The sequence below is a fragment of the Granulicella rosea genome, from assembly GCF_900188085.1.
GTDB lineage: Bacteria > Acidobacteriota > Terriglobia > Terriglobales > Acidobacteriaceae > Edaphobacter > Edaphobacter rosea.
In genome coordinates this window covers 1-57,671 of the sequence record NZ_FZOU01000013.1, presented here as the reverse complement: position 1 = coordinate 57,671, position 57,671 = coordinate 1, and the positions used below count along the sequence as shown (strand labels likewise).

At 64.3% G+C, this 57,671-nt stretch carries 35 protein-coding genes (1 of these 35 running past the window's edge); 10 read left to right on the top strand and 25 right to left on the bottom strand.

Annotated features, from left to right (window positions below):
- From CHB87_RS20720 to CHB87_RS20685, 8 genes are all read right to left on the bottom strand, one after another.
- Positions 1-65, bottom strand: the beginning of a protein-coding gene (locus CHB87_RS20720) for a PspA/IM30 family protein (protein ID WP_089410362.1). It extends 670 nt beyond the left edge of the window; 65 of the gene's 735 nt are visible here — the first part of the coding sequence; it begins with the start codon at positions 63-65; the stop codon falls past the left edge of the window.
- A 49-nt stretch (positions 66-114) separates the two neighbouring features.
- Complete coding sequence (locus CHB87_RS20715; protein ID WP_089410361.1) at positions 115-1,497, bottom strand: hypothetical protein; 1,383 nt, start codon at positions 1,495-1,497, stop codon at positions 115-117.
- Positions 1,498-1,532: 35 nt separating this feature from the next.
- Positions 1,533-2,147 (bottom strand): double zinc ribbon and FHA domain-containing protein, encoded by a 615-nt coding sequence (locus tag CHB87_RS20710; protein WP_089410381.1) that lies wholly within the window; start codon positions 2,145-2,147, stop codon positions 1,533-1,535.
- A gap of 6 nt (positions 2,148-2,153) precedes the next feature.
- Entirely contained in the window at positions 2,154-3,428 is a 1,275-nt protein-coding gene (locus tag CHB87_RS20705; protein ID WP_089410360.1) for a vWA domain-containing protein, read from the bottom strand.
- A gap of 43 nt (positions 3,429-3,471) precedes the next feature.
- Positions 3,472-4,401, bottom strand: a complete 930-nt coding sequence (locus CHB87_RS20700) for a PP2C family protein-serine/threonine phosphatase (protein WP_142988465.1) — start codon at positions 4,399-4,401, stop codon at positions 3,472-3,474.
- 126 nt (positions 4,402-4,527) lie between these two features.
- Entirely contained in the window at positions 4,528-6,762 is a 2,235-nt protein-coding gene (locus CHB87_RS20695) for a serine/threonine-protein kinase (protein WP_089410358.1), read from the bottom strand.
- Positions 6,759-7,946, bottom strand: coding sequence for a hypothetical protein (locus CHB87_RS20690; protein WP_089410357.1), 1,188 nt, complete (start codon positions 7,944-7,946; stop codon positions 6,759-6,761). The genes CHB87_RS20695 and CHB87_RS20690 overlap by 4 nt, the downstream gene beginning before the upstream one ends.
- Before the next feature lie 33 nt (positions 7,947-7,979).
- Positions 7,980-8,369 (bottom strand): hypothetical protein, encoded by a 390-nt coding sequence (locus CHB87_RS20685; protein ID WP_089410356.1) that lies wholly within the window; start codon positions 8,367-8,369, stop codon positions 7,980-7,982.
- A gap of 74 nt (positions 8,370-8,443) precedes the next feature.
- On the opposite strand from CHB87_RS20685, the gene CHB87_RS20680 reads away from it, so the two are divergent.
- Positions 8,444-11,278, top strand: a complete 2,835-nt coding sequence (locus CHB87_RS20680; protein ID WP_089410355.1) for a beta-propeller fold lactonase family protein — start codon at positions 8,444-8,446, stop codon at positions 11,276-11,278.
- Between the two features lie 46 nt (positions 11,279-11,324).
- Here the strand turns inward: CHB87_RS20680 and CHB87_RS20675 are convergent, their stop codons facing one another.
- The 8 genes from CHB87_RS20675 to CHB87_RS20640 all read right to left on the bottom strand — a co-directional run bounded on the left by CHB87_RS20675 (position 11,325) and on the right by CHB87_RS20640 (position 26,512).
- Positions 11,325-12,869, bottom strand: a complete 1,545-nt coding sequence (locus CHB87_RS20675; RefSeq protein WP_142988463.1) for a VWA domain-containing protein — start codon at positions 12,867-12,869, stop codon at positions 11,325-11,327.
- A 49-nt stretch (positions 12,870-12,918) separates the two neighbouring features.
- Complete coding sequence (locus CHB87_RS20670; protein WP_089410353.1) at positions 12,919-15,447, bottom strand: phosphocholine-specific phospholipase C; 2,529 nt, start codon at positions 15,445-15,447, stop codon at positions 12,919-12,921.
- Positions 15,448-15,475: 28 nt separating this feature from the next.
- The gene (locus tag CHB87_RS20665) at positions 15,476-18,895 is read right to left on the bottom strand and encodes a TonB-dependent receptor (RefSeq protein ID WP_089410352.1); all 3,420 of its coding nucleotides are present in this window, start codon (positions 18,893-18,895) and stop codon (positions 15,476-15,478) included.
- A 75-nt stretch (positions 18,896-18,970) separates the two neighbouring features.
- Entirely contained in the window at positions 18,971-21,151 is a 2,181-nt protein-coding gene (locus tag CHB87_RS20660; RefSeq protein WP_089410351.1) for an NHL repeat-containing protein, read from the bottom strand.
- Between the two features lie 38 nt (positions 21,152-21,189).
- Entirely contained in the window at positions 21,190-23,829 is a 2,640-nt protein-coding gene (locus CHB87_RS20655) for a choice-of-anchor X domain-containing protein (RefSeq protein ID WP_089410350.1), read from the bottom strand.
- A gap of 552 nt (positions 23,830-24,381) precedes the next feature.
- On the bottom strand, positions 24,382-25,713 hold the full coding sequence (locus CHB87_RS20650; RefSeq protein ID WP_142988462.1) for a hypothetical protein: 1,332 nt from the start codon (positions 25,711-25,713) through the stop codon (positions 24,382-24,384).
- A gap of 105 nt (positions 25,714-25,818) precedes the next feature.
- Positions 25,819-26,220, bottom strand: coding sequence for a type II toxin-antitoxin system RelE/ParE family toxin (locus tag CHB87_RS20645; protein ID WP_217897085.1), 402 nt, complete (start codon positions 26,218-26,220; stop codon positions 25,819-25,821).
- Positions 26,213-26,512, bottom strand: a complete 300-nt coding sequence (locus CHB87_RS20640) for a type II toxin-antitoxin system ParD family antitoxin (protein WP_089410347.1) — start codon at positions 26,510-26,512, stop codon at positions 26,213-26,215. The genes CHB87_RS20645 and CHB87_RS20640 overlap by 8 nt, the downstream gene beginning before the upstream one ends.
- A 136-nt stretch (positions 26,513-26,648) precedes the next feature.
- On the opposite strand from CHB87_RS20640, the gene CHB87_RS20635 reads away from it, so the two are divergent.
- Positions 26,649-27,989: a glucuronyl esterase domain-containing protein gene (locus CHB87_RS20635; protein ID WP_245818146.1), complete on the top strand. Its 1,341-nt coding sequence runs from the start codon at positions 26,649-26,651 to the stop codon at positions 27,987-27,989.
- Positions 27,990-31,382, top strand: coding sequence for a glycosyl hydrolase (locus tag CHB87_RS20630; protein ID WP_089410346.1), 3,393 nt, complete (start codon positions 27,990-27,992; stop codon positions 31,380-31,382).
- A 742-nt stretch (positions 31,383-32,124) separates the two neighbouring features.
- On the opposite strand, the gene CHB87_RS20625 is transcribed toward CHB87_RS20630, so the two are convergent.
- The 4 genes from CHB87_RS20625 to CHB87_RS20610 form a co-directional block, all read right to left on the bottom strand.
- Positions 32,125-33,123, bottom strand: a complete 999-nt coding sequence (locus CHB87_RS20625) for a replication initiation protein (protein ID WP_089410345.1) — start codon at positions 33,121-33,123, stop codon at positions 32,125-32,127.
- Between the two features lie 186 nt (positions 33,124-33,309).
- Positions 33,310-33,576, bottom strand: coding sequence for a hypothetical protein (locus CHB87_RS20620; protein WP_089410344.1), 267 nt, complete (start codon positions 33,574-33,576; stop codon positions 33,310-33,312).
- A 144-nt stretch (positions 33,577-33,720) separates the two neighbouring features.
- Positions 33,721-34,305, bottom strand: a complete 585-nt coding sequence (locus CHB87_RS20615) for a ParA family protein (protein WP_089410379.1) — start codon at positions 34,303-34,305, stop codon at positions 33,721-33,723.
- A gap of 319 nt (positions 34,306-34,624) precedes the next feature.
- Positions 34,625-34,900 (bottom strand): hypothetical protein, encoded by a 276-nt coding sequence (locus CHB87_RS20610; protein ID WP_089410343.1) that lies wholly within the window; start codon positions 34,898-34,900, stop codon positions 34,625-34,627.
- A gap of 239 nt (positions 34,901-35,139) precedes the next feature.
- Here CHB87_RS20610 and CHB87_RS20605 point away from each other — a divergent pair, with 239 nt between their 5' ends.
- Together CHB87_RS20605 and CHB87_RS20600 are read left to right on the top strand one after the other, a co-directional pair.
- Positions 35,140-43,383: an FG-GAP-like repeat-containing protein gene (locus CHB87_RS20605; RefSeq protein WP_089410342.1), complete on the top strand. Its 8,244-nt coding sequence runs from the start codon at positions 35,140-35,142 to the stop codon at positions 43,381-43,383.
- Between the two features lie 44 nt (positions 43,384-43,427).
- Positions 43,428-44,738 (top strand): NHL repeat-containing protein, encoded by a 1,311-nt coding sequence (locus CHB87_RS20600; RefSeq protein ID WP_142988461.1) that lies wholly within the window; start codon positions 43,428-43,430, stop codon positions 44,736-44,738.
- On the opposite strand, the gene CHB87_RS20595 is transcribed toward CHB87_RS20600, so the two are convergent.
- On the bottom strand, positions 44,735-45,778 hold the full coding sequence (locus CHB87_RS20595) for an alginate lyase family protein (protein ID WP_176441898.1): 1,044 nt from the start codon (positions 45,776-45,778) through the stop codon (positions 44,735-44,737). The two genes, CHB87_RS20600 and CHB87_RS20595, sit on opposite strands and share 4 nt — an antisense overlap.
- A 125-nt stretch (positions 45,779-45,903) precedes the next feature.
- On the opposite strand from CHB87_RS20595, the gene CHB87_RS20590 reads away from it, so the two are divergent.
- Positions 45,904-47,436 carry a sulfatase-like hydrolase/transferase gene (locus tag CHB87_RS20590; protein ID WP_089410339.1) on the top strand — a complete coding sequence of 511 codons (1,533 nt, stop codon included), beginning with the start codon at positions 45,904-45,906 and terminating at the stop codon, positions 47,434-47,436.
- Between the two features lie 107 nt (positions 47,437-47,543).
- The gene (gene agaR / locus CHB87_RS20585; RefSeq protein ID WP_245818145.1) at positions 47,544-48,383 is read left to right on the top strand and encodes a transcriptional repressor AgaR; all 840 of its coding nucleotides are present in this window, start codon (positions 47,544-47,546) and stop codon (positions 48,381-48,383) included.
- On the opposite strand, the gene CHB87_RS20580 is transcribed toward agaR, so the two are convergent.
- From CHB87_RS20580 to CHB87_RS20570, 3 genes are read right to left on the bottom strand one after another with little or no spacing between them, the layout of a single operon-like run.
- Complete coding sequence (locus CHB87_RS20580) at positions 48,380-49,444, bottom strand: amidohydrolase family protein (RefSeq protein WP_089410338.1); 1,065 nt, start codon at positions 49,442-49,444, stop codon at positions 48,380-48,382. The two genes, agaR and CHB87_RS20580, sit on opposite strands and share 4 nt — an antisense overlap.
- 47 nt (positions 49,445-49,491) lie before the next feature.
- Entirely contained in the window at positions 49,492-50,664 is a 1,173-nt protein-coding gene (locus CHB87_RS20575) for a glycoside hydrolase family 88/105 protein (protein WP_089410337.1), read from the bottom strand.
- A gap of 32 nt (positions 50,665-50,696) precedes the next feature.
- On the bottom strand, positions 50,697-51,995 hold the full coding sequence (locus CHB87_RS20570) for a D-tagatose-bisphosphate aldolase, class II, non-catalytic subunit (protein ID WP_089410336.1): 1,299 nt from the start codon (positions 51,993-51,995) through the stop codon (positions 50,697-50,699).
- Between the two features lie 134 nt (positions 51,996-52,129).
- On the opposite strand from CHB87_RS20570, the gene CHB87_RS20565 reads away from it, so the two are divergent.
- Positions 52,130-53,638: an alginate lyase family protein gene (locus CHB87_RS20565; protein WP_089410335.1), complete on the top strand. Its 1,509-nt coding sequence runs from the start codon at positions 52,130-52,132 to the stop codon at positions 53,636-53,638.
- Positions 53,639-53,711: 73 nt separating this feature from the next.
- Here the strand turns inward: CHB87_RS20565 and CHB87_RS20560 are convergent, their stop codons facing one another.
- A complete protein-coding gene (locus CHB87_RS20560; RefSeq protein WP_089410334.1) occupies positions 53,712-55,406 on the bottom strand; it encodes an MFS transporter in 1,695 nt (564 codons plus the stop codon).
- A 157-nt stretch (positions 55,407-55,563) separates the two neighbouring features.
- Between CHB87_RS20560 and CHB87_RS22050 the strand changes: the two genes are divergently transcribed.
- Together CHB87_RS22050 and CHB87_RS20550 are read left to right on the top strand one after the other, a co-directional pair.
- Positions 55,564-56,610, top strand: a complete 1,047-nt coding sequence (locus CHB87_RS22050) for an SIS domain-containing protein (protein WP_176441897.1) — start codon at positions 55,564-55,566, stop codon at positions 56,608-56,610.
- Positions 56,611-56,621: 11 nt separating this feature from the next.
- On the top strand, positions 56,622-57,554 hold the full coding sequence (locus CHB87_RS20550; RefSeq protein ID WP_089410377.1) for a carbohydrate kinase family protein: 933 nt from the start codon (positions 56,622-56,624) through the stop codon (positions 57,552-57,554).
- Positions 57,555-57,671: the final 117 nt, after the last annotated feature.

The following is a 57,671-nucleotide window of genomic DNA, read 5'->3' as shown; positions in this document are numbered from 1 at the left end:
CGCTCCATGTTGCCCACAAAAAGGCCGAAGAAACCGCGAAACAGATTGCCGATGCGACTCATCATGCGAACTCCCTTTGGCCTGCAGGCCGAATCATATCAAACGCCGCTTTTCTTACTCGTACTCGCGAATCCGCCCCGCCAGACCGAACGCCGCCAGGATGGCGATCAGCACGGCCGCGACCGCGCCCTTCAGCTCCAGTTTGTCGACCGCCGCAAGCCCTTCCTTCACCGCCTCGTCGAACGCCTTCTGGTTGATCTCCAGCGTCTTGGCCGAGGCGCGGTCGAACTGCTCGAAGGCCCAGTCGGACTGGCCTGGGGAAGACCCGATGCAAAGTGCGACTGCCTTGTCATGCTGTCCGGATCGCGCCAGCACACGAATCCCGGCGTCGACCCCCATGTATTGCTCGAATGTCACGAACGTCTCGATGGCGGCCGCGCGCTCGCCGGGAAAGGTGATGTTGTTCAGCTCGTCGGCGAGATAGCCGGTAAAGCCCGGCGTCGATCTGCCGTGCGATGCATTCGCCGTAACCAGCGCCAGCGGAATCGAGGCCGGCAAACTGACCAGCGCGTTGGTCTTGCGATAGAACTCGGCCTCATAGTCCGCCGCGTGGGCCGGGTCCAGCAGATACCGGCTCTCATCCGCATTGGCCGAGTAGGCCACGGCGCGCGCACGCGAAAGCGCCCGGATGGAGTGGAACGCGTCCTCCTTCGCCACGCGCAGACGATCCGCCTCGCGATTCATGCTGGCGAAGGCATAGAAGGTCAGCCACAGCGTCAGCGCCGTCGCCGCCAGCAGCATCGGGTTCAGCAGCCGGTGCATGCGTTGCAGCAGGAAGAACTGAAGGACCGCGAGCGTTCCAAGCATCAGCAGACCGGCCAGCAGCACGAACCAGAGCGAGAGGGTCGAGTGTTCGGAGGCCTCGCGATACACCTGCTCCAGCACCGTGTTGTTCGCCTTGTCCAGGTCGTCCGCCGCCGGCAGCAGCGCGGTGTCCATCATCTCCCCGGCGTGACGATAGTAGCGCACCCCCATGTCGGGCTGATTGGGGTCGTTGGCGTCGTGAAAGTCGATCGCCTGCTGGATCAGCCGCTGATACGTTCCACCCGTCACCTGCAGGGTCTCGATGGGCGTCTGCTCGGTCGCGCCGTACGTGATGTTCTTCGCCGCTTCAACCAGCGCCTTGGACGCTTCGATGCGGCGCTGCTCATAGAGCGCGGCGGCAGGGGTCGCGGAGCCGGGAGCCGCCAGCAGCTGATTGGCCGCATTGGCGTCCATGTCCGCCATCGCGGATTTGATCTTCTGCGCCGCGATGATGCTGGGCGCGGTGTCCTTGCCCACGGCCTGCATCGCGTCGCGATGGACGCCAGCGCCGGTCACCACCGCGATCAGCAGCAACACGTCCAGCAGCAGAATCGCCGCGCGCCCGCCCTTCAGCAGTTGAAGGCTGTTCCAACGCCGCGTCTGTGGCGCCTTTACGACCGCTACGTTCGTCACCGAAGCCTCCCCGCCGTGCTGAACCGATTAACCGATTAGTAGATCGCCTTGACCGAGATGCGCGACCAGTGTCCCAGCGCGATCTCGTCGCCATCCTTCAGCGGATGATCGACCAGCGGCTCGATCTCCCGGCCGTTCAGCCGCGTGCCGTTCGCCGCGCCGATATCGCGCAGCAGCAGCGTGCCGTTGCCGAAGAGCTGCAGCAGCGCATGCCGGTGCGAGACCGCGTCGTCGTGCTTGACCGGGATCTCCGGAAAGATCGCGCGCGCGTCGCTCTGGCGACCGATCAGGCTCACGGGCTCCTTCAGTTGAACCGTCAACGGCGCGATGCCCGCTGGCGCCTCGGGACTGCCTGCGCCGCGCAGCGCCGGATCGACCGACAGCGTCACCATCCACGCCGAAACCTGCGGCGCGGCCACGGCAGCCCCCGCGCCCGGCGCCGGAGCGCTCGCGAAGTCGCATCCGCAGACCTCGCAGAATGCGACTCCGCCAGCCTCGCACGGCGCGCCGCATGCCGGGCATACAGCCGGAGCAGCGGAGGCGACAGAAGGCGTAGCATCCGCCGCCGGAGTGACGATCCTGGCCCCGCACTCGGAGCAGTAATCCGGCTCCGTCGACGCGTGGCCCTTCGGACAAACGTAGGTGTCCATGTTCAATTAACCCTTCGCAATGCGGGCCGTTTTGGTCGACCGCGTCTCAAGCGCCATGGAGTCTTCCTTCGCCACACTGTGCTTCAACCGCACCGTGCCGGTGTCGGCGTCGTCCACATCGACCACCTGGCGCAACAGCTTCGCGGTAGCGTCGTTGCCCGACTCATGCGCGATCTTCACCGCCTTGCCCAGTAGCGCGGTCGCGCGTTCTGTCTGGCCCTGCGCCCGCGCCTCCAGACCATCCTGAATCGACTTCGCCAGCTCGGCCTGCCCGGTGTAGTGCGCGACGACATGGTTGATCTTGGTCGACTTGCCCTCGTCGTCCGTCCATACCGCGAGAATGCGCGCCTCGGCGGCCTTGTTCTCCACGCCCTGCGCCGTGTAGACCAGGCTCGCGCGCCCCGCGAGCACCTCGTCCCCCACCGCGCCCGGCGCGACCTCGATGCAGAAGTGGAAGTCCCGCGACTCCGCCTTGCCCCATGCGCCGGTCGGATACTCGCGCAACTGTGGCTTGATCTCCCGCGCGCGCGCTGTCAGGTCGACGATCTGCGGGCTGACCTCCTTGCAGAACTTCACGCTCGCGCCCTGCGGCGTCCAGAGCCGCAGAAAGACGTCGCTGACGCTCTTGCTCATCGCCTTCTTCAGAATGCCGCGAAAGTCGTTTTCAATCTCCGCAGGCGACGGAATGATATCGGTCGTACCCAGCAGCGCGTCGGCGATCTGGCGCAGTTGGTCGACCCGCCAGTCGGTTCCCACGCCGCGGCAGTCGCACTGAAATACGCCTTCGCAGTGCTTCAGCGTCTCGGCCAGAACCTGCCCGTCCTGAATGTCGTTCTGCCCATCGGTCAGCAGCAGCGCCTGGCGAACGCCGCCGGGCATCGTCTGAAACTGGCCGAACGCAAGCTGCAGCCAGCTTGAGATGCGCGTTCCGCCGCCTGCGCGAAGATCGTGGATCGCCCGGTAAGCATGTTGCTTGCCCAGCGCATCCGCGCGTGTAACCGGGCAGATCAGGTCGCCATCGTCCGAACCCGCGATGATGAAGAAGCTACAGTCCGGCGGAAGCAGATCGACCAGCTTCGCCATCGCGGCCCTGGCGGCGACGATCTTGCCGCCCTCCATCGAACCCGACTTGTCGCAGAGGATACCGAACAGTCGCTGGCCGCCGCTGCCGCCGGAGTCCGTGCTCTCCCCTGCGGTGACCGTCATGATGGCGTGTACTTCGCCCGTGCCTGCAGGCAGAAACTCATTCTGAAAGGTCTCTGCCCTGAACTCACCAGCCATCGAAACTCTCCGATCCGGCCCATGAAGCTGAAGCCATACCAGTCTAACTCTTGTTTGGGTTGGGTTGCGAAAGATGCAGCAGGGCCACCGTGATATTGTCCTGACCGCCTCGTTCGTTGGCGAACTGGACCAGCCGGCGCGCGGTGGCGAGCGCATCCTCGCCCGTCGCCGCGCCCTCATGCACCAGCTTCGCAAGCGCATTCTCGGCGCTCGCGTAGTTCCAGAGGCCGTCCGTGCAAAGCAACAGCGTCCCCGCCCCGGTAAAGCTGCGGCGCACGATATCGGCCTTCAGATTCGGCTCCGCATCCGCGCCGATCCAGCGCGTAATCGCGTGCGCCTGCGGGGCGGCAGCCGCCGCGGCCGCGCTCATCTCGCCGGACGCCACCACCTCGTTTAACCACGAGTGGTCGACCGTGAGCGGCGTCGCGCCGGAGGCATCGATCCAGTACGCGCGGCTGTCGCCGATCCAACCGATCGCAACCTCCAGGCCCGTCTCCGACGTACGAACCAGCGCGGCCACAACCGTCGTCGACGGCGGATTCTCGCGCTCGTCACGCGGCGTCCGCGTGGCAAGATTCGCCGCGCCCGCCGCGATCGCCTGCCGCATCGCCAGCTCGGGATCGGCGACGCCGCCCTTGACCGCATCCCCCAGCGAACGCACCAAACCCTCCGACACCGCGGCCGACGCAATCTCCGACTTGCGCGTCGCCGATACGCCGTCGCACACCGCCATCACGCGCCACGCGCCAGACTGCAGCATGCCGAAGCGATCCTCGTTCCGGTCATGCCGTATGCCCCGGTCGGAGACCGCCGCGAAGACCGGCGAAAGCGCCTCCTCCACGTGGTCCGACGCCGGGCGCACGACGCGACGCCCGCAACGCAGGCAGAAGCCGTCCTCGTCCGCCTCGTCCGCAGACGCGCCACAGGTGCAACCGGCAGCCGGCGCCGCAGCAGGCGGAGACTTCAGATTCACGCCGCAGTTCTCGCAGAACAGGTCTTCGTTCGGCGCTTCAGTGTTACAGGCGGGACATTGCATTCGTGGTTATTCCTCTTTCGTTTGTCCCGCGGGCCCAGGGCTAACGCCCATGCTTCCACTTGGTTAGAGCAACGTCCTCGGTCGCACCAGATTCGCCTGGTCCACCAGTTGAATGCGCTCGTCGCCGGTCATGAATCGCGCCAGCCCACGCAGCGAGCTTTCGAGCCCAAGCCGCAGCTGCCGCTCGTTCACCGGCCGGCCCATGATCCTGAGATCCTTCGCGCTTTGGCCCGCAGCCATCGCCTTCGAGCTGACATGATCGACCGCCGCCGTCAGAATCTGGTTGCCGAGCGTCAGCTTGTTGATCTCCTCGAGCGCAAGGCTCTCGGCCAGCGCCGAAGCCGACGCCAGATCCTCCAGCCGCAGCGCGCTTCCCTCCGCCCGCACCAGCATGCGAGCGGCCTCCACGCGCGAGCGCAGGAAGAGGCCCGAAGATGGCGGAATCCGGTTCAGCGCCGCCACCGCGCCGGTCCGATCGCCGCTCCGGAACCGGCAGCGCGCCAGCCCGAAGACGGCCGAGACGTGGCCCGGATCGGTCTGCGAGACGAGATCGTACATCTCGGACGCAACCGTGAGATCGCCCGCAAGCTCCGCCGACAGGCCCAGAGCCAGCTTCGGCGCCAGCTCGCCCGGCAGATCGAAGTACACCTGGTCGAAGAGCTTGCGCGCCTCGGCGGGCCGCTTCTGCGCAAGCCGCATCCGTGCCTCGAACCACTGCACGCGCCAATCCCACGCATCCTCTTCGCCCAGCGCCTTCAGCAGCGCCTCCGCCTCGGCGTAAGCGGCGCTATCGGACTGCGCCGCGGCCAGCCACAGCCGCGCCTCGCGCGACTTCGAAAAACGTCCGCGCACCAGCTCCAGCGCCGCGACCCGGCGCTCCGGATCGGCCAGCGCGTTGGCGCTTCCCACCGCCTGCGCCGCTGGATCTTCGATGTCGATCGCCGGCAGCGGCAGGTATGCGTAGTCCGGTTCGGCGGAGCGCATCTCATGGCCGGAGTCGAGCGCCAGCAGATCGGGGCCGAAGTCCGCGCTCGACCCGGGATGCGGCGTGCCGGTGTCGACCGCGACCACCTCGCGCAGCACTCCCAGCAACTGCTCGGCGGCCTCCTCCGCGTTGACGAAACGGTCGTCCGGATTCTCGGCCGTCATCTTCAACAGGAAGCGGTAGAGCGACTCCTGTTTGGCGAACTTCGGCTCCTCCTGCGGAGTCGGCAGCGTATAGCGGTGATCGCTCGAAAAGCCGCGAATATCGGTCAGCAGCACCGCCAGCGTGCGGCCAACCGTATACAGGTCCGACGCGGCGGTCGGCCCGGCGCCAGCCTCTGGCGCGGAGTACCCGACGGTGCCGTAGATGTCGCCCTTGGTATCGTCCATCCGGCGCACGCCGCCCAGGTCGAGCAGCTTCACGTCGTCGCGCTCCATCATGACGTTGTCCGGCTTGAAGTCGCAGTAGACCAGCCCGAGCCGATGCAGGTACGCAAAGCACGGCAGGATGCGGTGGATGTACGCGATGGCCTCGGCCGGCGGCAGCGGACCGCGCTCCTGGCGAATCTGCTTCAACGTCTTGCCGCCGACGTACTCCATGACGATGAAGCCTTCGGTCCCGAACTGCACGAAGTTATAGATGCCGACGATGTTCGGATGCTTGACCGCCGCGAGAAACTGCCGCTCGGCTACCGCCAGCGCGGCGGCCGACTCGTCCTGCGTGTTGAGCAGGCCCTTGAGCACGACGTAGCGCGACAGCAGCGTATCGAAGGCGAGATAGATCCAGCCCAGACCGCCGAAGGCGATCGGCCCCTTCACTGCATACTGTCCGGCGACGACGTCGCCCGCGCGCAGGCTGGGGATGAAGCTGTATTTCATGCCGCACTTGCCGCAGAAGCCGGCTTCGCGCTTCAACGCCGTATCGCACCGGCCGCAGAAGCGCTTGCGCTCCGGCACCTTGGGGTCGAGCATGATCGCGCGTTCCGGCTCGATCGACGGCAGATCGGGCAGCGTGATCAGCCCCGCGCCAAGCTGCTTGCGCGTCGCGCGCGAACTCGACCTCGTCGAGCGGCGCGTGCCGGACGAAGCCCGCGACATCGGCGTCGAGCCCGTGCCGGTCGTGATGACCGACGAGGTCCGATGGCTTCCCGTCTGGCTTCCGGTCTGGTGTTCGCGCGACGAAACTCCCGGCCCGGCCGAGGTGGCGGCCGAGGTCGCAGCCGCGCCCTTCACCGCCGCATGCCCGCAGAGATTGCAGTAGCCGTCCTCGATCACGCCCGCGCATCCGGGCCGCTTGCAGGCTTCTCCACTCATTCGGAACCCCTCTTCTGCATCTTCTTTGCGTTCAACATCGTCGCATAGAGAGCGACCGCTGCCGCGGCGTGCTCCAGATTGGTGGGCCGGGTGGTGAGCAACTGCTCGCCCTGCCGCGCCAGATCGGACATCTCCGCATGCTCGGCGACGCGCCACGCACGGGCCTTGGCCTTCAGGGCGTCCAGCCGGCCGCGCAGTTCGCGGCGGGTTTCGAGCGCGGTCTGGATCGCGGCGCGCGCGCGGCTCTCCTCGGACGCAAGCTCTTCGGCACCCTTGTTCCAGTTGCGCAGTCCCGTCTCAACGTTCGCCGAGGCGCCCTCCGTGCAACGCAGGTCGAGCTGATGGAGCCACTCGCGCAGCCGCTTGAACCTCTCTTCCCCCGCTGGGGGCGACGACGCGTGGAAGCCCGCAACCTTCGCCTTCGCCTCGGCTTCGGCGGCGAGAATCTCGCGATGAAGCGCCACAAGCTGGTCCAGCCGTGCGTGCGCCTGCTCGAGATCCTGCCGGGTCTTCGCCGCTGCCGCAGCCATCCGGGAGAACCGCGCAAGCTCGGGCTCCACGCGTTTGCGCAGATTGTCGAGCGCGCCCAGCGGGTCGGTTCCGAGGGAGTCGCGAATCTCCTGCAGGTTCCTCTGGATGCCGCTCTGTGCGTTCGCCGGAAACCGCTGTATCTGGTCTTCGGCGCGGTCGACGCCTTCGGCAAGATCGCGCCAGGCGTGCTCGACGGCCAGCACCGCGTCGCGCGCCGTGGCGAACTCCGTCACCATCGCCGCGAGCACCTCGTCGGGCGTCCGCTGCTCGACGCCCTGCGCGCCGCTGAGCAACGAACGCTGCGCGGAGGGCGCGGCGGAGACTGCAAGCTGGATCGACCTGCCGAAGAGTACATGCCGGATCTCCGCGAGCCTCTGCTCGGCGCCAAAGAGCGCGGGCATGCTGCGCCGCAGCTCGTCGGCGCGCTCGATCGTCGTCTGGAGAACGCTGAAGCGCTCGAAGATGGTCTGCATGGGCGCGAGCGCGGGATCGACCCGCCTGGCCGTCGCCCCGGCGGCTCGCACATGGGTTGCGCCGGAGCCGCTGAGCATCTTGTAGGTGGAATCGTTCTGCAGCCACAGCAGGTTGTCCGCTATGGCAGTCAGCCGGCTGCGCCAGGCGGCTAAGGCTTCATCGATCTCCAGCATGGTCATGCTTTGCCCGTGCTACCGAAGCACCTGCACCTACTAAGTAAATGCTATCACTGGAGACGGCGCCCGGCGCAAGGAGTCTAAAGCCAGGCAGTCGGGCGGAATGCCGAAGGAGTTGATGCCGCCGCAGCGCAGATACCAGGTCAGCGCAAAGAGCATGCTCAGGACGACCGCGGCCCACAGAAAAAGACGGATCGGCAATGTCCTCCACAGCGAGACGTCGCGGTCGGGATTCCACCGGGCGGGATAGGAGAACAGCAGTCCGCTGGCGCAGCAGACGCACGCCGCGATCGCCAGCCGGAAGAGGCCAGCCGTCAAGCGCTGCGGCCACGTCGTGTCGGGTTCGAAGAAGGCGCTCGCCAGCACGGCGTGGAGCGACACCAGGCAGAGAGCGAACGACAACGCCTTGGAAAGCTCGATGAGCACGTTGCGCCTCCTGATCCAGCCCCAGTTTAAGCCATGCATCGCACGTTAACAGACGACCCTTATGCTTGGAGTTTATGGGCTCCGTCACTTCCGTCACCGCCATCGTTCTCTTTGCATGCTTCACCTCCGCATGGACACAGACCATTGATCTTCCCACGGGAAAACAGCTCGTCAAGACTGCGCCGGGCGATCCCCGGCGCCTGAACAGCCTTCCGATGACCATGGCGGCATCGCCCGACGGCAGGTACGTCGTCACCGTCAATGCGGGGTATGGAACGGTCGAATCAGGCTATCTGCAGTCGCTGGCGGTCACCGAGACGAGCACGGGCAAGGTCACCGACTTCCCCGACGAACGCATGACCCTCACGGCCAAGCAGACCATGTACAGCGGCCTGGCCTTCAGCCGCGACGGCCGCCGCCTCTATGCGACCGTCGGCTCGACCACCGATCCCAACGGAACCAAGGCCAAGGATCTCGGCAATGGAATCCTCGTCTACAGCTTCCACGACGGTGTCATCACTCCCGAACGCGTCATCAAAATTCCGTTGCAGCAGCTCGCGGCGGGACGCAGGTCCGATCTTCTGAAGGATGAACCGGGCAACCAAGCCATCTCATTTCCAGCGGCGATCGCTGTCTTCGCCGAGGGCGCGGCCGAGCGACTGCTGGTTGCGGACAACCTCTCGGACGATGCGCTCGTGCTCGATCCGGAGAGCGGCAAGGTGCTGCAGCGCTTCGACCTTTCGGAGAGCAATGCAGTTCCCTCCACCTACCCTGTCGACGTGCGCGTCTCGCAGGATGGCCGTCGCGCGTATGTCGCTTTGTGGAATGCGAGCGAGGTCGTGGAGCTCGATCTTCACCAAGGCGTTGTTGCACGCAAGCTCGATCTCCTGAAGCCGAGCAGCCCCATCGCGCCCGGCACGCATCCCAGCGCGATGCAGCTATCGCCCGATGGGGCGACCCTGTATGTCGCCCTCACGAATCGCGACGCGGTCGCCGCGATCCATGTGGCGGGCGGCGCCTTTGCGGTCAAGGGTTACTTCGACACGCGGCTTCCGGGTCAGACCTACTTCGGCGCCGAGCCGGAGACGCTTGCCGTCAACGCCGATGGCACACGCCTCTATATCGGCAACGCGATGTCCGACTCCGTCGCTGTCGTCGATACGCGCAGGCTCACGGCGAAGGCGGCCAAGCGCGGCCTCGTCGAGCCGATCGGCTTCTTCCCCACGGAGTGGATGCCGATGAGCATGATGGACGTGAACGGCAAGCTCTACGTCGCGACCGCGAAGGGCAAAGGCACGGGTCCGAACAATTTCGCACAACGCGAGATCGTCCTGAACGGCAAGCGCTTCGCCACGAGCAAACGCACCTTCACCTACATCCCGACGCTGCTGTATGGCTCGCTCGCCGTGCTCAATCCATCCACGATGGAAAACGATCTGCCCACCTGGACGAGCGTCGTGCTCGAGTCGAACCGGATGAAGTCCGCGGAGCAGAAGCTGAGCTTTGCCAACGGCCAGAATCCCATCAAGCATGTGATCTACATCATCAAGGAAAACCGCACCTACGATCAGCTCTTCGGCGATCTGCAGAAGGATGGAAAGCCATTCGCAAACGGCGATCCATCGCTCACCATGTACGGCGCCGACATTACTCCGAATCAGCACGCGATGGCTATGCAGTATGGCGTGATGGATAACTTCTACGACTCGGGCGAGGTCTCGGGAGAAGGCCACACCTGGTCGACCAGCGCAATCGGCACCGACTATCTCGACAAGACCTGGCAGGCGAACTACGGCCGCGGCCAGCGCACCTACGACTACGAAGGCATGGTCGCCGATGGCTTCCCCATCGAGCAACACATCCCCGATGTCAACGAGCCCGCGAGCGGCTATCTGTGGGGCGATGTCGCGCGGCACGGCAAGACGCTCTATCACTTCGGCGAGTTCATCGAGTCCACCTTCTGCAGCGATAAGAAGCCCGCGGCGCAACACGCGGACTCCGGCGCCGGCATCTTCGACAACAAGCTGAATCCCTGCGAGCGCGTCGCGATTCAGCCGGGCGAAGCGATACCCGAGGCATGGGGCGGCGGCGCCAGCAAGTGGCGTTATCCGATCCCGCTGCTCGCCGGCAACACAGCGACGAAGCCCGAACTCGTCGGTAACTTCGCGCCCGAATATCCTAACTTCAATCTGAGAATTCCCGACCAGTTGCGCGCGAATATTTTTCTGCGGCATCTGGATGGCTGGATCGGCGAGCGCAAGGCCGGCAAGGACAATATGCCGAACTTCATCCTGCTGCGTCTCGGCAACGATCACACCAATGGCACCACGCCGGGCGGCCCGACGCCGAAGTCTCTTGTCGCCGACAACGATCTTGCCATCGGCCGCGTCGTCGATGCAGTCTCGCACTCGGCATATTGGGACGACACGGCCTTCTTCATCCTCGAAGACGATGCACAGAACGGCGCGGATCATGTCGACGCGCATCGCAGCATCGCACTGGTGGTGAGCAAATATGCTCCGCGCGCGAAGGATGGCGGTACGTTCCTCGATGGCCGCTTCTACACCACGGTCTCGATGGTCCGCACGATGGAGATGGCGCTGGACCTGCCCCCGATGAACAACAACGACGCCTTCACGAACGCGATGGAGCCGGTCTTCTCCGGTCCAGGGGACCAACCGCCCTTCACCGCCACGTACGCCAATCGCGACAACAACCTGATCTATGCGATCAACGAGAAGACCGCGCCGGGCGCCAAGGCCTCGATGAAGATGGACTTCCGCCGCGCCGATCGCGCCGATGCGCAGAAGCTGAACATCATCCTCTGGCAGGATGCGATGGGCGACAAGCCGGCGCCAGCGCAGTTGAAGGTCAAGCTGAAAAAGAAGAAAGATGATGACGACGACTAGGTCGCACCGCCGCGCCACATATATTTGTAACTGTACATGAGCGTATTTATTTCGCCGCGGAGATATCCAGGTTCGCCGCGCCGACCTTACCTGAGTCCGTCATGCGCACAACCACGCGCAGTCTCGCCGCAGCTTCGTTCCGCGGCAGGCGGAAGAGCAGGTTGATGTCTCCCGGCTGGCTATCCGGCTCGTCAGGGTTGGACGAATTCTTTACCGCCAGATCCTTCGCCGTTCTGCTCAGCAGCTTGTCCTTGCGGTCGAAGATCGCATAGAGAATCTGGAGCTTTGCCGTTTGTTCGGCGCCAACGCCTGCCCATGCAATGCCCTCGCGGCCAATGTGAAGGCGGATGACGGCGGGGTCTTTCTCGGACCTCGACAGGGCGATCGGCACGCCGTCGTAGATCAGTGTCGTCTCCGAGGCGCCGAGCAGATCGAACTTCGAACGATCCGCGATTGAGGGTGACTTCGTATTGGAAGCCACAGACGCACGCGGAGCATAGTATCCCTCGCGTGCGACCGCGCGCAGGCTGGGATCCTTCATCACCACGCGAATTCTTCGGAAGGGCTTGGCTGCGTCGCTCGCATCGGTTGGCGTGTAGGAGAGCGTGTAGAAGCTCGCGCCGTCGCGAACGCTGGCGCCGATTTCAACGTTCACATCGTTGCGACCAAAGAAGGCCTTGCCGCCTGTTGCTGCAGCGACATCGTTGAACTGAAAGTTGCCGCCAAAGGGATCCGCGACATCGACCCCGTCCACATCGGGCGTGGGCGCCGACGGCACGCCCGCGGGATCGACCGAGTACAAAGTAATACGCGCGTCGCGCAACATGTTGATGCACAGTTCAATGGCGTCCGCGAGTTGCGCCTCATCCTCCGGCTGCATGGTATCGGTTCGCACATCGGGAAAGCCGCGACCAATCCAGATCATGTTCTTATGACCAGGATGACCTACGGTCGCCTCCGCCACCTGCATCAGCGCGCCGAAGGCCGCGGAGAATCGCTCGGCCGTCCAACTGGATGTATCGAGATGATAGGGGTACTGCGAGAGATGCCGATTGAGCGCGCTGAGGATCGACGCCTTGTCCTGCGTGTAGTCCTTCAACACCGTCATGTGATGAAGGTCGACGGCGACCAGCATGGTTGGCTGGCTCAGCTTGCCGGGCTGTGCGTCGAGGTACTTCTTCAAGGAGTAGCGGGCGAATGCCATGTCCTCGAAGCGGGTATTGATCTCGTCGAGCACGATAAGATCGACCGGAGCGCCAGGCGCCTTGCGATCGAGATCCGCAGTCGACTCGATACGAACGTCGCCGGCAAGCGGATGCACGCCCGGCCGCTCGAAGCTGGTGATCCGCTGCGGCTGCCTGTCTTCAAGGATCGTGAAGCTATCCTGCGTAAGGTTGGTCACCGCATGGCCCTGCTTGTCGGTGACGACGACATCGAGGATGACCGTCTTCGCCTTGACATGCAGAGCATAGACTCCACCCCGATCCCTCGGATCTTCGGACGGCGCCTGCGATGGAGATGCGTTCTGTGCAGCGAGCGGCAAAGATCCAAGCCCTAACCCGGCAAGCATGAAGACCATACGAAGTGACAAGAGAACTCCCGGGATGAAGACAAGGTTGCGCTACGCTCGCTGCATGAAGTTAGATCGCCTGGCCCATCAACGGATCGGTGTAGCTGCTCCGTCCCGTCTCCACGCGACCCGCGTAGCGTGTGGTCGCATGAACTCCCTTGGCCCGCACCGTGATGTCGTACCATCCGTGCGACTTCGCCGCCGGAACCGACACGAGCGCCTGCTGTCCGGCGGCAATCTCCTTCGTCTGCGCGCCTGTCTTGTAGGAGTTATCCTCCACGGTCACGATGATGGATCGCGTCGATATATTCTTCACATGCGCCTGCACATTGCCGGTCAGACCCTGCGCTCCGCCTTCATACACACAGCTGACCGCGACCGGCGAAGGCGCCAGGGCACTGCCCTGGAATGCACGATAGAAGCCATTGGGTCCATGCACCTCGATCTCGTAGCCACTATCCGCGAACAACTGCAGCGGGAAGCGTTCCGTCAGAGTATCGCCTGCCTTTACAGCATAGGTAGCGACGAGCATGTTCTGGTTCTTGTCGCCGCGGGCAGCGACCCCGCTGCTCATCGCCGTGTTCCGCAGATAGACGTTGAACGGCGCGCCGGCGCTGCGGGAGCCATGCACATGGTTGCCCGCGCGCATGGCGAGGCTAAAGGTCTTTTGCTCCGTGTTGAGCGTGCCCTCGCAGTACATCTCATAGGGCAGCGCGGAGGCGGGACGGATGCCGGGCTCCTGCGTGGCGGCGCCCGCGGCGCGATGAGCATGACGGTTATACTCCTCCACCTGCTTCGCCGTGAGCTTCTTATAGTTCGATGGCACTTCCTTGTTTTTTGCGCGCTGAATGCCTGCGACGAACTGATCGCGATCGAGAAACGGCAACGGCGCCACGGTGTTGTCCGCGGGCCGAAACACCGAAGTGAGATCGCCGCAGATCGTGCGACGAAACTCGCTGAGGTTGGTCTCCTTCACGGTCTTGCCCTGCTTCGCCTCGATAAACATCTCGAGGAATTGCAGGGTGGAGGTCTGGTCGAAGAGCTGCGAGTTGACCCATCCGCCACGGCTCCAGGGGGATGCAACGATCATCGGGACACGGAAGCCAAGACCGATGGGTCCGCTGCGCGCATCGGCAGGCTTCACGTTCTGCGCCAGCTCATCGGGATAATAACTGTACTCGATACCGGTATCGACGCCCTCCGAGGCGCGACCCGTGGCGCGGTTGTGCGGATCGGCCGCGACGTAGGAGACACCATGATCGAAGTAGCCATCGTTCTCATCGTAGGTAAGGATGAAGATGGTTTTCTTCCACACCTCCGGGCTCCTGGTCAGGATGTCCATCACCTCGGACAGATACCAGGCGCCATACCAGGGGTGCGAGGGATGATCGCTGAACTTGCCCGGAGGCACGAGCCAGGATACGGCGGGCAGCGTGTTCTCGTTGACGTCTTTGCGGAACTGGTGAAGGACATCGCCCTTGGGTACAGCCATCTTCTCCGTGCGTCCACCGTCTTCATAGGAGATCGATTCGAGCGAATGATAATCGGGATCGCCTGAGTTGACGACGAAGGCGCGACGATGCAGCTCCTGCTGAAGCGGAGGAAGATCGGCGAGCGAGCCGCCGTGCTGCAACTGCTCTTCGAGCGCTTTCAGGTCGTCCTGCTTGCTTTTGATTGCGGCAAGCTGGTCGTCCTTCATGGTTGGGTCGACGGGCTTCTGCTGCAGCTCCGCAAGCTCTTCCTTCGCGGCCTTGATGCGGGCTTGCAGCTTCTTCGTGCTGCCGGTCGAAAGATGTACATTGAAGGCGCTGAAGCTTTCGATCACATTGCCGACATTGCCCAGCCACTCATGCGCCTCGGTAGGCATGGAGACGGCATTGACCTCGTTCTGATAGATGCTCCACGAGACGCCCGCCTCGGTGAGCCGCTCTGGATAGGTCTTCCACTTCAGACGCGAGCCGCTGAACTCGGGGTTGCGCATGTAGACCTTCGACTTTGTGTTCTGCTCATCGCGCACGGTGCCGGTCCACATCAACGAACGATTGGGCGTCGTGCTCGTCATCGCGCCACAGTAGTTCTGATCGCATACGGTGAAGGCGTCGGCCAGCGCGTAGTAGAACGGAATGTCCTCGCGCGTGTAGTGCCCCATCGTGATCGGCACATCGCGATAGTCGGGATTGCTGGACTGCTTCGAGTCGATCCATGCATTATGGTGGCCGTGATTCCATGCGTCCACCTGACTGTTGCGCGAGTGCGGAATCGAGCCCATCCACGTGATGCGGGTGTCCTTGATATCGAGCCGCCACGGCGCGTAGGTGGCGCCCGAAAGATCCGTCTGCAGGAAGATCGAGTTGCCATTGGCCTGGCGAATCGCGCGCGGATCGTTGAAGCCGCGAACGCCTTGCAGCGTTCCAAGCGCATGGTCGAACGAGCGATTCTCCTGCATCAGAATGACGACATGCTCTGCGTCCTTCCATGTGCTGCCGGGCGTTGGTTCAATCGCGAATGCGCGTTGCACGGCCTCTGGCACGCCTGCGGCAAAGCCGGCCGCACCGGCCAGCATCGATGCCTTCTTCAAAAAATCTCGTCTTGTCTGCATAAAGTCTCCCGTGGCGCCGATGTCTGTTCTAGAAGCGAAGGATGCCCTGCACCTGGCCGATGCGTCCCGGTCCATAGGTGCTGGTGATTCGTCCGAAAGAGGTCGAGCAGCAGGAGGTCGTGCTCGGCGGAGTGAAGTTGGTCTTGTTCAACACGTTGTAGAACTGGCCGCGGAACTCAAGGCGCAGATGCTGCCAGGGCAGTTGAAAGCTCTTGTTGACCGATGCATCCAGCTCGTCGAACGAGTCGCTGCGCAGAAAGCCGTTGCCGACGTTGCCGCGTGGATCGGCGCTGGTGTTGGACCAGTTGGCCGTGTCGCTGGTTGGATTTGTCACCGGGTTGGGATTCGTGGTCGCGAACGCAACCGTGCAACCATACTCCGCGGCATAGACGGTGTCGCAGAAGGCGGCCTCAGGATGGCCGGGAATATGCAACCGCTGCTTCGCCTGCCTGGCGGTGAAGCCGTTGGCCAGGAAGGTGCGGTACTGCACGCCGCCGGAGTTCGACAGCTCCTGAAAGCCGCTGGGCGTGAAAGTCGGCGTCAGTGGAACCCCTGAGTGGAACTGGTTGTAAGCCGTAACCTGCCAGCCGCTGATGAGGTTGTTCAACGTGGCGCCGGCGTTGCGGAAGAGCATGCCGTTCTGTCCCAGGGGCAGCTTCCAACTGACGGAGGTGATGTTGACGATCGGAAGATCATACTGCGAAGGGCCATAGTCGTTGCCCTGCTTCGCATAGTAGTCCTGCGGGCTGCCGGAGAAGCCGCGCGAAGACGTCAAGGGATCGCCCACGTTCGCGAAGTCGCGTGACCAGGTGAATGCGTTGAGAATCCAAAGACCGTGATAGTTCTTTTGCTCGAACCGCGCCTGCAGTCCGTTGTACTCCTCCATGCCGCCGTTGAAGGTCTCGGACACATCGCCGATGTTGCTATAGGGCCGCGCGAAGTAGCCTGAGACCGGGTCGATACCCAAGGCCGGGTTGCGTTGATTGTAAGTGCCTACTTCCTGCAGCTTCACGCCATGGTTGCCGACATAGGCGATATCGATGAGGCGATCCTTGCCGATCGCGGTCTGAATGCCGATGTACCAGCTCTGCACATAAGGGTCCACATAGTTGCGTGGAATCCACTTCACGGTCGAAGTAAAAAGATTGAAGTTCGCCGGCGAGGCCATGCCCTGCGGATAGCCCTGATCCAGCGTGAAGAAGGTCGGCGAGGTCTTGACGTTCGCGGTCTTGAAATACTTGGGCACCTGGTTGTACACGGCGGCGTTCACCTGCGGTCCGTTGATCGCCAGGTTGTCGGCTTCGCCGGAGCGCGAGTAGTGGACATAGCCGATGCCATAGCCGCCATGAACCACAAGCTTCGTGGACGGCGAGTAAGCAAAGCCGAAGCGTGGCATGAAGTCGTTGAGGTCCGGATTGATAAGCTGCTTCCGATAAGCCGAACCGGATGCGGCGGCGCGGATCAACTGGCCCGTGTAAGGTGTCGTGGCGGGATCGAAGTTGGACAGGCGGCTATCCTTCTCATAGAAGTGAGACGCATACTCGTAGCGAACGCCAAGGTTCAGCGTCAACTTCGACAAGACCTTCCAGTCGTCCTGCACGAAGGCGGAGTGGCCGCCCTGGCGAATGTGCGCGACATAGAAGTTAGTAAGATCGATCTCATTCGGGACGCCGAAGAGAAAGTCGCTGATCGTATAACCCGTGAAGGAGCTTTCGAAGGACATCTGCCCATCGATCGGGTTCACATCCTGCACAATCTGCCGCAGGTACGAGAACTCATAACCCGTCTTGATGTTGTGCCGGCCGACTAACTTCGAGTAAGTCGCCTTCGGATTGAGAAAGAAGGGATATTGCCACTGCGGATTAGTCGCCTGGCGGCCAATCCCGGAGTATCCGCTGAGTGCAAGCGAGGTAAGCCCCCCACCCACACGCGGATCGGTCGGGAGCCCCTGCACGCCAAAGGTGCGTGGGTCGTCGAGCGAGAGCGGATCCTTGCCGCCCTTGGTGTACGAGACGCCGAGGCGCGCCTCCAGCAGTTGCGTGTTTCCAATCTGTCGCGTCAGGCCGAGCGCCAACTGCTGATTGATGGTGCGGAAGTATCCATTGCCGCCGCCGAGAGGCTCGGGCAGAACGGCGCCGTCGAGGTCGTGCTCCTTCGACTGGCTAAGACGTACGAAGCTCGACATGCGCGGCGTCCAGTGCGCGTCGATGCGAACGTCCTCCTTGTCATAGCTGTTGAGGAAGCGCTGCAGCACGGACCAGTTGCTTGAGATGGAAGCCGCGCCGGCGCCGTTGTTATTCGGCAGCGGGAACGCGTCTAGAATAGCCAGCGCAATGGGCGAAAGTACGTTGCGCGGCAGGGGACGATCCGCCGCGTAGGTCTCTCCGGTGAACGGGTTCAGCACGGTCGTAGTGTTGGCAGTCGCATTCGGTGAGGCGATCAACTGATGGTCGCTGAGCTTGAAGATATTGGATTGATTGACGACCTGCCGCACCTGGCGCAGACCCTCGTAGTCGGCGAAGAAAAAGATCTTATCGCGCAGGATAGGTCCGCCGATATTGCCGCCAAACTGGTTACGATTCAAAGTCGTGCGGGTCGAGGCGCCAGAGTCGCTGCTGGCCTTGAAGAAGCCATTCGCATCCATGATGGTGTTGCGGAGCGATTCATACAGCATGCCGTGCAGCTTGTTGGTGCCCTGTTTCACAACAACGTTGATGGTGCCGCCCGCCGAACGACCATACTCGGCAGCCGGCAAAGTGGTCACGATCGAGAACTGTGAAAGGTCGTACTGTGATGGGTTGATAACCTGGTTCGAAAAGCCCTGGTTCGAGGTGCCGTGCGCGTTGTTGTCGATACCGTCCAGCAGGAAGTTGTTATAGGTCGAACGCTGACCGTTGATGTTATACGAGCCTTCGCGCACGACGCTGCTGGTGCCGAGATCCTGTCCCGCCGCATCCTGGGTCACACCGACCGAGAGCTGGATCAGATCGCTGTAATTCATGTTCAACAGCGGGAACGATCCAAGCGTGTCGTCGGTGACGATCTGCTGTCTCTGGCTGGTCTCGGTCTCGAGCGTCAACTCACCCGATTCGACCGTGACCGACTGCTTGCTGCCGATGCCCAGCTTCAGGTTGATCTCCTGGTTGGTGCCGACCTTCAGATGTACGTTCTCGGTGATCGCTTCGTTGAAGCCGTCCATGCTGGCGACCACGCGATAGACGCCGACGCTGAGTGCGGGAACGACATACTCGCCCGACTTATCCGTCACGCGACTTACCGCGACATTTGTATCTACATTGGTTACAGTGACCCTGGCGCCGACCAGCATCGCGCCGGTCTGGTCCATGACGCGTCCAACGATGGAAGCCGTCTCGAACTGAGCATAGCCCCTGCCTGTGAAGAGAACTAGTAGTATCAATGCCAGCGAGAGCAGTCTGGTGAATCGCATAACGATGTGCCTCCAATATTCAAGCAGAGCGAAAGGTAGATAGGTGGTGCGGATGCTTTCAATCAGGCTGTGAGCTTATGGCATGACGCCCGGCTTGCCCAGGGCCTTCAAGGGCACGGTCGGCGCGGCCAGGCCGAGGATCTGCACCATGCGTCCGCCGCCGGAGTTGCCATAGCTTGCGACCCACACCGTACCGCTGGAGTCGACGGCAAGGTCCAGCTTTGTACTCATGCCGGTCGTGCAGGTCTGCACCGTACTGGTAGCCGTGCCGGTGCCTGTCGTCGTGCCGGCGTTATAGCAGGAGTAATACGCGTTGGTCGTGTTCGTCGACGGGATGTATTGATACAGGTACGTGCCGGTTGCATTGTCGAGATACCAGATAGAGCCCGCGCCGTCGATGTCGAGATACCGTGAGGCCGTCGCAGGATTCGCAGCCACGCTCGCGGCACTGAGCACCGCCGAAGAGCCGCTACCGGCAACAGTAGTCTTGAAGATGCCGCTGCCCGTGCCGTTGCTTGCGGAGTAGGCGTTGCCGCTTGCATCGGGGACAATGCCGTAACTCGCGGAACCGCCCGGCAACGTTGTTGGCACAAGACCTTTGGCATATGCAGGCGCCGCCGCGGTTCCGGTGTTTGGGAAGTACAGCGCCTGTGAATTTGATGCGTTATAACCATTCACCCAGATATTGTTGTTGCTGTCCGGGCGAAGCTGCGTCAGTGTTGCTGTCGTTGAAGAGGGCGGCACGGCGAAGGTCGCTTCGGAGTAAGTCGAGCCGTTGAGCGCAAGCTCATGCAGGTTCTGTCCTGTCGTCGTGTTGGCGTCGTACCAGACATTGCCGAGCGAGTCGACCGCTACGCCGAAAAGGTTCGTTGCAGTGGAGGCATAGTTCTGAACGACCGCGCCGGTATTTGCATTCAACTCCTGCACGAAGGAAGAGGCCGCGGTCACGCCGCCGTTCGTGACCCAGATGTGACCGCTGGCGTCGGCGGCGATGTCGCGCGGAATCGTCAGATTGGTCGTATCCGTGGGGGAGGTCCATAGGCTTTGCCCGGCGCTCGTCAGTGCGATCACGTTGCCCTGCGTGCTCGATGAACCGCTCGGGTTCGAGAAGAAGACATCGTCGTTTGCATCGATGGTCACGAACTGCGGATAGGCCGAACCCTGGCCGGTGGAGGTCGCGCCATAACCCGGCAGGTAGTAGATCGCCACGCTCCAGTCGATGGCGCCCCCCGAGCCTGCCGTGCCCGCACTCGTAAGCGCCGGAACATACACGCCCGCGTTGATCTGCTGCGAGGTCGTCTGACCCGAGAGCGGAATCGGCGTGAGAGTGAAGGTAAGAATCGCGGCCGCGTTGTTGCCGGGATAACGAGCAATGTTCCACATCGCCTGCAGGCTGTTCGCGGGAGCGCTGCCGCCCGGCGGCGTCGCCAGTTGATAAAGCGTATTGCAGTAGGTAAAGCTGCCCGGCGATGTGCCGTCGCTGCCGATCGTGCAGAGATACTGCGCATAGGCCAGCGAGTTCAACTCCTGCACGGGCACGAGGCCACCCTGTGCCGCGCCATCGACGCCGCCCGTATATTGCACGAAGTTACCGAGCTTGTAAGGTGAGATATTGTTGGCGTTCAAGAAGGCATGCGCCAGTCCCGCGAAGTGGCCCGCGCCGCCCACGCCATTGGCGCCGCCATAATTTGTAGCTGAACTGGTTACATTGACAGTCGTGCCGTTGATGCTGATGAAGTTCCGCAGCGCCCACACCGCCGCGACGGTCGAGGCCTCATTGGTCACGACGCCTGTCACGTTGAGCGTGGACGAGGCCGAGGTGAGGATGGAGCAGTCGCCGATCGCCGTCATCATCAGCGAGTTCGGGTTATTGACCAGGTTGGTCGTGAGCGAGCCGGAGGGATACGGAACGCCTCCAAACGCCGTCACATACAACTGATCGGGACTGTTGCAGCTAATGCCCGAGAGGCTCCAGCCGCCGGTTGCATTGGACGTCGTGCTCGCGAGCAGCTTGGCCGTGCCGGTATACGAGCCGCCCGACGCCACGCCATTCGGCTGTGTCGCATAGACGTTCACCGTCGCGCCGGGCATGTAGTTGCGGCCCGCGAAGACCTGCCCCTGCAGCACGATGGGCGCGGTGTAGTTGGTCGAGGCCGTCGATTGGTAGACTCCACAGCCTGCAAGCATGGCTGCGGTCATGGCAGTCAGACCGGCGATTGCTGAACGAACATAGGCCCTGCGATTCTTCCACTGCATTGCGTCATCCTCAAAGAGTTCGTGGTTCTGTGCGGGCCTTACTGCACCGTGATCGTGAAGGTCAGGGAGTTCGTGACAGTAGCGATGTTCGAGTCCGTCGCCGTCACCACATAGGTGTAGGTTCCAGGCGCAGCGGCGGTATTCCCGAGCCCGCCATTCTTGCCGCAGGCCGTGGTGTTCAGCGTCATCAGTAGAAGCACCGCGAACAGCCCCGCGGAGACCAGATGCTTGCGCCGCCACACACCGACGGTCAGCAGACCGATGGAGAGCAGGCCGATCAGCCCGAACCCAAGCGGCCCCGAGAACAGGCCCGCCGAGTAAGTCGTACCCGTCGCGATCGCCAATGAGATCGTGGCCGTGCCATCGTTCGCTAGCGTCAACTCCGACGGCGTGGAGACGCACTGCGTGCTGATCGGAACACCCAGCGTGTTCGCATTCGGCGAGCCCGTGCAGGTGATGTTCAGCACGCCGCCATAGCCATGCTGACCCGCGATCGTGATCGGGAAGGTAAGCACGCCGCCGGCCGCGATGGCGCCGCTGGCAGTGGGCGTCGTCATGGTGAAGGTGCCTGCCTGGAGTACGAACGGGATGACGTTCTGCGCGAGATTGCCCTGCGCATCCTTCGCGCTGACGATCAGCCCGGTCACCGTGCCGATCGCGCCACTGGTTGCGGCGGTCGAAAGGCTGTAAACGCCGTCGCCCGCGGTCTTGTCGCCATGCGTTCCATCGTCGTAGAACGGCGAGACCGCCGAGAGTCCAAGGTTCGAGAGATCGGCCGTGACGGCGATGCTGGTGCTGGCCGGATTCGTCGCCGGCGTGACGCTGGTCGTGAAGGTGACCGGATCCAGAATGCCGACGGTCGCAGGCGTCGCGGCTGCGGTCGTCACCGACATCTGGTTGCCCAACGGACAGGGGTCCGGCGTGGTGGTGGAGTTGGCGAAGTTGATGAAGCCCAGCATGAAGTCGTTGGCATTGTCGAAGCTGTTGCCGCACTTGTTCTTGCGCACCGTGGCGTAGGCATAGACGATGCCGTTGATGTTCGTCGCCACGCCGTTCGTGGTCGCGGGCGTATACGTCGCATAGCTGCTTCCCGCGTAGCAGGTCACTGGCGAGCTGCCGTCCGCGGCGCCTACACCGACGAGATCGACGAGATGCGCGGAGGTGGACGGGCAGCCGCTACCGAGAGCCGTCGTCGTGTTGGCCAGCGCGACGGTGACTGCCGTGCTGCTCAGGTCGTTGTCCGTGTCCGTCTCGGTCCCTTCCACCGTCTTCAACTGGTAGTCGTAAGCATAGTTGAGATTGCAGACCGCGCTGACGCAGCCTGCGCTCGAGATATAGTTGACCCCGCTGCCCGCGATGGCGAAGTATCCCCCGGAAGGTATGGTTGCGTTGGGCAGGTCGTACACGGTCGTGAAGGCGCCGGTCGAGCCTCCGGTCTGGAGCGACCAGCCGTTGATCGAGATCGCCGCGGCCGTTGGGTTGAAGAGGATGACCGTGTCGCGGCCGTACTCGGACTTCGATAGATTGCCCGCGCCATACCACGCGATGATGCGCAGGCTGTTGTTCCCTGCCGTGAGTCCGTTGTTCACACCGCCTACGTTGAGCGGCGTTGTGCCCGTGTAGCTATCGCCTGCCAGGTCGTTGACCGTGACGTCGGCGGGATAGACGAAGCCCGAGGCCGTGGTCGAAGGCACGGTCGTCGTGAGGGTATAGACGCCGTCGCCCGCGGTCACGTCGCCGTGGGTGCCATCGTCGTACATCGGCAGCGTCGTTCCGCCATAGTAGGGCGTGTTGAAGTCCAGCGTAGCGGTGATGCCGGCGCTCGATGGCTGGGTCGCCGGCGTGACGACAGCTTTGAAGGTAACCGACCCGCCCACCACCGGGTTCGTCGGCGTCGCGGAGACGGCTGCGCTCAACTGCGTGCCGCCGGGGCAGGGCGTTGGTGTCGACGTCGAGTTGAAGAAGGTCGGCGGCAGGTTGACGAAGTCGTTCAGGTTGTCGGCGGTGTCGATGCACCTGTTCTTGCGCGTCACGCCGAGCTGGCGTCCATAGGCCGTGCTTCCGTCGTAGTACGCGGCGCCGGAGCCGGAGTAGCAGGTGGCCGGGGTCGCGGTGGTCGACGTATTCAGCGCGACGTTCGAGCCATAGCCGACCATGTCCAGAAGCTGCGTGCCCGTACCGCAGGCGCTGGCCGAGCTTGCGGTCAGCGCGGTCTGCGTGTTGGTCAGCGCAACGACGCCGACGGTGCTGCTGAGAATATTCTGGGTCGTGGGCGGCGTCGTACCCAGCTCGATCGTCTGAAGCTCGTAGTCGTACGGAATCGGCGCCACGCTGCCGTACGTCGCAAGGCTGACCGAGCTGCCGGAGATCATGTAGAAGCCGCCGGCCGGGATGGAGAAGCTGGGCAGCTTGTACACCGTCCACGCAGCCGTGTTGCTCGTGCCGCTGTGCGTCTGGACCGCGCAGGTAGCGCAGGCGATCGTGGCCGCGGTGGGGTTGAAGAGGATGATCGTGTCCTGTCGATACGTTGCGCCCGAGAGCGCGCCGGCGCCGGCGACCTCATAGATCTTCAGCGCGGTGTTGCCCGCCGCCGCACGTGCAGCAGGTGCCAAGCCCAGAAAGAGGACGGCCATCAGGAAGAGCGCGCTGCATCGGAAGAACATCGTGCTGATTCGCATACCGGGTAAAGCCTCCAGGGAAAACGCCGCGGACGACATACAGGCGGCCCGATTTCCAATGCGCATGACCTTCAAGGACATGCGTCGCAAAATTTGAGTTCCAGATGTGCTGATAGAACCGAGTATGGGTTGCCGGCGGAGACGGGTAAAGTGTCTTCACCATGTGTAAACGGTGTGTACACCGGCATTTTTACGGGAATTTTCGATGTTTTTCTAAGATCGCTCCGCATAATTAACCTGGCATTCACGCTGCCGCTGGAGGTTGCGAGCGAATTGCATCTTGCTTTCCTGCGGACTGTCGGCACGACCTCGCATCGGTGTACCGGCAATGACGCACGTCATCCTGACCGAAGCGAAGGAACCCCGTATTAGTTCTTGTTGTTGCTTGTTCTTCTTCAGGCGACGCTCATCGCGCTATAGGGCACACAGGATCGAGCCAATGCGTAGTTGGCGAACGAAGCCAACACGGCTGTCCTTCGCTATGCTAAGAATGACGTGCGCCGTTGGCTGATGGCAGGAAGATGCAATCCGAATAAGTTGCAGGAATCTTCGTCAATACAGGCGTTTCGCCACAATCTCCGTCGAGGGCGCGCTCGAATCCAGGCTTGTCGTCTTCAGCAGAATCTCGAAGGGCCGAAGCCCGTGCTGATCGCGCGGAACCGTCTTCAGGAATGCGGCGATATCTCCATGCAGAACGAAGTTGGAGGCGGCCTCGCTTCCCGCGGTCGTAAGTCCTTCCACGATCAATACCTTACCAGCACCGCTGAGACCGGGCAGAAAAGCGATCACCGCATAAGTCGAATAAGGCGGAGTCGTACTACTGTTGGAGTAGTTACTCGGCTCCCCCGGCAAAGGCTTCTTATTCAGATAGGAAGAGCCATAGATCGAGTTACTCGCCGAGAGCACAAAGTTCATCTTCGGCTCGAACAGCGTCACCCACGGCGTGCTGTACGCAGAGCCGGTCAGGATGACGTTCGCATCCTTCATATCGTCGATCGTGAACGCGCGCGCATTCCTGAGCACCACATGCCTGCCCCGGGCCTCGGGCAGCGATACGATTCCCGCCGCCGCGTCGATATCGGGAACGCCGGTCATGTGTTCGCGGCTCAGCCGCTGCAGCTTGAGATCCTCGGGCGCATCGGATCGCGCGAACTGCGCGAAGTAGCTGCCATCCACGTACTGCTCGAGCGTCGTATGCTTGCCGCTCAACTCCTGAATCGTGGCCAGGCTGCTGTCGGCGGAGACGATGTACGTGACCGACGCAGGCGTAAAGATCTCCGCCCACATCGCATGCCCCAGCGACTGCGGCGCCAGCCACACGCTGCCCAGATGCGCCGCCAACCCTCCCGCCAGCAGACTTGCAAGCACGATCCAGAGCGTACGGCGCCACCCAGCCTTCTCTTGCGGTCCGGCATCCTCGACCAGAGGAGCGACATGGGCGGCGGGCAACTCCGGCGCGATGCCGGTCATCGCGGTTACGGGCGTGGTCGCCGGGTCGGACCGCTCTTCGAAGACCGCGCCATATCCGCCGCGCGGGATCGCGATCCGCCACGGCTCATCGGCGCCCTGCTCGTCGAAGTAGCGTTCGAGCCGCTGCCGCAACTGGCGCACATACGAGCGGACGATGTTGTCTTCGCTGGGCTTATAGTCCACGCGCCGCTGGAAGACGGCGATGCCGATGTTGCGCTCCGTCAGATCTTCGGACCGGTTCGAAAGAGTGTGTTCGCAGACGTACAACAGGAACTTCGAAAGCAGGGGCGCGTTGGCGAACGGCGCACTCTCCGCGACACGGATGGCCAGTCTCCAGCGAGGATCCTGCGCGTCGAAGTCCATATCGCCATCGCCGTGCGAACCTTCCTTCGGATGTGCCAACTGTAAGCTCATGTTCACCGGGTGGCCGGCATGCTCAAGCCCCGAGCGCAGCCCACTCACCCCTCATGCTAGAGAGCGAGTATGAATGCCGAGTGAATTCCACGCATGCCCGAGTGGCTACCCTTCTTCAGACTCGCCCGGATTACCCACGCCGTAGCCCTCCGGCAGATGCCGTGCAAGGTCGCGGCTGTCGTGCAGGATACGGCCAATCTCGATCGACCCAGGCCGGTAGCGATAGAGCACGAAGTGGCGCGGAGCCTTCACGCGGTCGCCCGCGACGCGGCTACGGCTCAACGAAAGATGGTAGGTGCGGACGCCTCGCACGGCCAGCTCAGGCCGCGCCTGCGAGCCGGGCCGTTCCGGATCCTCGGCGATATCGTGAAAGGCCTGGATCAGCAGCTCGCCGTACCGCGCGCCCGCCGCCTGGCCGAACTTCTCCCTGCTCCAGGTAAGAATCTGGCGAATATCCGCGCGCGCGGCCGGCGAAAGAGTCGGTCTTACCCCGAACCTCTTAGGCACGCCGGCGTACGGCCTCGTCCGCGAAGACCTCGGCGCCAACGCCTCGCACATAGGCGTCCAGCTCCTCCATGGAGTCGAACGTCGTGCCCTCGCCGCGATCGATCGAGTCGAAGGCGTCTGTCGCGGCGGTGCGCAGCCACTCCACCCTTGCCTGATCCTCGCGCTCGCGCCGTTCGAGCAGCCGCAACCCCTCGCGCACCACCTCGCTCGCATTGCTGTAAGAACCCGAGCTGATGCCGGCGCTGATGAACTGGTCGAGATGCTCCGTCAGATGTACGTTCCGGGTGGGCATGGCGTCTCCTCTGTCCGAAGTTTAGCCGAAGATGGCAATCTTTGCCATATCGCCGCGCGCGAGCCTTGACAAGCCTTTCGCGCGGCGTCTAGGGTTTCGGTCTGAAAGTATTTCCAATTTGAAATTGGTGCGTGCAATGACGCGTTTGAAAGCATTTGCCCCTCTCGCCGGCCTGGCGGCGCTCGCCACCTGTGCGCTGGCCCAGGCAGTAACGGCGCAGGACGCGCCGAAGACTCCCAAGCCCTCGCCCGAGGTCGTTGCCGGCATCCCGGTGAACTATGTGGAGGCAAAGGCAGGGACTTACATCCTGCCCGACGCCCTGATCCTGAACGACGGCAAGCACGTCCGGGACGCGAAGACGTGGATCGGGCAGCGGCGGCCGGAGATCGTCTCGCTCTTCGAGACCGAGCAGTTCGGCAAGGCGCCCGGCCGGCCGGCGGACGAATCCTTCGAGGTCTTCGATAAGGGAACGCCCGCGCTGAACGGCAAGGCGATCCGCCGCCAGGTCAAAATCTATCTCACGAAGGATAAGACCGGACCTACGATTCAGCTCCTGATGTACCTGCCCGCGGCCGCCACGAAGCCGGCGCCGATGCTGCTGAGCATCAACTTCGGCGCAGTGCAGAACGCGGTCGACGACCCCGGCATCGCGCCCGAGACGGTCTGGGATCCGAAGACGAACACCCGCATCCAGCCCACGGGGCGCGGCTTCGGCAAGCTCGACGTCGAGCCGCTGCTCGATGCGGGCATCGGCGTCGCGACCTTCTATTACGGCGATGTCGACCCGGACTATCTCGGAGGCTTCCCCAACGGCATCCGCGCCCGCTACGCCAAACCGGGCGGCACGGAGGACAACCGGCCGCCCGACGACTGGGGCACGATCGCGGCCTGGGCCTGGGGCATGAGCCGCGCGCAGGACTACCTTGAAACCGACAAGGGCGTGGATAGCAGACGCGTGGCCATCCACGGCATTTCGCGGCTGGGCAAGACCGCGATGTGGGCGGGCGCGCATGACGAGCGCTTCGCCGCGGTCATCGCAAGCTGCTCGGGCGAGGGCGGCGCCGCGCTCAGCCATCGCAACTACGGCGAGACCATCGCGCACCTGACCGCGCCCACGCGCTATCCGTATCAGTTCGCGGCGAACTTCGCCAAGTGGGGCGGATTCCCGGACAAGGCGCCGATGGACGCCAACCTGCTCGTCGCGCTGATCGCCCCGCGCCCCCTGCTGCTGCAGACGGGCGACACGGACAACTGGTCCGACCCGAAGGGCGAGTTCCTCTCCGCCGTCGCCGCCGGGCCGGTCTATCGTCTGCTCGGCAAGCAGGACCTCGGCACGGACGTCTGGCCCGCGGCGAAGACGCCCATCCTCCGCGACGGCCTCAGCTACTACATGCACGATGGCGGCCACGGCATGGTCCCCTCCGACTGGGGCGTCTACGTGCAATTCCTGAAGCAGACGCTGCACCCGGAACGCTAAATGACCCCTTCGACCCGCCGCATCCTGGCCGCCGCTCTTCTCGCCTCTGCCGCTACAACGGGCCTCGCGCAGACGGCCGACCCGCTCGCCGCCGGATTCAAAGACCCGCCCGACTCCGCGCGGCCCCGCACCTGGTGGCACTGGACCAACGGCAACGTCGACGAGGCCGGCATCACCAGGGATCTGGAGTGGATGAAGCGATCCGGCATCGGCGGCTTTCAACTGGTCGATGTCGCCTCCGGCGGCGGCCAGACCGTCGAGCCGAAGATCCACTTCGGCACGGAGGAGTGGTACCACGCCGTGCGGCACTCGGCCGAAGAGGCCAAACGCCTCGGCCTTGAGATGTCCATCTTCAGTTGCGCCGGATGGAGCGAGGCCGGCGGCCCGTGGGTGACGCAGCAGATGGCCATGAAGCGGCTCGTCTGGAGCGAGACCGCCATCGACGGCGGCGCACATTTCACCGGACGCCTGCCGGAGCCTCCCTCGAACGAAGGCCCGGTGCGCGATGCCGGCGCCCGGCCCGACGCGCCGCACTTCTACCGTGACTCCGCCGTGATCGCCTACCGCACGCCCGAGGGCGCGTCCGCGCAGTCGCTGCACCCACGCGTGACCGCCAGCAGCGGCGCTATCGACCCGGCGCCGTTGCTGGACGACAGCCTCAACACCTCCATCACCATCCCGGCGCCCAAAGACGGCTCGCCCGCCTGGCTGCAGTTCGAGTTCGCCCAGCCCTACACCGCGCGTGCGCTCTCGTTCGGCGTGCGTGGACGCATCCCCGTCGGCAAGCTCCTCGCCAGCAACGACGGCCACACCTTTCGCACCGTGCTCGACACACCCGGCCCGCAGGGCTATCACGGCGCCTCCATCCGCACCTTCGCCTTCCCTGCCGTCACGGCGCGCTTCTTCCGTATCGAGCTCGACGGAGCGGGCCTGACCCCGGCAGCCGTCATCCACGGCGGACCGGTCCTGCCCGCGAAGGAGTTCACCCTCACCGAGGCGATCCTCTTCGCCGACGCGCGCGTTCACCGCTGGGAGGACAAGGGCGCCTTCGGCAGCCTGATGGATACCTACGACGGCGCCCCCACTCCTGCTTCCGTCGGAATCCCCCACGACGGCGTCCTTGACCTGACCTCGCACCTGAAGCCCGACGGCACGCTAGACTGGGACGTACCCGCCGGCCACTGGACCGTGCTGCGCATGGGCTACGCGCTGACCGGCGCGAAGAACCGTCCATCCGTCCCCGCAGGCAGCGGCTACGAGGTCGACAAGCTCAGCGGCGACTACGTGCGCCAGTACTTCGCCGGATACGTCGATCCGCTGCAGAAGCACCTCGGCTCGCTGCTCGGCGCGACCACCCACTACATGACCATGGATAGCTGGGAGGCCGGCATGCAGAACTGGACCGACGCCATGATCGCCCAGTTCACGCAGCGTCGCGGCTACGACCCCACCCGCTACCTGCCCGTACTCGCCGGCCGCGTCGTCGACAACGCCGACGTCAGCGACCGCTTCCTCTGGGACTTCCGCCGCACCCTGGCCGATATGTACGCCGAGGAGTTCTACGGCGCCATGACCGGCGAGATCCACAAACGCGGCATGGAGAACTACTCCGAGGCCTCCGGCGTCGCGCTCGAGATCCCCGAGGACACGCTGCTCAACAAGAGCAAGGTCGACATCCCGATGGCCGAGTTCTGGGTCCACGCCCTGCATCCGGAGTCGATGTACTACGTCGACGTACGCGGCGCGGCCTCCACCGCGCATGTCTACGGCAAGCCCATCGTCGCGGCGGAGTCCTTCACCGGCGGCGGCTACGAGTCGCCCTACACGTTGAAGAAGATCGCCGACTACTGGTTCACCCAGGGCATCAACCGGCTCGTCTTCCACACCTCTGCCCATCAGCCTCTCGACACGCCGCCGGGCAACACCATGGTCGGCACGCACCTGAACCGCAACATCACCTGGGCGGAGCAGGCGAAGCCCTTCATGGACTACGTCGCGCGCGTCTCCTACATGCTGCAGCAGGGCAGCTCCGTCGCGGACCTCGCCTACCTGCTGCCCGAGGGCGCGCCCTCGACGATGCCCTTCTGGGGCTCGGGTCTCGAACCCGCTCCGCCCCCGGGCTTCGACTACGACTACCTCAACACCGACATCCTGCTCCATCACGCGAACGTCGACGCCGAAGGCCGCCTGCGACTCGACAGCGGCGCGACCTATCGCCTGCTCGTGCTGCCGCCCACGACGCAGATGACGCCCGAGGTCCTGCGCAGGCTGCACGACCTGGTCGCCGCCGGATTGACCATCGCAGGCCCGAAGCCAGCCGCCTCGCCCAGCCTGGCCCACTACCCCGCCGCCGACGCCGAGGTCCATGCGCTCGCAACCGACCTGTGGGCCGATACCGACGGCGTCACCAGGACCGAGCACCACTTCAGCAAAGGAACCGTCTACACCGGCCTCGCCCTCGGAGAGATCCTCACACGCCTGCACGTGGACCCGGACTTCTCCGCCAGCGGCGCACCCGAGAACCCGCCCGTCTGGATTCACCGCCACCTCCCGCATGCCGATGCGTACTTCGTCGTGAATCAGTCCGACCGCCCGGAGCACATGGCGGCGCGCCTGCGAGCCACGGGCAGAAGCGTTGAGATCTGGCGCCCGATGGACGGGTCTGTCACCTTGACCGCCTTTCAGGCAGCAGTAGTCGAAGACAGCTCCGGCAACCGGCAGCCCGGCCTGCAACCCGCGGCGTACGTTGCAGCGCAAGGCCTCACCGGCGTCGAACTCGACCTGGCCGCGCGCGAGGCGGTGTTCGTGCTCGTACGCGACACATCTTCAACCGCCCCAGACGCCACCGCAGCATCCAGAACGCTGGCCAGGCTGCAAGGACCATGGACCGCGACCTTCGCCCAGTCGCCGCAGACGCCGGCGACAGTGCGGCTCAGCAGCCTCGCCTCCTGGACCGAAAGCACCAATCCGGCAGTGAGGTTCTTCTCCGGGACCGCATCCTACAGCACGACCTTCCCGGCATCGGCGACCATGCTCCGTCGCGGGTCGAACGGTAAGGGCCGCATCTTCCTGCACTTCGACGATGTGCGCGACATCGCGGCGGTCAAGCTGAACGGCCGCCCCGTGGGCGTCACCTGGGCGCCGCCGTACGAGGTCGACATCACCGGCGCCATCCGGCCCGGCATCAATCGGCTGGAGATCGCGGTCACCAACGAGTGGACGAACCGCATCCTCGGCGACCGCACCCTGCCTCCGGAGCAGCGCATCCTGCGCGACGTGCCGCCAGCGCGACCCGGCGCGCCCATGCCAGCCCTGCCGGAGTCCGGCCTGATCGGCGGCGTCAGCATACTGGACCTCGACCGGGCTGCCATGCAGGCTTCCCCAAAGATGTGAACCTGGACGTACGCTATGTCTCGGCAAAACGATAGCGTCAGAGGACTTATCCGCAAGTCAAGCCATCCCGCGAGCCGATCCACCGCTCGAAACAGCTCGACCTTTCGAGAGTTTAGCGATCCTTCGCCCGCTCGAACGGGTTTGTCTCCTCTATCCTTGGCATTTCTCCTCTTTTTTCACGCACTTCTACTCTTGCACTCTCTTTTGTACTCGTGTTTCTCTTGTAATCTCTTGCTTCCTATTAAGCAGTACGTGGAAGTACACGTGGATATACGTGGAGGTTCACTCTTTCGTACGTGGAAGTGCGCCCTCATGTACGTGGAAGTGCGCCGGCCTGCACGTGGAAGTTCCCGCAAAAACTGAGGGATGCAGTGCAAATGTGGATAAGTGTACGCGGAGGTTCACATGGCTTCGCCGCGCCCCTAGATGCTCGAAGTGTACGTGGAAGTTCATGCCGAACCATGAAGTGGGAGTGCCTGTAACTACTTCATTTGTACGTGGAAGTTGACCCTCAGGGCGTCGATATGTGTACGTGGAAGTTCATCCACCGCAGGCTCTCGCCGTACGTGGAGGTTCACGTCTTTCGTTTCGCGGTGTACGTGGAAGTTCACTGAAGGCTCTCGTTCCACGCGTACGTGGAGGTTCACCGATTTGACGGGGCGAGCCGTGCCTGTACGTGGAGGTTCACACTGCACGCTCGAAACACGCCCGCTGGCGTACGTGGAAGTTCGCACGTGCGCGACTACAGACGCCGGATGCGGCCCTTCGACGGATCGTCCAGCAGCAGGGGCTGTGTCGCCCTGTCGACCCAGATTCCCGGTTCGATCGCCTCGATCCGGCACCCTGGCCAGAGATGGCGCAGCAGGCGGATCGCCTCGCGCGCGTGCTCCCGCATGCGCCGCCGGTTGGAGTCCTGGGGAAACTGGTCCGCCAGCGACGCCCACGGGATGACCGACTCCGTCTGCGCCGCATAGCAGCGGCAGTAGAGCCACAGCACCATATCCTGCACCTGCGAGTTCCCCTTCGTCTGGCTCCACAGGCTGCGAGGCACGACCACGTGATGGCGCCGGATGTCGTCGAAGAGGCTGCGATTGAGCGAGATGCCATAGGGCGTCGTATCGACCGCGGAGGGCGAGGCCGAGAGCTCGAGCAGGGTCTGCTGATCCGGGTTGAAGTTCCGCCGCTGGATCGACGCCGGCAGCTTGTAGCTGTCGATGATGGAAAAATTCTTGCCCGCGATCGAGGTCGTATCCTTGCGCTGGATGCTGATATTCAGGCCGCTGATGCGCAGAAATCGATCCCGCAGATCCTTATTGTTCTTGCCGGATCGCGAAAGGCCCATCTCTTTTTGATACTCCCACGCCGACTCCCAGCCGATCGAGGGCGAGTCGGACTTGATCGCGCGGTCCAGCACCCAGGCCAGCAGCTTCCGGTCGGCGCCGAACGGCAGAGGCACATTGTTGATGCCCGCGCTGAAGGTCACGAGCAGCGTCGAACCGTCGCCCAGCCTGGCCTTGCGCACGACGTCGCGCTCCGTGGTGGCGCTGTATGGCAGCGTGCAGAGAAGCATCGCCTGGGCGATCTTGATGACCTCCTCGCCGAGCTTGCCGGTGTTGCGATCGTCGACCAACTGGCCCAGGCGCAGGGCCTGTTTGTCGCGCGCCGCCCTGGTCTCGGCCGCCCGGCTCCGCGGCTTCTTCACCGGCAGCGCCGGTTCGGGTTGTGCCTTCTCTTCTTTCATTGCCGCTCCAACCTGCGCGGTGACCGGATGCCGGATCGGTCCGGCGCCCCGAACCGTTCCAGTAACTTTACTACGTCGACGACTCCGGCCATGTCGTAATAGCCGATGAAGCGATGATCCAGTTATTCGAGGATTTAGCGATTCGATTGACCGATTAACCGATCATTCAGATATCCGGAGAATCGATTAACTGCCGACATACTGCTGCAGCAGGTCGCCGATCAACTGGCTGAAGTCGCGGTCGTGGCCCTCCTGGATCAGTAGAACCTTCGCCTTGTTGTGCAGCGCCTTGGGGATGTAGACGCCGACCTGAACGTAGTCCGGCGCGGTACGCTTCCCGATCCGTCGTGTGCGTTTCGTCTCCACGGCGTGAACGACGGGAAGATTGGGCTCTGCTACGGGCGCCTGACCGCTCGCCTCGATCAGAGACCGGAACTGGTTCGTTTTACTCATCGACCTGGCTCCTCCTGGGATATAGATTGCGGATGTAGATTGCAAAAGGCAATTCAATTACCCGATTAATCAGCGGTCCGATGTATCGAATCTTCGATTTACCGCGTAAGCGCTTCTGTTGCGCTGGAATTTTCGATACATCGATTAACCGGTGGACTGGTGAACCAGTTCTTCGATCTCCGTCCCTACATCGCCGTACTCCGGCGAGTAGACGACCTGGCCCTCGATAATGCAGCGCTGAAATCCGACAAGCCGCGGAATCTGCGCCGCGAAGAGCGGAAGCCCCGCCTCGATCAGAGCCTCCCTGGCCTTCGCGCCATCCCGGTTCGGTCGGGGCGGGACGATCGTCATCAGGACCCGAAATCGGTCCGAGCCGAGTCCCCGTAACTCCTTGACCGTGGCGAGCAGGGCGTCGACCGAGAGCGGATCGGGCGTGCAGGGAAGCACCAGCAGATGGCAGCCCGTGGCGATCTCGCGAAGATCCTCGGGATCGGGCCGCGCCTTGGTGTCGATCACAATGTGCTCGTAGTTGCGGGCATGCATCGTCGCCTGAGCCTCGCTGACCACGGTGAAGGGAAGCCGTCCCTGCGAAGCCCAGCGGGTCACGCTGCGGTTCGGGTCGCCGTCGACGAGCAGCGTCTTCGCCGACTTCGCGAGATGGGCCGCGATATGCACGGCGGAGGTGCTTTTGCCGACTCCACCTTTGAAGGACGCCATGGTAATGATCATGGCGCAAGAATACTCGATCAACCGGTCCATCGGCAAACCAACCCATCGGGTATCCAATAGTCCGGTTAACCGGTCATTCGAATAATCAATTTACTGCGCAAGAAAACCACGCTCTTGCGGTGCAGTCATAAGCCCCTCACACATGCATAATCCCTGGAATCCCCGCCTGGAGGACACGGTTCGGTCGACCCAAGCACCCGGAATTCTGTTTATTTGCCGTAGCTTACACAGCTTGAGCATGAAGTTGGCATCCCCCCGTATAGCTGCGCGCTTACGCAATAATCCAGCTTGACAGCCTCGAACAGGAAGCTCACCGACCTCAACCGCGCAATAGCTCCTCGACGATCGCCTCCCACTCGGCGTGAAGGTTGCCGGTTTGCGCCGGGCGTCCGGCCCGCCGGTACCAGTAGCCTGCGTTGGCGGCATCGCCTTCCATCCGGTGCAGATAGGCATGCACCCAGGCGCCTTCGCGGCTGTCGTCGGCCTGGGCGATCTCATGCGCTGGCCCCCAATCTCCACGACCTGCGAGCCACAGGGCGCGCAGCGCGCCTCGGTAGGACTGGCCGTCGCTTGCGGCGAACTCGGTAAGCGTCATCCCACTCTCCTTCTTCCAACAGAATAGATGGCCTATGTCGAGAGCGCGCCGTGGTCTTTTTCGATTGAAACGCCCCAACGCACGAATCTTGTGGCGTAGCAATCAACGTATGGTAGTCTTTCCAGACTTCAGCAAGTCAACTTCAACTGTCTAATCAAAGGGATAGCCCCTCGTGCCGGCGCTGCCGCGCGGTTGGTGGGAACCTATTGGTCGGCCCCCGCACCTGAGAGTCTCCGTACATGGTGTTCTACTCCCGAGCTGTCTCCACCCTTGTATCCTGCCTCTCGCCTGCAACGCGTCCGCGCCGTGCGACGCGCCGGCTGGGCCTGTTTCTCTGGGCGTTCATTCTTTCGTGGGCGCCGCTTCAGGCCCAGCAGCTTCAGGTGCTGACGAAGCATGTACGGGCCGCCGTCTCCGACCACCGCGCGGCGCTGTACGGAGCCATGCCGTCCGAGCGGCGTATCCGCGCCTCCATCGTGCTGCCGCTGCGCAATCAGGATCAGCTCAAGAGCCTGCTCGGACGCCTCTACGATCCCGGCAGCCCGGACTACCGGCGCTTCCTCAGCGTGGCGCAGTTTACCGACCAGTTCGGCCCCACGACGGACGACTTCCAGACAGTCGTCGCCTTCGCGCGCGCGAACGGGCTCCATGTGGGCGATCTGCCCGCGAACCGGCTCGTCGTGCCTATCGATGGGACGGCGTCGCAGATGGGCGCGGCCTTCCACGTCCAGATGAATCTCTACCAGCATCCGACGGAGAACCGCACCTTTTACTCGCCTGATCGCGAGCCGTCGCTGGACCTGAAGGTTCCGGTCTCGCACATCGCGGGGCTCGACGACTACTCCGTGCCGAAGCACATGGCGATCCGGAGGCCAGTGGCCGCGACAACGAACGGACCGGTGACGGCGAGCGCCCAGCAGGCGGCGATTCTTGGCTCCGGCCCAGGCGGGTCGTACCTCGGCAGCGACATGCGCGCCGCATACTATGGCGGGTCCACGCTCGACGGCAACGGACAGACGATCGGCATTCTGGAGTTTGGCGGCTACTCGCTCTCCGACGTCAACGCCAGCTTCAGCAACGCGGGCCAGAGCTACCAGACGCCGATCGTGAACGTGCTGCTCGACGGCGCCACGGGTGCGACGGTGGGCGATGACGGCGAGCAGACGCTCGACATCGTGCAGGCGATCGGCATGGCGCCCGGCCTCAGCCAGGTGCGCGTCTATATCGGCTCCGGCCCCGACGACGCGAACATTCTGAACTCGATGGCGTCGGAGAATCTTGCCAAGCAACTGAGCTGCTCCTGGGGCTGGCGGCCAGCGGACCCGGCCGTCGACGATGTCTTCTTTCAGGAGATGGCCGCGCAAGGACAGAGCTTCTTCACGGCCTCGGGCGACTCCGGCGCATACGATGCCGCCATCAACCCCTACTTTTACCCGGCGGACGACGCCTACGTGACGGCCGTGGGCGGAACGCATCTGACGACCGCCAGCGCCGCAGGCGCATGGGTGTCCGAGAGCGTATGGAACTCCGACGGAGATGGCAGCGGCGGTGGCCTCAGCCAGGATGGCATCCTCATCCCAAGCTGGCAGGCCGGTCTCGCGACCTCGGCCAACGGCGGTTCGACCACGCTGCGCAACGTGCCCGACGTCGCGATGGAGGGCGACTTCGACAACTACGCCTGCCAGAACGGCGCCTGCGCCGGCGATTGGGCGGGCACCAGCTTCGCCGCGCCTCGCTGGGCGGGCTTCATGGCGCTGATCAATCAGCAGGCCGTCGAGGCGGGCAACGCGCCCACCGGCGGCCTCGGCTTCGTCAACCCGGCCATCTACCGGCTGGCCCAGGGCGCGAACGCCGCCTCCGACTTCCATGACGTCACCGTGGGCAACAACGACACCTACAACCAGCCGCTCTGGTACAGCGCGACGGCCGGCTACGATCTCACTACGGGATGGGGCAGCGCGAACGGCCAGCATCTGATCGACGATCTGGCTGGCGCGCAGATCCCCGGCTTCTGGCTGTCTCCCTCGCTGCGCACCATTGCGGTGAACCCCGGCGCCACGGCCGCGGCGAACATCTCGATCACGCCGGCGGGCGGCTTTGGCGGCAGCGTGAACCTCGCGATTACCTCGGCCCTGCCGGCTGGAGTCACCGCGTCGTTCTCGCCGAACCCGACGACGTCTGCTTCGGTCCTGACGCTGACGGCGACCGGCGGCGCGCCCACCGCCAGCCAGCCCGTCACTATCACCGGCACGTCGGACCAGCTCGCCGCGAGCGCGAGCGTCACGGTTGCGGTGCATGCGCCCAGCTTCGCGTTGTCGGCGACGCCTGCCTCGCTCGGGATCAACCAGGGCGGAACCGGCACGACGACGATTGCGGTGCAGGATCTCTACGGCTTTACCGGCTCGGTCAACCTGTCGATTGCGGGGCTGCCCACGGGCGTCACCGCGGCGTTTTCGAACGCTACCACCAGCGGCTCCAGCGTCCTGACCTTGACGGTCGCGAGCACTGCCGTGGCCGGAAGCTACAGCCTCACCGTGAGCGGCGTCTCCGGCTCGACCACTGCGTCCACGACCATCCCGTTCAGCATTCATGGGCCGAGCTTCCTGCTCGCCACCGGCGCCCCGACCGTCAACATCGGACAGGGAGGCAGCGGAACTGCTTACGTCTACGTGGGGGATCTGTATGGCTTCACGGGCAGCGTGAATCTCGCGGCTTCGGGCCTGCCCAGCGGAGTGACGGCGACGTTTTCGCCCAACCCCACCACCGGCGCGTCGTATGTCGTCTTCACCGCCACCAGCGCAGCCAACATCGGCCAGAGCACGGTGACGCTCACCGGCACATCCGGCCAGCTCAGCGCGACGACCACCCTCCTCCTCAGCGTGTTCGCACCGTCGTTTGCGCTTTATAGCAGCGGCACCGTCGGCGTCGGAATCGGCAGCTCGGCGAGCACTTACGTCACGGTGTCGGACCTCTACGGCTTCACTGGCGCGGTGAACCTCTCCATCTCCGGTCTGCCGAGCGGCGTCACGGCGTCCATCTCGCCCAACCCCACCACGGCGAACGCCAACATCCTCTTCACCGCGAGCGGCTCCGCGGCCATCGGCCAGAGCGTGGTGACGATCACCGGCACGTCGGGCGCCATCACCAGCACGGTCGCCCTCAACCTGGGCGTGTATGCGCCGACCTTCACGCTTTCGAACTCCGGCCTGGGCGGCCTCGGGCAGGGCAAATCCGTCACCAGCAACATCTACGTGAACAACCAGTACGGTTTTGCCGGGCAGGTGAACCTCTCCGTCTCGGGCCTGCCCAGCGGGGTGACGGCGTCGTTTTCGCCCAACCCGACCACCGGAACCTCCCTCCTGACCCTTACGGCGAGCAGCTCCACGCCGGTCGGCCAGAGCGTCATCACGGTCACCGGAACCTCGGGCTCCATCAGCACTTCGACCACGCTCCAGCTTGGCGTCTACGCGCCGACCTTCACGCTGTCGAGCTCCGGCGCGGTCAGCATCGGACAAGGCAAGACCGCCTCGGCCTATGTCTATGTCTACGATCAGTACGGTTTCAACGGCCTGGTGAACTTCTCCGTCTCGGGCCTGCCCAGCGGCGTGACGGCGTCGTTTTCGCCGAACCCGACCTCCAGCTCGACCACGGTCGCCTTCACCGCCAGCAGCGCCGCCAGCGTCGGCCAAAGCACGGTGACCATCACGGGCGTCTCCGGTTCCGTCAGCGTGTCGACGACCCTCAACCTCGCCATCTACCTGCCCACCTTCACGCTCGAGGCGCCGACCGCCATCAACATCGGCCAGGGCAACTCAGTCGCGTCGTCGATATCGATTTACTCCGAGTACGGCTTCAATTCGAACGTGGCGCTCTCGGTCTCGGGCCTGCCCGCCGGCTTGACCGCGCTCTGGACGCCGAACCCGACGGCCAGCTCCAGCTCGTTGATTCTCGCCGCCACCGGTACGCTCAAGACCGGCACGTACAACCTGACGATCGCCGGCGTCTCCGGCAGCCAGACCGCGACGGCGACCGTCGCCGTTACGGTGTACGCCCCGACCTTCAGTCTCTCGGCCTACTCCGTCTCGCTCGGCCAGGGTTCGACGGCGACCACGTACGTCTATCTCTCCACGCTGTACGGCTTCAACGGCCAGGTAAATCTCTCGGTCTCCGGCCTGCCCAGCGGCGTGACGGCCTCGTTCGCGACCAATCCCATCACGTACAGCAGCGCGTTGGTCCTGTCGGCTACGAGCGCCGCCGCGGTCGGCCAGTACACCCTCACCGTCACCGGAACCTCGGGCTCGCAGACCGTGACGACGCCCGTCACGCTGACTATCTATGCGCCCACATTTACCATCTCGGGCGGCGGGAGTGTCACGCTCGGCCAGGGCAGTTCGTCGGTCGCCTACTTCTACGTGTCGCCGCAGTACGGCTTTAGCGGCAACGTGACCTTCTCGGTCGCGGGCCTGCCCAGCGGTGTCACTGCGGTATTCTCGCCGAACCCGACGACGTCCAGCAGCACGTTGACCGTGACCGCCAGCGGCTCGGCGCCCTCCGGCGTCTACACCCTGACCGTCACCGGAACCTCCGGCTCGCTCAGCTCGGCCACGACGTTTACGGTGACGATCGCCGCTCCCAGCTTCACGCTCTATAACTACTCCAATGTCAGCCTGGGGCAGGGATCGTCGGGTACGGCGTACGTCTACGTGACGCCAGCGAACGGCTTCACGGGCAACGTGACGTTGTCGGTCGCGGGCCTGCCCAGCGGGGTGACCGCATCGTTCTCGCCGAATGCGACCACGTCCAGCAGCATGTTGACCCTGACGGCCGGCAGCTCCGCGGCGATCGGCCAGTACAACCTCACCGTGACGGGAACGTCGGGAAGCCTGAGCGCGACGACGACCATCCCACTGACGATCGTCGCGCCGAGCTTCACGATCTCGAGCTCCAACATCGGGATCGGCCAGGGCAGTACGGCGTACGAATACCTTTATGTGAACAGCACGAGCGGCTTTGCCGGCAGCGTGACCTTCTCGGTAGCGGGCCTGCCCAGCGGCGTCACGGGAACCTTTTCGACGAACCCCACAACCTATAGCACCAGCCTCAACCTCTCCGTTGCCGCCTCGGTTCCCGCCGGGACCAGCACCGTGACGGTCACCGGCGTCTCCGGCTCGCTGAGCGCCAGCAGCAGCTTCCAGCTCACGATCTATCCGCCGACCTTCTCGCTCTACGACTCAAATCCGACGCTCACCCTGAACCAGGGCGGCTCGGCGAGCAACTACATTTATGTGGAAGCGCAATACGGCTTCAACGGCGCCGTAACCTTCACGGCGAACGGCCTGCCCAGCGGCGTGACGGCGTCGTTCTCGCCGAACCCCTCAACCTCCAGCACGAACCTGGTCCTGACGGCGACCAGCGCGGCCGCCATCGGAAGCTCGACGATTACGATCACCGGAGTCTCCGGCACGGGCTCGGCGAGCGTTCCCATCACGCTGACGGTCGATGCGCCCAGCTTCACCCTGACCGCAACGCCCGCCACGGCGCTGCTCACCCCAGGCAGCTCGCAGAGCACTACCCTGACGGCCGTTGCGCAGAACGGCTTCACCGGCGCCGTCACCTACACGGCCAGCGGCCTGCCCGCCGGCGTGACGGCCTCGTTCACGCCCAACCCCACGACCGGGGCGAGCATCCTGACCCTGACCGCCTCGCCCACAGCCGCGCCCGCGACCGGCATGGTGAACGTGACGGGCGTCTCCGGTTCGCTGAGCGCAACGACCGCGATCGCGGTTACGGTCGGCGCGACGCCGGTCTCGACCAGCACCACGCTCGCGCTTACCCCGGCTGGCGCGACGGTGGCCTCGGGCACGCTCGTGACCGCGACCGCGTCGGTCAACGCTGGCTCCACGCCGCTTACTACCGGGCTGGTGAACCTTTGCGACACGACCGCGACCACCTGCGACGCGGCCCACCTGGTCGGCTCCGCGCAGATCGTCTCCGCCGGCACGGCAACGTTCGCGTTCATCCCCGGTCCGGGCGCCCATCGCTACAAGGCCTTCTTCGCGGGCACGCGCAGCAAGGCGGCGAGCACATCGGCGGTCGCCAACCTCGCGGTGACCGCTTCGCTCGCCTCGACTACGACGATCGCCCAGAGCGGCAGCGCGGGCAAGTACACGCTCACCGCGACCGTCACCGGACAGGGACCGCTCGCGCCTACGGGCAATGTCTCCTATCTCGACGCCACGGACGGGAACTACGCCTTCGCCAGCGCGACGCTCGGCGCGGGTACGGCGACCTTCAGCACGGCCACTCCGCAGACCACTGTCGCCGGCACACAGCCCGAGGCGGTCGCGACCGGCGACTTCAACGGCGACGGCGTCCTCGATCTCGTCAGCGTCAACACCGGCTCGAACAACCTGACCGTCCTGCTGGGCAATGGCGACGGCGCCTTCCGGTCAGCCGCCACGCTGCCCACTGGCTCCGGGCCGGACTCCATCGCGACCGGCGACTTCAACGGGGACGGCCGTCTCGACCTAGCCGTGGCGTCGAGCAACAGCAGCGGCGTCAACGTCTATCTGGGCAATGGCGACGGAACCTTCACGATCTCCAGCCTCAGCCCGCAGACCGGCTCGAACCCGGTCAACATGGCGGTGGGCGATTTCAACGGCGACGGCATCGCCGACCTCGTGGTCACCACCGGCAACTACAGCGCCCCCATCACGATTCTGCTGGGCAACGGCGACGGCAGCTTCACCCCCACGGCCTCTACCCCGGCGCTTGGAAGCAATGCACGCGGAATCGCCATCGGCGACTTCAACCGCGACGGCATTCAGGATCTGGCCATAACGAACGGCAACGGCTTGAGCATCCTGCTGGGCGTGGGCGACGGCTCCTTCGGGACGGCCGCGACCATCTCGTCCATCTATTACCCCACCGCCGTGGTGGCGGGCGATCTGAACGGCGACGGCAAGCTCGACCTCGTCGTCAGCAGCCAGTACTACACCAACGGGACCGTTCTGCTGGGCAACGGCGACGGAACATTCACGATCGGCTCCAGCCCCGCAACCGGCAGCTATGCGCTGTCCCTGGTGCTGGGCGACTTCAACGGCGATGGCAAGACCGATCTCGCCGCAGGCAACGAATACGGCTCGACCGGCGCCATCCTATTGGGCAACGGCGACGGCACCTTCGCAGCCAGCATCCCGGTCGCCACCGGCAGCAGCCCGTACGCGCTGGTCGCTGGCGACTTCAACGGCGACGGCCTCCGCGATCTCGCCTTCGCCAACAGCTCCGGCGGCAGCCTGACGATCGTGACCTCGCAGCTCACGCAGCAGGCGACCGCAGTTGCAACGAGCGTCGCGCCGCTCGGCCAGGGCCAGCATGCGGCGGCGGCCAGCTACGCGGGAGACACGGTCTACGCCGGCAGCGTCTCGCCGACGACGCTGCTCGCCGCCAGCGCCGGCGCGCCCACCGTATCGCTCCATCTTTCGTCCGCCAGCATCACCGAGGCGCAGCCCCTGACCGTCACCATCACGGTCAGCGGCGGCAGCGCAAACCCCGTCCCCACCGGCTCGGTCACCCTCACCGGAGGCGGCGCGACGACCCCGGCGGTTGCGCTCAGCGGCGGCAGCGCGGCCGTCACACTGCCCGCGGGCACGTTCCCGGTCGGCGCGGACCTGATCTACGCGAGCTACACGCCGGACGCCGCCAGCTCGTCGCTTTACACCAGCGCGTCGGGGTCGTCCGGGGTCACGGTAGGCAAGGCGACGCCCGTCCTGAGCTGGTCGACGCCCGCGCCGATTATCTCCGGCGCCGCGCTCAGCGCGCTGCAACTGAACGCAACCGCCTCCGTGCCGGGCACGTTCGTCTACACGCCCGCGCTCGGCGCCGTGCTCGGGCTGGGCAGCCAGACGCTTCAGGTCCTCTTCACTCCCACCGACACGACCAACTACACGACGGCCACGGCAAGCGTCACGCTCACGGTCAATCCGGGTTACGGCATCTGGATCGCCGACGGCAACGGCTACGTCAGCGGCCTGACGCAGTCGGGCGCAGCCATCACCACCGGCCATATCGCGGGCGGAGGCAGGGGCATCGCGGTCGACGCCCTCGGCGATGTCTGGAGCCTCAACGCCGCCGCCGGAACGATCGCCGAGTTCACCAAAGCCGGTTCGCTCATCTTCTCCGCCTTCAACGGGGGCGGCCTCAGCAGCCCCACGGCGCTGGCCTTCGACGGCAGCGGCGTGCTCTGGATCGCCAACGCCAACAACACCGTCTCGGCCTTCACCGGAGCGGGCATCCCGGTCTCGGCGACGCCCTATAGCGTCTCGATCCCGGCGCCCACCTCCATCGACGTCGACGGCTCCGGCAACCTCTGGATCACGAACGCCGGAGACAACTCCGTCACCGAGATGATCGGCGTCGCGACCCCGGTCGTCACCCCAATCGCCGCCGCGGTCAAGAGCGGCACGCTGGCTGCGAAGCCCTAACGCAAAATGCGAAGCCCGAACGCAAAAGGAGATACGCGATGCGCATGTTGAACCCTACAATCCGGATCGCCGCTACCTCGCTCATGCTGGCAGGGCTTGCGGGCTGCGGCCTCCGTTCGACCGTCGACTCCAAGGCTCCAGTCGTCGCCCAGGGCGTTACGCTGCAGGGCGCCGTGCACGGCGGGCAGCAGCCGGTCGTGGGGGCGAGCATCCTGCTCTACGCCGCCAACGCTGCCGGCGGTTATGGCAGCAGCTCCACCGCGCTCCTCACCTCGCCCGTCACCACGGACGCGACCGGCGGCTTCGCCATCACGGGCCTCTACACCTGCCCCAGCGCGAGCTCGCTCGTCTACCTGGTCAGCGTCGGGGGCAATCCCGGAGTCGGCGGCGCCAACGCCAACCTCGCCATGATGTCGGCGCTCGGGCCGTGCGGTCATCTCACCGCGTCGACCTTCATCAACATCAACGAACTCACGACGGTGGCGAGCGTCTACGCCCTCTCGCCGTTCATGAAGTCGTACAAGGCGGTCGGTACGAGCGCGGGCAATCCGCAGGGTCTTGCCAACGCCTTCGCCACGGTCAACAACCTGGTCAACATCGGCACGGGCACGCTCTCCGGGCCGACGCTTCCAGCGAACGCCGTGCTGCCCAGCGCCGAACTCAACACGCTCGCCGACATCCTCGCCGCCTGCATCAACTCCGCCGGCGGAGCGGCCGGGGACGGGTCGACCTGCGGCTCGCTCTTCCGGTTCACGACCGCCTCGACGATCCCGGCCGACACCATCGGCGCGGCGCTTAACATCGCCCGCAACCCTGGCAGCAATGTCGCGTCGCTCCTCGCGCTCAGCTCCAGCGCGGCGCCGTACCAGCCGACGCTGGCTTCGGCGACGGACTTCACCGTCTCGATCAGGTACAAGACCGGCGGCTTCAGCTCGCCTTCGGCCTCGGCGGTCGACGCGGGCGGCAATCTCTGGGTCACGAATGCGGGCGGCAACAGCGTCACCGTGCTCAACCCGGCCGGCTCGCCCGCCGCGGGTTCGCCCTTCACCGGCGGCGGCCTCGGCGCGCCGTCGGCCATCGCGGTCGACGCGGGCGGCAATGCCTGGATCGCCAGCTCCGGCAACTCAACGCTGAGCGTCTTCACGCCCGCGGGCTCAGGCACGCAGACCTCCGCCAGCGGCCTCGGGGCGCCTTCGGCCGTCGCCATCGACGCGCAGGGAATCGTCTGGGTCACGAACGCGGGCAACAGCACCGTGACCGCGGTGGCGACCTCCGGCACGAGCGTCACCTCGTCGAACTCCTACAGCGCGGGCGGCATCAACACGCCGACAGCGGTCGCAATCGATCCGTACTAGCGGCCGCCGTAAAGCGCTCGCAGCTTCAGCTCGTCGTTCTTGACGCCGTCGGCAGAGTTCAGGATCGCCGCGCCCGCTGGCTCCGGGTAGACGGTCTGCAGGATGTAGAAGTAGGCGGCGTTGCGCACGCCGTTCAGGTGTCCGTGGTTCGCGGCGTAGTAGGGGAAGGTCTCGGGCGCGGCAGTCCATGTCGCGGCGCGGTGATAGGCGAGGCGAAGCGTCTGGCCCTCGGGCGTCTGGTAGACGTCGAGGCCCAGGCTGCGAAAGATCTCGGCGGCCAGCGCGATCGGCGTCAAGGTCCAGTGTTCGTAGCTCAGGCCGTTGATGCCCTTGGTCGCGCCGCCGCACCAGTTCGTCGTGTCGCTGCGGCAGATCTCGAGCGGAAACGAGCCATCGCTGGCAACCTGCTTGTGCATCAGTTCGAGCCAGCGGTCGCGGCTGGCGTCGATGAGCGCGCGATCGTCGAGAAAGGCGCCGATCGAGGCTTCGAACAGCACGCCCCAGTTACCGTGGTTGTTCTCGAGCTTCGCGTGGATGACCGGGACGAGCTTCGCCCGGACGAAGTCCGCGAAGGGCGCGGAGTTCCAAGCCGCATCCTGTTTGAGGCTGTAGGCCGCCATGAGCGCGTAGGGCCCGTTGAAGTTGAACTCGTCCTCGCCCTGCAGCGTGCCGATGCCGGTCGTGGTCGACGCCCAGGAATCGAGCAGGTTCTCGGCCTTGACGGCGTACCTGCGGTCCTTGCCGATCTGGTAGCAGACGCTGAGATGATACGCCGCATAGGCCTCGCGCTTGATCGCCTCGGCCACGTTTGTCTTTGCGCCCTTGCTCTCGTAGTGCCCGGCGGGCGAGACATCTCCCAGCGGCTCGGGCTGGAGCTTGAGGTCCTGCTGGCATACTGCGCCGAAGCCGCCCCAGCCGGGCTGGGCCGCGACCGCGGCGATCCGCGCCGGAGCAGGGAAGATGCTTGCAGGGGCCTGTCCAACGGCTGGAAGAGTGAGTGAAAGGGCGGCGAACGCGCATGCCCGTGTGATTTTGTGCATCGTGCCTTCTTTCCTTGAGCGATCCATGAGCCTGCATCGGCGGCCTCGCCGCATCGCCGATCTTTTCATTATTTTTACTATGCTTTACGATTCTTTCACAGCGAAATATCGAGGAGCGTAACCATATGCAGACGACGCGGCGTGAGTTTCTGAGTGCGGGGGCGGTAACCTTGGCGGGCGCGGCCCTGGGGATGGGAAAGCCCGCGCGGCCGAATGTGCTTCTGATTCTTACCGACGAGCAAAGCCTGTGGACGCTGGGCCGGTATGGCGGCGCGCTGCCGGGTACGCCGCACATCGATTCGGTCGGCGAGCGGGGCGCGACCTTTCGCAACTTCTTCGTAACCAGCGCGGTGTGTACGCCTTCGCGCGGCTGCCTGATGACGGGGCGTTTTCCGCATGCGCATGGCGCGGTCCATAACGATCTGCCACTTCATGCGGACGAGTTTACCCTGGGCCACATGTTCCAGAATGCGGGCTACGAGACGGGGTATGCGGGCAAGTGGCACCTGGACGGCAAGAACGATCCGAACTGGCCGGATTGGATTCCGGCGGAGCGGTCGTTCGGGTTCCGCGATCATCGGTGGATGTTCAACCAGGGGCACTGGAAGCGTGTGGTCGAGCGGCCCGCGGGCTGGCCGGAGAACAAGGGCCGGGCGGTGGCTTCGGCGAGCTTCGACCGCGATGCGGTGGAGAGGGGCGGCAGTGTGTACGTCGCAACCGAGACGGATGGGCGTCCGGATGAAAGCTACGCCGTCTCCGCCCCCGGCGAATACTTCACCGAGTGGCTTACGGATAAGGCGATCGAGTTTGTCGAGCGTCCGCGCGCGAGCCCATTCTTTTATGTGCTTTCCTATCCCGATCCGCACTCTCCGTTTTCGGTGGAGGAGCCTTATGCGTCGATGTTCGCGAAGAGCGAGCTGAAGCTGCCGGAGACATTTCACGAAAAAAACCTGCCGCAGTGGGCGGAGAAGATGCGCCAGGAAGACCTGAAGCGCGAGGGCGTCGCGAACGCGGACGACCCGAAGCGCGAGGCCATCTTTCACGCCCGCAAGGCGGAGTATCTGGGCATGGTGAAGTGCATCGACGACAACGTGGGCCGCGTGCTGCGGACGCTGCGGGAGCGCGGGCTGGAGGACGATACGCTGGTGATCTTCACCTCGGACCATGGTCAGTACATGGGCGAGCATGGCATGTACTTCAAGAATGCGCTGTACGAGACGGCGCACCATGTGGGAACGATGATGTGCTGGCCGGGCCGCATCCGCGCGGGGATGATGGTCGAACCGTGCATCGCGAACGTGGATCTGCTGCCCACGCTGGCAGGCCTGCTGGGTCTGAAGACGGCGGGCAGGGAGCAGGGACGCGATGGCTCGGCGCTGCTGCGCGGAGAGACCGCCGGCTGGGAGGATGTGGCGTTCATCCACAAGGACAATTTCTCGCAGAGCGGTGTCTTTACGTCTGAGTGGGAGCTGGGGTTGGCGAAGGATGGCGGGTCGGTGCTGTTCGATCGGCGCAAAGACCCGCTGCAGGTGCGGAACCTGTATGGCGATGCGGCGCATGCCGGTGTGGTGAAGCGGCTGACGGCGCGGACGCTCGAACACAATCGCAAGGTGGGGTCTCCGGCTATGTCCTGGCTGGAGGGTTTGAACGCGGTTTAGCGGCTTATCTTTGGGAGCGGATGAGATGTTTCGATTGCGCGGATAAACCCGTGTCCTCTGCGCTACTATCGAACGGAAGACATAGACGGCGTGCGGGGAGATTTCGGATGGTAACGAAGCGAGCGAAGCGCAAGGGCGCGCGCGTGGTGTCTGCCGTGAGCGGTTCCGACGGCGGCCAGGGAATGCTGATCGGCGAGCGCAGGCAGCATGTGCTGAAGCTGGTGGAGAAGAACGGCCGCGTGCTGGTGTCGGAGCTGTCGAGCTCGCTCGGGATCTCGCCGATTACGATCCGCAAGGATCTCGACTACCTGGAGCTGCAGGGACAGGTTCAGCGGACGCATGGGGGCGCGCTGGCGCCGCATAAGACAACCATGCTGGACCCGTCGCTGAAGGACAAGGAAGCGCATCAGACGCGGGAGAAGCAGTTGATCGCGGCGGCCGCGGCGGCGATGGTGCAGGAGGGTCAGTGCGTGCTGCTGGACTCCGGCACGACGACGACGGCAATCGCCCGCGAGCTGCGCCGCTTCAAGCGGCTGACCATCGTGACCAACGCGCTGAACATCGCGGCCGAGCTGATCGATACGGACTTCGACGTGATTCTCGTCGGCGGCAACCTGCGCAAGAATGCGTTCTCGCTGGTGGGCCCGCTGGCCGAGGATGCGCTGCGGCAGATTCACGCGGACATTCTGTTTCTTGGCGTGGATGGCTTCGATGTGAAGTCCGGCATCATGACGCCAAGCCTGCTGGAGGCGCGCGTGAACCGCGTCATGGCCGCCGCGTCGCGCAAGGTGGTGGCGGTGTGCGATTCGACGAAGTTCGACCGGCAGAGCCTGGCGCTGATTATTCCGCCGTCCGCCGTGCAGGTGGTGATTACGGACAAGAACATCGCCGGAGCCCATGTGGAGGCGCTCCGGTCGGCGGGGATTGAGGTTGTGCTGGTCGGTTAGCGCAGCTTCGGTAGCAGCTTGAGCGCGTTTTCGCGATAAACCTTCAGCAGCACGTCGTCGGGCAGATACAGGCCATAGATGTTCCAGCGGCCCTGGCGCGAGGCGTGCGAGGGGTACTCGAAGTACTCGTCGTCGGTCTCGAGGAAGCGGAAGTACTGGCGGTACATGTCGAGCTCGGGCAACAGGTCGGTGCCGAAGAGGATTCGGTCGGCATACTTCAGGAAGAAGCGCCGCGCGCTGTAGGGTTGGCGGCCCAGCTCCGGCGTACGGGCGCTGATGTCGATCAGGAGGTTGGGCAGGGCGTCGAGCTGCTCCGCGAGGTAGGCGAGGTCTTCGCCGGACTCCGCGCAATGCGCGCCGACGAAGGTGATCTCCGGGTGCCGTGCGATGACGCGGTTGCGCTGATCGAGCAGTTGGCGCTTGGTGACGGAGGCGGTCGAAAAGCCCCAGTCGGGATGCGCGGCCAGCTCTTCGAAGCGCTCGTTGGTCGGGTCGATGGGCTCGAAGAAGGCGCTGGGGTCCGCGGTGTGGAACATCACCGGCAGGCCGAGCTTGCCGCAGGCCTCGAAGATCGGCGTGAAGCGCTCGTCGTCGATGCGCAGCAGGTTGCCCTGGGCGTCGCGATGGGTGAGGCCAAGGTCTTTCCAGAACTTGATGCCGACGGCGCCGTGCTCGACCATGCGTTCGAGACGGTCGATGGTGAGCTGTACGAAGTCCGCGCGGTCGATGCCGCTCCAGTCCATCCAGCCGATCGACGAGAAGCGCGTCGGCGCGGCGTTGTGGAAGCGATCCATGATCTCGAGCGCGGTCCGGTCGGTCTGCATGGTGATGTTGACGCAGTGCTCGACGTTGGTCTGGTCCATGATGGCGAGCACCTCGTACGGGTCGGTCGAGTCGAGGTGATTGTGGTAATCGATGACCGGGAAGCGGGCGCGCTCGATGTGATGCACCGGCGTGCGCAGGCACGAGCGGGGATGGAAGTCGCTGAGGCGCAGGTCGACCGAGGTCGTGGCGTTGACGAGGGCGACGAATTTGTCTTCGGTTGCGTTTACGGCGCTCATGCTGATCTTCCTTCGGAGGGTTTGAGAATGTGTTCGGGAGCTGACAGCTATTCGGCCTTCAGCGTGTTCGTTCGTTGTAAGAGTTCGGAGCCGGCGAGCAGGAAGGCGCCTACGCCATAGACGTAGCTCGATGTCGGTTTGAACTGGCCGGGCGCCGCGCCCACGGGCTGGATGCAGCCGAGGCGGCCGTCCCGGTAGATGTGCGCGATCATGCCTTGCCAGGCCTTCTGAACGACGGGCAGATACGTCTTTTCGTCGAGCAGGCCGTGGCGGATGCCCCAGGCGATGCCATACGCGATGAATCCCGAACCGGAGACCTCGGGCAGCGCATAGGCCGAGGGATCGAGCAGGCCGGAGCGCCAGAGGCCGTCCGGGCCCTGCAGTTTCGCGAGCGCGGCGGACATCTGCTGGAGCTGCGCGACGTAGCGCGGACGCGTGGGCCAGTCCTGCGGCAGGTATTCGAGCACGCGCGCCAGGCCGGCGAGCACCCAGCCGTTGCCGCGCGACCAGAAGAGCTTGCGACCGTTCTTCTCGCGCTGCGCAAGATAGCGCTGGTCGCGATAGAAGAGGTGTTCTTCGGTGTCGTAGAGCGCGGTGGAGGTAATGTTCCACTCGCGGTCGAGGAAGTTAAGGTAGGCGGTATTGCCCGTGGCCTTGTAGAGCCGCGTGCAGACGGGAGGGGCCATGAAGAGCGCGTCGCACCACCACCAGAGCGGCTTCTTCGGGTCGTCGGGATGCAGCATCATGGCGCCGAAACGTTGCTGAATGGGCGCGAGCATGGCGGGGTCGCGATGCTGGAGGTAGAGTTCGAGGTAGGTCTGGCCGACGGCCTGATGGTCGGCGTGGAGCGGGTCGGGGCCGGGCTGCCAATGAAGCTGGCGGCCCATGGCGAGCATGTCCTGCTCGAAGGCTGGGCTGGGCAGCGTCCGCGCCGCGGCCATGACGCCCGTGTAGAGCGCGGCGAAGGTCCAATCGTCATTAAAGGCGGCTCTTACGCGCTTCAACTGCCAATCGCCGACGCGCAGCATGGCTTTGCGGATGTCCCTGGGGTCGAGCCGCGCGGAGAGATCGGCAGCGAGCGGGCCTGCGTCGTCCGGCGAATCGCCTGCTTCGGGCAGGAACTCCTTGTCGACCGGCTTCTGCTGCTGGGCGAAGCCGGCGCAGGGCGCCAGGGTGGCGAGGCAGAGGCTTTCGAGGAACGTCCGGCGGGTCAGGGGCATAGGCGAGCCTTTTGTTTCGGTTTGCTTCTATTTTAGTAGCTTGCGGTGGCGAGCTGCTCGAGGCGGCAGATGCCGGCCTCGGCGTAAGGGACGAGCGCCTCGCGAATCTTGTGCAGAATGAGCGCCTCGGGAGCGGGACGCAGCTTGCCGGCGCGCACGGCGCGGTACTGGTCGGGCAGCGCGGCGGAGAGCAGCGTCTCGGGAATGTGGATCTGTTCGAGGTTCTGCATCAGCTTTTCGACGGCCTGCTCGACGGCGGGCTGCTTCCAGTAGTAGCGCATGCGGTCGGAGTAGCTGTAGCGGCGCAGGATACGCTGCTCGATCGGCGTGCCGTGATAGTGCTTGCGCCAGTTGCCGGGCGCGGTCAGCATCTCGTGTTCGAGCGTGGCCGAGAGGTGCGAGAGGCGGTGTGTGGGCAGCAGCTCCTGCTCGATCTTTTCAAGCGCGAAGAGCGCCTCGCGCAGGGCGAAGGTGAGCGCCGGGCCGACCTTGAGGATGGTGAAGCCGTCCTGCACAAGCTGGTGATAGGCGGCGGGACGTTGATAGTCGGTGGAGTGCGCCTCGAAGACCATGCCGGGCGCGTCCGAGAGCACGGTGCGGAGCGACTCGGTCTTGGACGGGGTGTAGTCGACGACGGAGTCGTGGTTGAACTCGACCCCGGGCTGCACGACAAGCGCGATCACGCGAGGCCAGACGCGTTCGAGGCCCGCGGCGGCGAAGACCTCGCGGTGGATGCCGAGGGTGTGGCGCGCGGCGGAGGTGTGGGTGACTTCGAGCTCCGAGAGCGACTCGGTGGCGCCGCCGGGAACGGGAACTTCGGTGCCGATGACATAGAAGCGCGGGGCGCCGTTCGCGGCTGCTTCGGCGGCGCGGCAGAGGCGCGCGGCGCGCTCGGCGATCGTACGGTCGGGCAGGATCGCGGGGTCGCCCAGACAGGGCATGGAGGCGTCGAGGTGGATCTTGACGAAGCCCGCGCGGGAGTACTCGGCGACCATCATCTCGGCGTGCTGCATGGCTTCGGCTTCGGGGAGATGCTGCCACGGATTGGGGCCAAGGTGGTCGCCGCCGAGGATGAGGTTGTCGGGCGCGAAGCCGAGCCGGACAGCCAGCTCGACGACGAAGTTGCGGAAGTCCGCGGGGCGCATGCCGGTGTATCCGCCGAACTGATTCACCTGGTTGCTGGTGGCTTCGACGAGCAGGGGGGAGTGGTCGTCAAGCGCCTGCAGAATGGCAGCCTGCAGGACCAGCGGATGAGCGGAGCAGACGGAGTAGAGGCCGAAGGGCGCGCCGGCGGCATAGGCGGCTCCCATGGTTTCGAGGAATTCTGACATGTCGCACCCATTTCTATTGCTATTGGATCTAATCCATACTAAAACACAACAAGAATAATAAAACAATATGAACATTGTGTTGTTTTTCATTCCGCTTCGCCCAATACCGAACAAAATTTCAGGAGGATCTACCAATGCGTTTCAGCAGAATGGTTTTCAGCGTCGTCTGTATGCTGCTCCTTTGTGGTGGGCAGTGGGGACCGAATACAGTGCAGGCACAGAGCTTTACGGTGCAGAACCGGCCATCGAAGGGATCGGTGACGCCGGGACAAAGTATGGTGATTACGCCGATCGTGCAGGGCTCGGGCGGTTATACGGGCACGACGGCGTTGACGGTGAGTGGGCTGCCGACCGGCGCGACGGCGACGTTTGCGCCGGCGTCGGTCTCAGGCGCATGGGCGGTCAGCGTGCTGACGATTGCGACGGCAAGCAGTACGCCGGCGGGCACGTATACGATCACCGTCACTGGCACGGGCGGCGGATTGACCGAGACAAGCGCGTTCGCGCTGACGGTCGGCTCGAGCTTCACGTTTACGCATCCGGGCATTCTGATCGATGCGGCGCAACTGGCGACCATGACGTCGAATGTGGGCTCGTCGCCGTGGAAGACGGCGCTGGCGAATGCGAAGGCAAGCAGCTTCGGATCGCTGACCTATACGGCTACGCCATCGGCTTCGGTCGATACGGATACGTCGCAGGGAACGTACCTGATGGACGATGCGGAGGCCGCGTATACGCAGGCGCTGCTCTGGTGCATCACGAAGAACACGACCTATGCGACGAACGCGATTGCGATCATGAACGCATGGTCTTCGACGTTGACGGGCGGCTTCAACGGCTCGAACGAGTACAACACGCCGGCCTGGGCGGCGGGGGTATGGGCACAGGCGGCGGAGATCATTCGCTACACCTATGTGAACGGCAGCGGGGTGAGTTACTGGGCCTCGTCGGATATTACACAGTTCCAGACCTTTCTTACCGGGCAGTTTGTGCCGATGCTGACGAACGACCGCGGGCAGGGCAACTATGGCGGCAATCTGCACGCGGCGACGGCTGCGGCGATGATCCATATCGGCGTGTTCATCGGCGATCCGGGAACGTTCTTCCGCGGGCTTTGGATGTGGCGCTATGCGTTGCCGGCGTATGTGTATGAGCCGGGCGACGGGAGCTATCCGGCGCCGCCGATCGACTGGACGGCGTCCTATACGACCTCGGCCCACATGGTCACGTACTGGTATAACCAGGCGACGTATCCGGAGGGCGTGAGCGAGGAGACGTGCCGCGACCTGGGTCATACGCGCTGGGGCTTCGGCGCGCTGGCCAATGGCGCGGAGACCGCGTATTTACAGGGCGTCGACCTGTATGGGGAGAGCTCGCTGGGCACAAGCAACGCAGTGCGGATGCAGGACGGTCTCGAGTTCAATGCCGACTACCTGAACGGCGCTACGCCGCCGAGCACGTTGTGCGGCGGGACGCTGACGATGGGCAGCTCGGTGGGTACAGGCGAGATCGCTTACAACGCGCTGGTGAATCGCAGAAGCATGAGTCTGCCGGAGATGAGCGCCTATCTAACGAGCGTGCGGCCTACCGGGGCGAACTACTTTATGAACTGGGAGACGCTGACGCACTACATGAATCCGTAAGTGGTGGGGTGAGCGCCGGTACGTGGCGCTCACCCTGCAACATGAGCAACAAAATAGCCTCCACCTTCGCGAGTTAGAAAGCCTGCTCGATCTCTTCGAGGGTCTTGCCTTTGGTCTCGGGCAGGAAGAAGGCTGCGGTGATGAAGTAGACGACGGTGCAAGTGGCCCAGATGGCGAACATGGTCGCGTAGCCGTGGTCGGTGACCGTGGGCAAGAATGCGCCGGCGATGAGAGTGGAGACGCCCTGGTTGATGAGCAGCGCAATGCCCATGCCGTTGGAGCGAATGCGTGTCGGCATCAGCTCCGACAGGATGAGCCAGACGACGACGCCGGGGCCGATGGAGAAGCTGGCGATGAAGAGTGCAAGGCAGAGGGTGATGGCCCAGCCTTCGCGCTGCGTGGGCTGCGGAGCGAGATAGGCGTGGCGGATGAGCAGGCGCTGGCCAGCGGTCTCGGGCGCGAGGTTCAAGGTCTCGGCGTCGCTGGTTGCGAGGGTTGCGATCTTCTCGCCGTCGCCGAAGCTGTAGACGACGGTGAGGCTGAGGGGCGCGGTCTCGCCGGGGTTCAGGGCGCGCAGTGCGCCTGCGTTCAGCGAGAGCCGGTCGTCCGACACGCGGGCCTGCAACTCTGCGGGGATGTCGTGGCGCCGGACCTCTTCGCGATGGAAGAAGAAGGCCGTGAGCGAGAGCGCGAGGAAGACGCCGGCGGAGCCGAGTGTGAGGAGGAACTTGCGCCCCTTGCGGTCGATGAGGCTGACGGCGACGAGGCTGACGATGCAGTTGAGCAGCTTGACGGCGAGGTCGCCCTGGGCCGCGCGGGTCGCGGTCATGCCTGCCTGCTTGAGGATCAGCGATAGGTAACCGAGGATGGAGTTGATGCCCGTGGCCTGGTTGCAGGCGAGGACGACGCAGGCGAGCACGAAGGGCAGGATGTACTTGCGCTGGAGCAGCGGGCCGGCTGCGGCTGTGTCCTCGGGGCCTTCGGCGGCGAAGCGCTGCATGTTGGCGAACTCGCGATGGGCCTCGTCGGCCGTGGAGGTGCGGAGGAGAGATGCGAGCGCTTCCGCGGAGCGGCCCTTGCGGAAGAGCCAGCGAGGGGTCTCGCTGAGGGCGAAGGTTCCGGCGGAGAAGAGCAGGCCGGGATAGATGACGGAGAGGAACATGCCGCGCCAGGCGTGGTTCTGCGCGCACTCGATGAGCATGGCGTTACCGTGCGCGGCGGCGATGGCGAGCTCCGCGTCGCGGATGAAATACCAGCCGATGACGGCCGCCATGACGATGCCGAAGGTCAGCATGAACTGGAACGTCGCCGAGCCTTGTCCGCGGGAGTGCGCGGGCAGCGTCTCGGCGAGATAGAGCGGCACGACGACGGCGATCACGCCTCCGCTGATGCCCTGCATCAGGCGGCCGAGGAAGAGAGAAAGAAAACCGTGCGAAAGCACGATCAGCAGTACACTGCAGACGAAGAGCAGGCCGCTGGCGATCATCATCTTCCTGCGCCCGGCGAGATCGGCCAGGAAGCCCGCGATGAGCGACGAGACCATCGAGCCGCCCAGCACGGCCGCCACGATGGCGGAGGTTTGCGCGACCGTCAGATCGACGGTCTTGCCGAGATAGAGCAGAGCCGCGGAGATGATGCCGATGTCGATGCCGTAAAGCAGGCCGCCCAGCCCAGCAATGACGAGCAGGAAGCGGCGATGGAAGAGGGCCGGTGCGGAATGCTGTCTTGTGGCATGGCCGACGCGTAAGGGGGCGGGAACGAGAGGCATGGAGTCGGGTTCCGATCTTGGAGTGTTTTCCGATGTCGTATGTTTCGTTTTGTTATGTTATATTACGTTGTATCGAAACAGGCGAATCCGCGCGGCTATCTTTTCAGACGCCGTTCGCACCTATCCTGAACCGGCAGACGAGCGAAGAGGGGAACACATGACAGCCGAAGTGAAGACAGTCGTCGAGATTTTGAATCAGCCCGAGGTATGGCAGCAGTGCCTGAAGGACGTCAAGGGCATGGACTTCAGCGCCATGCTGGCGAAGTACGATCCGCGCAGCATTCCGTGGCTGTTTGTGGGCTGCGGCACGAGCTTCTATCTGGCCCAGGGCGCGGCTGCCAGCTTTACGGAGCTGCTGGCGTCGCCGGCTGGCGCTGTGCCTGCGTCGGAGATTCTGCTGAACCCGAAGCTCGTGTTTCCGCGCGGCGCGCAGGCGTTCTTCCCGGTGTTGATCTCGCGCTCGGGACACACCTCCGAGGTGCTGCAGGTCGCGGACTATCTGACCGCGCAGGGCGTCGAGTTTCTGGCCGTCACGTGCGATGGCCGCGAGCTGGCAGAGGCGACCGAATATCTGCTGAAGCTGAATGTCGTGGAAGAGAGCACGGTGATGACCTCTTCGTTCACCACGATGCTGCTGTCGCTGCAGTACATCGCGGCGAGCGTCGCGGGAAACGAGAGCTTTTTGGCGGCGCTGACCGAGCTGCCGCGGCACCTGCGCCGCCTGCTGAAGATCTATGCCGACGATGTCGAGGCCTTCGCGAAGAATGACTTCGAGGACATTGCGATCCTCGGTCAGGGCGCGCTGTATCCGATCGCCGAGGAGACGGCGCTGAAGGTGATGGAGTCTTCGTCGACCTATGCGCAGTTCTTCCATACGCTGGAGTTCCGCCATGGGCCGAAGTCGGTGGTGGGTCCGGCGACGCTGGTCGGCGGGTTGCTGTCGGAGTCGAACCTCAAGAGCGAGCTGCAGGTGCTGCTGGAGATGAAGCAGCTCGGCGCGAAGATCTACGCCGTGGTGAACGAAGCGCCCGATGTGCTGCGTGTGGCTGCGGATCTGCTGATCGAGCTGGAGATTCCGGGGCCGGAGCTGGCTCGGCTGGCCGCGTATGTGGTGTGGGGTCAGTTGCTTGGCAGCTATCGCGGGCTGGAGAAGGGTCTGGACCCGGACAATCCACGCAACCTCAGCCGTGTGGTGACGATCTAGGACGGATGCCGATGAGCCGTTTCGATGTGACGATCGCGGGCGAGATCAACATGGATCTCATCCTGTACGGGCTGCCGCAGGAGATGGCGGTGGAGCGGGAGTTGCTGGCGCAGCGGTTTGCCATGACGCTGGGCAGCTCCTCCGCCATCCTGGCGCATAACCTTGCGGCGCTGGGGTTGAAGGTGGGCTTCATCACCAAGGTGGGGAAGGATCCACTGGGCGCCACCGCGATGGAGTGGCTGCGCGATGCTCAGGTGGACCTCTCGCGCGTGATGATCGCGGGAGGCGAGGCGCAGACCGGCGTGACACTGCTGCTGCCGCATGGCTCGACGCGGCATATTCTCACCTACCCGGGGCTGATGGCGGAGATGACGGCGGCGGAGCTCGATGTCGATTACCTGGCTTCGAGCCGGCACTTTCATGTGTCTTCGATCTTTCTGCAGACCGGTCTGCGGGCGGAGCTTCCGGCGCTTTGCCGCACGTTGAAGGGCAGGGGCTTGACGATCTCGCTCGATACGAACGACGATCCGGACGATCTGTGGGGAGAGCCGCTGGAGGAGCTGCTGGGTATCGTCGATGTGTTTTTGCCCAATGAGGACGAGGCGAAGCGGATCACCGGGGCTATCGATGCGGAGGCTGCGATCTCGCTGCTGGCGCTGCGCGTGCCGGTGGTGGCGGTGAAGTGCGGCGCGCGCGGATCGCTGGTGCAGGCGGGCGGCCACCGCTGGAAGGCCGATCCGCGAATTGTAACCCCGATGGATACGATTGGCGCGGGCGACAGCTATAACGCAGGCTTTTTGAAGGGCTATCTCGCAGGATTGCCGCTACAACGTTGCGCGGAGATGGGCAATGCAACGGCTGCGCTCTCGGTCTTGCGACAGGGTGGCACAGAGGCGTTTCGCGATGCGGCGTTGATGCGGGAGTTCCTGGGGGAGATGGCTTAGGTTGGTGGCGATACAGCTCTAAGGGTGCTCTGATTAAGTCCGCAACCCATATCCCAGGGGCTAAAGCCCCACTGACTCTGCGGGGCTTATTGTCCGGGCTAAAGCCCGGACCTATCT

Coding starts and splice junctions, on each gene's coding strand:
- CHB87_RS20710 (WP_089410381.1), bottom strand. CDS start 2,147: ATGGACACCTACGTTTGTCCGAAGGGCCACGCGTCGACGGAGCCGGAT.
- CHB87_RS20705 (WP_089410360.1), bottom strand. CDS start 3,428: ATGGCTGGTGAGTTCAGGGCAGAGACCTTTCAGAATGAGTTTCTGCCT.
- CHB87_RS20695 (WP_089410358.1), bottom strand. CDS start 6,762: ATGAGTGGAGAAGCCTGCAAGCGGCCCGGATGCGCGGGCGTGATCGAG.
- CHB87_RS20690 (WP_089410357.1), bottom strand. CDS start 7,946: ATGACCATGCTGGAGATCGATGAAGCCTTAGCCGCCTGGCGCAGCCGG.
- CHB87_RS20680 (WP_089410355.1), top strand. CDS start 8,444: ATGGGCTCCGTCACTTCCGTCACCGCCATCGTTCTCTTTGCATGCTTC.
- CHB87_RS20670 (WP_089410353.1), bottom strand. CDS start 15,447: ATGCAGACAAGACGAGATTTTTTGAAGAAGGCATCGATGCTGGCCGGT.
- CHB87_RS20665 (WP_089410352.1), bottom strand. CDS start 18,895: ATGCGATTCACCAGACTGCTCTCGCTGGCATTGATACTACTAGTTCTC.
- CHB87_RS20660 (WP_089410351.1), bottom strand. CDS start 21,151: ATGCAGTGGAAGAATCGCAGGGCCTATGTTCGTTCAGCAATCGCCGGT.
- CHB87_RS20655 (WP_089410350.1), bottom strand. CDS start 23,829: ATGCGAATCAGCACGATGTTCTTCCGATGCAGCGCGCTCTTCCTGATG.
- CHB87_RS20650 (WP_142988462.1), bottom strand. CDS start 25,713: ATGAGCTTACAGTTGGCACATCCGAAGGAAGGTTCGCACGGCGATGGC.
- CHB87_RS20640 (WP_089410347.1), bottom strand. CDS start 26,512: ATGCCCACCCGGAACGTACATCTGACGGAGCATCTCGACCAGTTCATC.
- CHB87_RS20635 (WP_245818146.1), top strand. CDS start 26,649: ATGACGCGTTTGAAAGCATTTGCCCCTCTCGCCGGCCTGGCGGCGCTC.
- CHB87_RS20630 (WP_089410346.1), top strand. CDS start 27,990: ATGACCCCTTCGACCCGCCGCATCCTGGCCGCCGCTCTTCTCGCCTCT.
- CHB87_RS20625 (WP_089410345.1), bottom strand. CDS start 33,123: ATGAAAGAAGAGAAGGCACAACCCGAACCGGCGCTGCCGGTGAAGAAG.
- CHB87_RS20620 (WP_089410344.1), bottom strand. CDS start 33,576: ATGAGTAAAACGAACCAGTTCCGGTCTCTGATCGAGGCGAGCGGTCAG.
- CHB87_RS20615 (WP_089410379.1), bottom strand. CDS start 34,305: ATGATCATTACCATGGCGTCCTTCAAAGGTGGAGTCGGCAAAAGCACC.
- CHB87_RS20610 (WP_089410343.1), bottom strand. CDS start 34,900: ATGACGCTTACCGAGTTCGCCGCAAGCGACGGCCAGTCCTACCGAGGC.
- CHB87_RS20605 (WP_089410342.1), top strand. CDS start 35,140: ATGGTGTTCTACTCCCGAGCTGTCTCCACCCTTGTATCCTGCCTCTCG.
- CHB87_RS20600 (WP_142988461.1), top strand. CDS start 43,428: ATGTTGAACCCTACAATCCGGATCGCCGCTACCTCGCTCATGCTGGCA.
- CHB87_RS20595 (WP_176441898.1), bottom strand. CDS start 45,778: ATGCACAAAATCACACGGGCATGCGCGTTCGCCGCCCTTTCACTCACT.
- CHB87_RS20590 (WP_089410339.1), top strand. CDS start 45,904: ATGCAGACGACGCGGCGTGAGTTTCTGAGTGCGGGGGCGGTAACCTTG.
- agaR (WP_245818145.1), top strand. CDS start 47,544: ATGGTAACGAAGCGAGCGAAGCGCAAGGGCGCGCGCGTGGTGTCTGCC.
- CHB87_RS20580 (WP_089410338.1), bottom strand. CDS start 49,444: ATGAGCGCCGTAAACGCAACCGAAGACAAATTCGTCGCCCTCGTCAAC.
- CHB87_RS20575 (WP_089410337.1), bottom strand. CDS start 50,664: ATGCCCCTGACCCGCCGGACGTTCCTCGAAAGCCTCTGCCTCGCCACC.
- CHB87_RS20570 (WP_089410336.1), bottom strand. CDS start 51,995: ATGTCAGAATTCCTCGAAACCATGGGAGCCGCCTATGCCGCCGGCGCG.
- CHB87_RS20565 (WP_089410335.1), top strand. CDS start 52,130: ATGCGTTTCAGCAGAATGGTTTTCAGCGTCGTCTGTATGCTGCTCCTT.
- CHB87_RS20560 (WP_089410334.1), bottom strand. CDS start 55,406: ATGCCTCTCGTTCCCGCCCCCTTACGCGTCGGCCATGCCACAAGACAG.
- CHB87_RS22050 (WP_176441897.1), top strand. CDS start 55,564: ATGACAGCCGAAGTGAAGACAGTCGTCGAGATTTTGAATCAGCCCGAG.
- CHB87_RS20550 (WP_089410377.1), top strand. CDS start 56,622: ATGAGCCGTTTCGATGTGACGATCGCGGGCGAGATCAACATGGATCTC.